Here is a 55907-nt window from a genome sequence, read left to right as displayed (position 1 = left end):
CAACCAAAAAGAACAACAATACCCCAAATATCATTTCGCCCAAAGCCACGTACCGATACGCCACCCGTTGTACCAGCATGCGGTCAAGCACATAGAAGATGAGTATCCCAAAGGTCAGGTTGGCACTGATGGCCGCCAGCATGGCCGAAGAATAACTTTCGGAGGAAACCCGAATCAAGGCGATGGTGGTAATCACGACCGCCAAGCCGGTCAATACAGTAAGCGGAGTGACGGGAAACACCAGCTTACGCAGGAATTTCCTTCGTTTGCTTGTCGGTTTGTTTGGATGATTCACAGCCGCGTCGTATTTGGTTTCTTTCAGTTCTTCATACGTGGCAGGCCGGGGACAGTTACCCTTGCTTTTTTACGAAAGTTCGTCCGGCGAGTCGTCTACTTCGTTGGTTGTGGTGTTTTCGGCCTCGGTTATGGCATCTACCCCTCTGGTTAACACATTTACCGCTCTGGCTATCACGTTTACCGCTTCGGTTACCACGTTTTCCTCTCTGGTAAGCTCATCTACCGCTCTGGTAGCCTCATTTACCGCTCTGGTAATGGCATTTACCTATAATTTTTGTTCTAAAGAGCCATTTTATGCAAAAAAAGTAGAAATGTGGGTTTTATCGATCGACAATTAACGTCTACAAGCCACTTTTCATGTTCTACAGACTAATTTTCGCACCCTACACGCCATATCATGTGGTCTGCTTATTTCTGGCTTGAACAAATCAGTAAAGATCTCCGGAAGGCTAAATGGATTCACAAAAAGAGACTTAACATCACTTCTTCTCTCCTGGTCGTTTCACGGGTTTCACCACAATTCCACGCCGGCAGTTGGGGCAAATGTAAATCTCGCAGCCGGTGCAGGCAAAGCAGTTTCCGCAGTCGCGCCGCAACGAGTCTTTTGGAAAAGAACCCCCGCAGTTTTCACAGGTCAATATCGTTGGCTGTTCAGCCACGCGAAAGCAATTTTTGCCGAATATAAAAGGCCAGTTTCATCAAAGCAAAAACCAGCACCAGGGTAAAAATGATGGAGGCACCGGAAGGAATATCAACATAAAACGAAAACAGCAATCCGGCAAACGAGCCAATAAAGGCGAACAAAACCGAAATCACCATCATCTTTTTAAAGTCTTTGGTAAACAGGTTGGCCGTGGCTTGCGGTAAGGTGAGCAGCGAAAGAATCAAGATGATGCCCACCACCCGGATGTTCAACACAATGGTGAGGGCAATGAGGCTAATCAGCAAATAATTAATCAGGTTGACCGGCAAGCCCGTTGTTTTGGCAAACTCCTCATCGAAGGCCACATACAGAATCAAGCGGTAAAACAAGGCAAAAAATAAGACCAAAACCAGCGAAAGGGCTCCCATCAGGTAAAGCTCGGTGGTTGAAACGGTCAGTACGCTTCCAAACAGGTAGCTCATTAAGTTGGGCGCGTAACCCGGGCTGAGGTAGATGAAAATAATGCCAATGGCCATGCCCAGCGACCACCAAATGGCGATGGACGAATCTTCGCGGACTTTCCCTTTCTGCGTAAAGAGCTGGATGCCCCAGCCCGACAAAATCGCAAAAATGGCGGCGCCCAGCAAGGGGCTCCAACCCAGGAAATAGCCAATACCGATGCCGCCAAACGAGGCGTGCGTAATACCGCCGCTGACAAACACAATGCGGCGCGAAACGATGTAAGTACCCACAATTCCGCAACTTACCGCGGCAAAAAATGATGCCCAAAAGGCATTCAAAAAAAAGTCGTAGGAGAACAAATCAATGACGGTGTTCATGGTGGTCGTGGTTTTCATGCATACCTAAAACCGTATGCGGAATGTGTCCGTGAGTGATGATTTGCAACGGACAATTATAGGAAGCCAGTTGTTCGGTGCTGATGACATTGCTCGGATGGTAATGCACTTGCCGGTTCACGCAGGCAATGGTTTTTACATAGTACGAAATGGTGCCCACATCGTGCGAAACCAGCAGGATCGCCATCCGCTTATTCAGCTCCTTGAGCTTCTCGTACAATTCGCTTTCAAACTGGTTATCGACAAAAGTATCGGGCTCGTCCAATATGAGCAGTTCGGGCTGGTTCATCAGCGAACGACACAGAAAAACGCGCTGCATCTGCCCACCGGAGAGCTCACCAATGGCTTTGTGCCTGATGCCTGTGATGCCCATTTCATCAATCAGCTGTTCGGCATAAAGCCGGTCGGCATGATCTTTTCTGAAAACATTCAGAAACTTACCTCCGGTTTTGCCCGACTGAACCACGTCGAGCACGGTGATGGGAAAGCGTTTATCCACCTGGTTGATCTGTGGCAGGTAACCCACTTTTTTCAGTGGAATATGAAACTTGATGGAGCCGGCATCTGGTTTGACCAAGCCCAGCAAGGCTTTAATCAGCGTGGTTTTACCACCGCCATTTGGCCCGATAATCCCTAAAAAGTCCAGCGGATGAATATCCAGGTTGGCCTGTTCCAGCACCCTTTGCTGGTCGTAGCTCACCGATAGATTTTTTATTTCAACCAACTTTTCGTTCATTTCGATCCTTCTACAATTTTATTGGCGATATCGCGTAAGCCTTCTATCCAGTTCTCAGCCAAAGGATCAATCTGAACCACTTCGCCTTCCAGTTCTTTGGCTAGCTGCTGTGCGTTCTCCTTGTCAAATTCCTTTTGAATAAGAACCACCCGGATTCCCATCTCGCGGGCATGCCGAACCAGTTCGCTCATGTACTTTGGCGAGGGCTCCTTGCCATCAACCTCCAGCGAAATCTGCTCCAAATCATAATCGCGGGCCAAGTAACTTAAGGCAGGATGAAAAATCAGAAATTCGCGGTTCTCCAGTCCTTCAAACAGGCTTAACAGCTCGTTATCCAGCAGTTCAATCTCAATGCGAAAGTCTTCGTAGTTTTGCTTGAAAAGATCCTCTTGATCCGGAAACAAGCTCACCAATGCCTGGTAAGTCAAGGTCACGATGTTCTGAACTTCGGCCGGCGACATCCAGATGTGCGGATCAACGCCGTGGGCATGTACATGATCGCCATGCTGAACGATTTCTTCGGCAATCCAGTCAGCTCGTTGCGAAGTATCAAACACCTTCAGATCGGGATTGGCTTGCACAATCTTCTCCGACCAGGCATCTTCAAAACCAATTTTACCAATACGCAGCCAAGCCAGCGAACCCGACAACTCCTTCATTTGCGAAGGCACCAGCGAATAGGTTTCCGGCCCGGCGCCCGGCGGCACCAGAACCTGCACCTGAAGTAAGTCGCCGGCAATTCTTTCCACAAAATACTTTTGAGGCAGGATGGTCACTGTAACAAAATTCTTTTCACTTTTTTCGGGAGAACTGCAGGCCATCCCAAAAAGCAGGGCCAATATCAACAGTCGTTTCATATGTTTCATGCTTGTTTTTTCAAAGATAGTTAAACTTAAGATCATGAACCGCTTTCATTTTATCCCGATCACTTTCCACTCAGAAAATCAGAAAGCTCAACATGCTCCTTTAAATGATTCACCGGATTTCAATCCAAAGGAAAAACAACCTAAAAACGTCCGGATTGTTGAGCGTACCTTTAAAAAAGATTTTATTTCAATGTTAGTTTCTTCACCTTGATTTGCTCTTTCTCCGGCACCGGATCATATCCGTGTGTTCCCCAGGGATGGCATTTTGAAATGCGCCGGGTAGCCAGCCAAAAACCCTTAAAAGGCCCGTGAATCTTGACCGCTTCGACAGCATACTGCGAACAGCTGGGTACATGGCGGCACGAAGCGGGTGTCAACGGCGAAATGGCATACTTGTAAAAATAAACCGGCAGCAACAACAACCAACCCAACATTTTCAATATCATTTTTGCCACACATTGCATCATTCAATCCCCTCCACTGGATGGCGCAAAATTAATGAAAATTACGGAGGATTGAGAATCAACAACAAAGTCTCGCCACTGACTCACCACAGCCAGAAACAACGGCAAGTTGCTTTTTTCTTTTTCAGACGAAAACCAAAACCTTTTGGCTGCGTTAATGGGATGAACAAAGCAACAGAACATGCCAAAAACAAAAGCGCAGTCTCCAAAAGAAGTTCAACTCTACGAAGAAACGATTCTTCAAAACGAAGAAATTTCGCCCGGAGTTTTTCTGCTGTCGTATAAGCGAGCGGATGATTTCATCCCGGGCCAGGTGGTCCGAATTGCCGTCGATCGGCTCCAACCGCCACGGATTTACAGCATTTGCAGCGGAAATCACGAAAAAGAGATTCGCGTACTTTTTAATATCAAGGAAGATGGTTATCTCACACCGAAGCTGGCAACCAGAATTCCGGGAGACAAACTGCTGGTATCGAAACCTTACGGCGGTTTTCTCGGAACTCCAAAGCCTGCCTGGTGGATTGCCACCGGAACAGGCATCGCCCCATTTTACAGCATGTTCCAATCGGGGCAGTTCGAAAACAAAAAGCTGATTCACGGTGCGCGCCATTTAAACCAGTTTTATTTTGAAAATGAATTGGACTGGGCGATGGGACGCAACTATGTTCGGTGTTGCTCGCAGGAACAATCCTGCGATGTTTTCCCTGGCCGGGTAACCGACTACCTAAACTCGGTAGATGACCTGCCAAAAGATCAGCTCTATTACCTCTGCGGAAAAGCGCTGATGGTGGTTGAAGTTCGTGATTTGCTGATTTCACGCAGCATTCCCTACGAAAATATTCTGGCAGAGATTTATTTTTAAGAAAACCTGGAAGACGACGGAAGACAACTGGATTCAACTCACCCCGATTGCCTTCAACTGTTTTCGCATCTGATTCTCTTTTATAACTTTGCAGAAAATTTACACGATGGTCAAAGAAGCACTTTTTGGAAAAACATTGAGCGAACTGCAGGAGTTGGTTGTGGAACTGGGCTTCCCAAAATTCACCGCCAAACAAATAGCCGACTGGCTGTATAAAAAAGAGGTGTCTTCGATTGAGGAAATGACCAACCTGTCAAAGAAAGCACGCGAAATACTCGCCGAAAAATACGTCTTCGGCCTGGTAAATTCAACCAAAGTGCAGGAAAGTGTGGACGGCACCAAAAAGTACCTGTTTCCAACCGGCAACGGCAAGTTTATTGAAACAGCCATGATTCCGGACAAAGACCGCAAAACCGTTTGTGTGTCATCGCAGGTCGGTTGTAAAATGGGCTGCCTGTTTTGCATGACCGGCAAGCAAGGCTTTCAGGGCCAACTCACCGCCGGCGAAATTGTGAACCAAATTCGCAATATTCCGGAGTGGGAGGAAGTGAGCAACATTGTGTACATGGGCATGGGCGAACCATTCGACAACTTGGACGAAGTGCTGAAAAGTACTGAAATCATGACTGCCGACTGGGGTTTTGCCATGAGCCCGCGCCGGATTACCGTGTCGTCAATCGGCATTGTGCCCGGACTGGTGCGTTTTTTAAACGAAAGCGAAGCCCACCTGGCCATCAGCATGCACACCCCCTTTCACGAGGAACGCCAAAAACTGATGCCCGTCGAAATCGCCTATCCGCTGGATGATGTGTTGGAGGAAATCCGCAACTGGGACTTTGGACGCCAGCGCCGGGTTTCGTTCGAATACATCGTGTTTCATGGATTGAATGATACGCCCGCACATGTAAAAGAAATGGCACGCCTGCTCGATGGCATCAAGTGCCGCATCAATTTAATCCGCTTTCACCCCATCCCCGACACGCCGCTGAAAGGAACCGACGAAGCAACTTTGGAGCAGTTCAAAGCTGGTTTGGAAGCCAAAGGCATCACCACCACCATTCGCGCCTCACGCGGGCAGGATATCTACGCCGCTTGCGGACTGTTATCGACCAAAGCTTTGGTGAAGGAATAAAACGCCTGGACAACCGAAACGAATTTGTGGATTTCAACGCAAGGTCTGGAACAAAAATTAGCATTGATTCTTGTTCAGAATGGGAAAGAAAAAATGATATCTTTGTTATTCTGACTAAACCAAAATTAACTTGAATTTCCTGACCGTGATGATTGAAACGAGAACAAGCCAGCAGACTCCACCCTTTCAGACGAACAACATCTTTCATTGTTTGATGACTTTTCCCGGAAATTAGTGCACCACAATTGCCAATCTCAAAATTGCGCGAATTATGAAGAAGGAAGACGATGTCCACTTGGAGAAGGAAAAGCCCAACGAATTATTCCAGAAACTGTTTGACTTTCACACAACTGTTCAACTCATGATTGATCCGTCAACGGGTCGAATTGTCGATGCCAACCGCGCAGCTACGGATTTCTACGGATGCCCAAAGGAACAGCTAACGCAGATGAACGCACAAGAACTGGCTCCTGGTTCTCCAGAAAAAAACAAGAACTGGATCGAACAGGCGTCAAAAAAAGAGCTGAAATACGTCGAACTACAACAGCAGTTGGTAAACAAGTCCATTCGCGATGTTGAAGTTTACATGAGCCCCCTTGAGTTGAATGGCAGCGAACTACTCCACGCCATTGTGCACGACATCAGCAATCGCAAGCAAGCTGAGAAAATCGTGGCTCTCAACGAAGCACGCTTGCGCCAGGCCGAAATGGCCTCTAAATCCGGAAACTGGGAATTGCATCTGGACTCGCAGGAAATTTTTGCTTCTGACGGAGCTCTGAGAATCTATGAAGTTCACCAAGACCACCTGGACTATTCATCTGTCAGGCAATTTCCTCTTCCGGAATATCGCGCCATGCTGGACCAGGCCATGAATAACCTGCTGAGGTACGGCAATAAATATGAGGTTGAATTTCGAATACAAGCTGCCGACAGTGGTAAAATCAAACATATTCATTCCATCGCGACATTCGACCCCGACAAACGGATCGTATTTGGAATCATACAGGACATCACCGAGCGGAAGCAAAATGAAGAAAGCCTGAAAAAAAGTGAAGAGAAATACCGCAATCTGATTGAAATGGCGCCCGATGCCTTTTTCCAGGGCGACGAAAAAGGCAACTTCATTACGGTGAACGACAAGGCTACAGAACTAACAGGCTACACGCGTGAAGAACTACTACAGATGAATATGGCAAACCTTTTTTTTAGTGAAAAACTCAGTCAAAAGCCACTCCGGTATGACCTGCTCAGATCGGGAGAAACCATTAAAAACGAGCGGGATATCAAGCGTAAGAACGGGGAAAAGATTCAGGTCGAAATGAATTCGAAGGCCATGCCCGACGGTACTTATCAAAGCTTTATCCGCGATATCAGCGAGCGAAAACAGGCCGAGCAAATTCTGTTGGAAAACGAAATCCGCCTGCGTCAGCTCAACGCCACTAAAGACAAATTTTTCTCCATCATTGCACACGATCTGAAAAGTCCGTTCAACAGCATCATCGGATTCACAAACTTGCTGGCCGAACAGATTGAAGAAAAAGACTATGAGGGAATTGACAAGTATGTCAATATCATCGAACATTCGGCTCAAAACGCCATGGATTTGCTATTAAACCTGCTCGAATGGTCGCGCACCCAATCCGGAAGAACGGAGTTCAACCCCGAATTTGTGGACAGCGTCGGTTTAATAAACGAAGCCGTTGACTTGCTAAATGATGCCGCACAACAAAAATCAATAAACATCATCAAGGAAATTCCACACGACGCACCAGTTTTTGCCGACCGGTATATGATTTCATCCGTGCTGCGCAACCTGATCTCCAATGCCATAAAATTTACACATCCGGGCGGCCAGATTCTGATCTCGGCACGCGAGGAAAACCAGGAGCTTCAAATTGCAGTCACCGACAATGGCGTAGGCATCAGCAATGAATCACAGAATAAGCTGTTTCGTATTGAAGAGAGCTACTCGACACTTGGAACGCTAAACGAAAAAGGCACGGGGCTGGGCCTGATTCTCTGCAAGGAATTTGTGGAAAAACACAAGGGGAAAATCCGGGTAGAAAGCGAAGAAGGGAAAGGAAGCCAATTCCTGTTTACCATCCCAGCTGGTGGAAACCACAAATTGTAACTGAAGTTGACTGGCAAAAAAAATAGAATTTTCAGACCAATATTATTCAATTGAAATCATTTTTTGTACTTTTGAACCAAAATAGTCGAACAGCAGCACCATGAGCGAAAAAATAAGAGATAGCATCATTGAAGTGGCCCGTGAAACCTTTGCCAGGTACGGGTTCCGAAAAACAACAATGGATGAAATTGCAATCGCAGCCCGCAAGGGAAAAAGTTCGCTGTACTACTATTTTGCAAGCAAGGAAGAAGTATTTCAGGCCGTTGTTGAACAGGAAGCGGGCATTTTATTCGCCAAAATTGAACATGCCGTAAAAGAACAAACCAATGCCCGTGAAAAATTAATTGCCTACGTTTTGGTTCGAATGAAAGGATTTCACGATTTCGTGAATTATTACGACGCCTTGAAAAATGATTTCCTGAGCAAGATTGAATTCATTGAAAAAATCCGAGAAAAACACGACCAAAAAGAACAAGCCTCCATTGCCCGAATCCTGGAAGAAGGCATTCAAAGCGGAGAATTCCGAAAGCTCAATATTGAGCTGACCGCCCGAACGGTTGTCATTGCACTCCGCGGGCTGGAAGAGCCGTATTTTCTTACTGGCGAGGACGTTGACCTGGAAAAACACCTTAAAGACCTGCTGCACATTTTATTTCATGGCATCGCAACCTAAAAAATTTTATCTGCTGTTCGACCATTTGACGTATTTCGTCGAATCAAATATCAATCAAAAACAGAGAACAATGAAACATGTAAAAAGAATCAGCTTGTTGTTGTTCATGATCATGACTTCAGGACAAGCATTTAGTCAACTGGAACTGGGCGGCCAACTGGGAATGGGCGCCTCAACCCAAGCCGATTTGGGGAACATTTGCAAAAACGACGAGGTTCGCTGCGGTGTGAACTTCGGGCTGCTGGCACGCTACCAAAAAAATGACTGGCTCGCGGTAAAATCAGGTTTGCTGTACACTCAAAAAGGTAGCCAACCAGATAGGCAAGACGAAACCTACCGCATGAACTACCTTCAACTTCCGGTGAAGGCCGAGTTTTCATCCGTGCTAAAGCAAGGAAATGCCTCGCGCATTTTTCTAGCTACAGGCCCTTATTTGGCTACCATACTCAAGGCCGAACTTGAAAAAGAGGGCCAAAGCGCCGATATAAAAAACGAAGTCAACGCAACCGATGTGGGCTGGGCGTTCGAACTGGGATTTCAACTCCCGGCAGCAGGGCAAAAAATGCTATTGAGCCTCAACTACGACATGGGAATTTCAGAAGTTTTTAAACAAACGAGCGACATCCAAAACAAGACGCTTTCCCTCAACCTTGCACTTTTTTTCTAAACAGCATCAACAAATCCCCCATGTCTCTGAAGGCAGCAATCGCACGGAAGCTTTTGCTGCCTTTTTTACAAAAAAGCATCAGTTCGCCAACATAAGCTCAGGAAAGATCTGCTGATTTTCAAGCGAAATTTCATACCTTGCAGATCGGAATTTTCAAGCTATGGAAAAACTGTACTGGACAAAAGGAGTCTTTAAAAACCAACTGCAAATTACCAGAAACAATGAGCAGATTGGGGAAATTGAATGGAAAAACATGTTTAGTTCAGATGCCTTGGCGACGCTTAAAGGACGCCGCTTTATCCTCAACCGTGACTTTTTCCTGTCACGCCTCGAAATATTTGACACCAACAACCAGGCCCCGTTGGCGTCGATCATGATCAATCTATTCAACCCAAAAAGCGATGTGGTCATTAATGGAAAGCGGTTTGAACTGGAAATTAAAAACTTCTGGCAGTCGCGCTGGGCGTGGAAATTCAACGGTCAGGAAATCGTTATTTTCCAAAGTTTCGAACTCCTTTCGAAGGATAAAGGCCAGATTGAAATCTATTCGGCAGACACCGAAGAGCTTGAAATTTTGATCCTGCTGGGCTTGTTTGTTCGCAACCAGCTCATCTTGTTCATGCTGCTACTTCTGGTAGTTATTTTTGCCATTTTGATTTAAAAATATTCCGCCCCGGTAACAACTAATCTATTTTGATAAAGTTGAGATAAAAAATTAACTTTGCCATTCGCAGAAAATAACTGTGAACAAGAGATTTTCAAGAATTCGGCAACTTCATAAGAGACTGACAAAATGAGCAAACACAAAATAAAAATTGGTATATCACATGGTGATATCAATGGAATTGGATACGAGGTAATTATGAAAACCCTGATGGATGCACGCATTCTGGAGATGTGCACACCCATCGTTTATGGTTCTCCCAAGGTGGCAGCCTACCACCGCAAAGCGCTCAACATAAACAACTTCAACTTCAACAATATCCAAAGTGCTGGCGAAGCAGATCCTCGACGGGCCAACATCATCAACTGTATTGACGATAATATCCGGGTGGAGTTGGGCAAATCGTCTGAGCTGGCCGGCGAAGCTTCGTACATGGCGCTGGAAAGATCAGTGAATGACCTGAAAGCCGGTGAAATTGACGCTTTAATCACCGCCCCAATCAATAAAGACAACATCCAGTCGGATAAATTTAATTTTCCGGGACACACCGAATTCCTGGCGCAACAGTTTGAAACAAACAACTATCTCATGCTGATGGTCAGCGAGTTGATGAAAATTGGCGTCGTAACCACACATGTTCCACTATCGAAAGTCCCCGAGCTCATTACCAAGGAAGCGATTTTAAACAAGCTTCGCATCATGGATCGTTCGCTCGAACAGGACTTCAGCGTCAAAAGCCCACGCATTGCCGTGCTTGGACTAAATCCGCATGCGGGCGACGGCGGGCTGTTGGGAACCGAAGAAAAAGACATCATCATACCAGCCATTGAACGGGCCAAAAAAGAAGGCATCCTGGCACTGGGGCCGTACCCCAGCGATGGCTTTTTTGGATCGGGCGACTATACCAAATTTGACGCCATTCTGGCCATGTATCACGACCAGGGATTGACGCCATTTAAGCTGGCTTCGTTCGACAAAGGAGTGAACTACACGGCTGGCCTGCCGTTTATCCGGACATCGCCGGCGCACGGTACAGCCTTCGACATTGCCGGCGAAGACAAGGCATCGCCCGACTCGTTCCGCGAAGCTTTGTACCTGGCCATCGACGTGCATAAAAGCCGGGAGATTTATCGCGAGATCAGTAAAAACCCATTGAAAAAATTTGAAATCAACCCCAATCAGGTTGATGAGACGATCGATTTTCAATCGTCGGATGAGCCTGAGATTTAACAAACAGCAGCATGTATGAATACATCCAGGGTAAACTAAGTGGACTAAGCCCGGCCAATGCAGTCATTGAAGCCGGATCAATCGGCTATTTCATCCATATTTCCCTCAACACTTATTCGCTCATTAACGGAAAAGAGCAAGCTCGATTGTTCTTACACCAGGTGGTTCGCGAAGATGCGCACCTGCTTTATGGCTTTGCCGAAGCCGCCGAGCGCGAACTGTTCCGATTGCTGATTTCCGTCAATGGCATTGGTTCAAACACAGCGCTGATGATGCTTTCATCGCTGACAGCCGAAGAAATCCGCAGGGCAATTCTCGAAGAAAATGTCAATCTGCTGAAAAGCATTAAGGGCATTGGTGCAAAAACCGCTCAACGTGTCATTATCGACCTGAAAGATAAGATCGGAAAGACCGCAGCCAGCGACCAAATTTTAAACTCTCCGGCAGACAATACTATCCGCGATGAAGCGTTATCAGCATTAGTAATGCTGGGATTTGCCAAAAAGAACATTGAGAAAGAACTGGACAAACTTCTGAAAGCTAATCCTGACCTAACGGTGGAAGAAACCATAAAGAAGGCTCTGAAAGGGCTTTAACGTTGAAACAGACTGGCATTGAAAAAGAGCGTGACAAATATCCTTGTAACAGTTGTTTTTCCGGGCATCTTATGCATGGGTTGGATTTTTGCACCTTTCCAAAATACCGCACAGCCCCAAACCAGTTTTACCAGCATCAACGACTCCATTGAAATTGATACCACTGGCGTTCTCCCTTATGCCTTCGAGGATGAAGCCAATTTTGAAAACACCAGCCCACAGGACAGCTCACAGCTTTTTTTGGGCCGCCCTTCCAACATTCAAACCGAAATTGAATACGACCCCGAAACCGGTCAATACATCATTTACGAGAAGATTGGAAACCTGAATTACCGGCTGCCCAAAACCATGTCGCTGCAAGAGTATGTCGACTACGACTTCAAAAACTCGATCCAAAATTACTGGCGTGTGCGGGGCAACCAGCTTGATCTGGAAAGTCAGGGGTCGGTCATTCCGCAGCTGACAGTCGGGGGAGAAGCCTTTAACCGGATTTTTGGAGGCAACACCATCGACATCCGCCCGCAAGGCTATGTCGAAGTCAGTTTTGGCTACCAAATGAACGCCACCGAAAACCCGGCCATTCCCGAACGGCTGCGCAAAACGCCCACCTTCGATTTCGATCAGAAAATCCAGATGAACGTCGTGGGCAACATCGGTGAAAAAATGAAGATGCGGGTCAACTACAACACCGAAGCCACCTTCGACTACGAAAACAAAATGAACATCGACTACACCGGCGATGAAGATGAAATTCTGAAGAAGATTGAAGCCGGAAATGTGTCCCTCCCACTCAACGGATCGTTGATAAGCGGGGGAACCAACTTGTTTGGGGTGAAAACCGAAATGCAGTTCGGGCGGTTAAACCTAACGACTGTCTTTTCGCAGAACAAAGGGGAAACCCAGGTGATTGAAACCGAAGGAGGCGCCCAAAAATCAACCTTCGAAATTGAAGCGCTGAATTACGATGCCAACCGCCACTTCTTTTTGGCGCAATATTTCCGCGACAATTACAACCAGGCCTTGGCCAACCTGCCCGTCATCCGGTCGGCCATCAACATCAACAAAATTGAAGTGTGGGTGACCAATAAGTCCAACAACACCGATGAATCGCGAAACATTTTGGCCTTCATGGACTTGGGCGAACATCAAGACAACATTTACAACCAGGTGCCTGCCTTTCAGGAAACCGCCACGCGGCCCTACCCCGAAAATATTTACCCGTTTAACGAAGCCAACGATTTATACCCCGAAATTACGACCAACTATAACGACATTCGCCAGGCCGAGCTGATCAATAAAACCATGCAAAGCCTCACGGTATACGAGTTTAAAGGAGGCCAGGACTTCGAAAAAGTGGAGCAGGCACGTAAACTCAGTCCTTCGGAATACACCGTGCATGAAACACTGGGCTACATCTCGCTCAACTCATCGCTAAACACCGACGAAGTGCTGATGGTCGCCTACAACTACACGGCCAACGGGCAAACTTTTCAGGTGGGTGAATTTTCGACCGACGGCATTGAAGCGCCACAAACGCTGGTGATGAAACTGCTGAAAGGTACCAACCTTTCGCCCCGCTTCCCAACTTGGGATTTGATGATGAAAAACATTTACAGCCTGAATGCCTATCAGCTTTCGAAAGAGAATTTCATTCTGGATGTGTTGTATCAAAACGACTCGGGAACCGACATCAATTATTTGCCGGAAACCAACCTGGAAGGCCACATTTTGTTGAATGTGCTGAACGTTGACAATCTCAATTCGCAGCTCGACCCGGGAAGCGACGGGGTGTTTGACTATATTGAAGGCGTGACGGTGCTGTCGTCCAGCGGACGGATTATCTTCCCAGTGCTAGAACCTTTTGGCAGCCATCTGGCCGACTCGATTTCGGACCCGGCGTTGGCCGAAAAATACGCCTACCAGTCGCTTTACGACTCCACAAAAACCTACGCCGAACAAGATACCAAACACAACAAATTCATTCTGAAGGGAAGTTACGAAGGCTCTTCCAGCTCGGAGATTTCGTTGGGAACGATGAACGTCGCCCAAGGGTCGGTGAAAGTAACAGCCGGGGGACGCGAACTTCAGGAGTACATCGACTACACCGTTGATTACACCCTGGGACGCGTGAAAATCATCAATGCCGGCTTACTCGAATCGGGCACGCCCATCCGTATCAGCACCGAAAGCGAAGACCTGTTCAGCGTGCAACGAAAAACGCTGATCGGAACCCATGCCAACTACGCTTTTTCCGACAATTTCAACCTGGGAGCAACGGTTTTGCACATGAACGAGCGCCCGCTGACCCAAAAGGTAACCTACGGAGAAGACCCGATCTCGAATACCATTTGGGGGCTGGATGCCAACTACACCACCGAATCCAACTTGCTGACCACGCTGGTTGACAAGTTGCCCTTCATCGAAACCAAGGAACGTTCCTCCATTTCGATGGAAGCGGAGTTTGCCCAATTGATTCCAGGTCACTCGAAGGTCATTGACAAGGAAGGAACGGTTTACATTGACGATTTTGAAGCCACCAAGACCTCCATCAACCTGAAGGCCCGGCAAGCCTGGGTGCTGGCCAGCACTCCGCAAAAGCAGGATCAATTTCCCGAAGGCAACCTGAATGACGACCTGGCCTATGGCTTCAATCGTGCCAAACTGGCCTGGTACATCATCGACCCGCTTTTCCTGCGAAACACCTCGCAAACCCCATCGCACATCCGGGGAGACCGCGCCCAGCAGAAAAACCATTTTGTGCGCGAGGTCTTTCAGAAAGAAATTTTTCCGGATAAGGAAACGGCCACCGGAACGCCAACCAACATTCCGGTGCTCGACCTGGCCTACTACCCCGAAGAAAAAGGCCCTTATAACTACGACACTTATCCTTCGCCCTATTCGGCAGGGATTGATGCCGACGGGAAGCTGAACAACCCCGAAACGCGCTGGGGTGGAATCATGCGTAAAATTGAGACCACCGACTTTGAAGCGGCCAACATTGAATACATTGAATTCTGGATGATGGATCCCTTCGTGTATGATAAGCAGAGCGGCGTTCCGGTTGAGGGCGGTGACCTGTATTTTAACCTCGGGGATGTGTCGGAAGACATTCTGAAAGACTCGAGAAAGGCTTTCGAAAACGGCCTGCCTGAATCGGAACAACTGATTGATGTGGATACGACCGTTTGGGGACGGGTTTCTACCAAACAATCCATCGTGGATGCCTTCGCCAATGACCCCGTGTCGCGCCAGTTTCAGGATGTGGGTTTTGACGGTTTAGGCGATGAAGATGAGCGGGAATTTCACCAAACTTACTTGCAAGCCCTGCAAAACATCCTCAACCAAACCGCGCTGACAGAAGCGTTGAACGACCCTTCGAGCGATAACTATCACTACTACCGCGGGTCGGACTATGACGCGGAACAAGCCAGCATCCTGACCCGCTACAAAAACTACAACGGCCCGGACGGTAATTCCCCCACCTCCGACATGTCGCCGGAATCGTACCCCACCACAGCATCCACGCTGCCCGATATTGAGGACATCAACAACGACAACACGCTGAACGAATACGAACGTTACTACCAATACCGCGTCAGCATTCGTCCCGAAGACATGGTGCTGGGACAGAACTTCATTACCGATGTGCGGGTGGGACAAAGCGAAGCGCCCGATGGCGGCGTGCAGGAGGTGAACTGGTACCAGTTTAAAGTGCCGGTAAGTGATTTCGAAAACAAGATTGATATTGAAGGCTTCCGTTCCATTCGTTTTATGCGGATGTTTCTGAAGGGCTTTAGCGACACCACCATCCTGCGTTTTGCAACCCTCGATTTGGTACGCTCCGACTGGAGAAAGTTTACCAACGAGATTGACGACGTGAATGTCCCGCCAAGCGCGGAAACAGCCTTCGAAATTTCGGCCGTCAACATTGAGGAGAACAGCCGGAAAGAGCCAGTGAACTATATTCTTCCGCCAGGAATTGACCGGGTGATTGACCCGGCAAACCCACAACTGCTTCAGCTTAACGAGCAGTCGCTGGTGCTGAAAGTCATCGACCTGCAACAGGAAGATGTCCGGGCAGCCTACAAAACGCTGGGCATGGATTTCAGGCGTTACCGGCGGCTGAAGCTGGAAATTCACGCTGAAGAAATTGACGGTTACCCGCTGAATAACGACGAACTGCATTTCTTTGTCAGGCTGGGAACCGACGAAAATAACTTCTACGAATATGAAGTTCCGCTGCAACTCACGGATCCGGGCTTTTACAACGGCGACATTGAAAGCCAGCGCTACCTGGTGTGGCCCGACGAAAACCGCATCAACATTCCGCTCGACCTGTTTACCGATGCCAAAATGGCCCGCAATGCGCTGATGCGCCAGGCCGGGGCAAGCATCAACATTACCGACATCTACGAAACGCCACACCAGGGATGGAACAACAACAAAAACATGGTGAAGGTGAAAGGAACGCCCAACCTGGCCGAGGTGGACATCGTATTGATGGGGGTTCGCCACAAACGAACCGGAAACTTCAACCCTGGTCCCAAATCGGTGGAAGTATGGGCCAACGAGCTTCGCCTGACCGACTTTGACGAAGATGGCGGCTGGGCTGCCAACGCCCGCGTTTCTGCCCGACTGGCCGACCTCGGCTCCGTGGTTGTGGCTGGCCGTACACGCTCATCGGGCTTCGGAAGCATCGACCAAACCATGAACGAACGAGCCATGGATGATCTGGTAGAATACGACATCTCCTCCAACTTCGAACTGGGCAAGTTCTTCCCCGAACGGGCCAAGGTACGGATTCCGCTGTATGTTGGCGTTTCAAAAAGCATCAGCAATCCCAAATACAATCCGCTGGACGCAGATATTGAAATGGACGATGCGCTGGACCAACTGGAAAGCCAGTCGGAGCGCGATTCGTTAAAGCACATTGCCCAAGACTATGTTAGCCGGAAAAGTATCAACCTGACCAATGTGAAGGTGGACCAGATGAACAAGTCGGGCAAACCCCGCTTGTACGACCCCACCAACTTCTCGGTAACCTATGCCTACAACGAACTGCGAAAGCGCAATGTGAACACGGAATACAGCCTGGAGAAAAACTACCGCGGCATGTTCAGCTACAACTACAACAACCGCCCGCAACTGGTGGAGCCGTTTAAAAAGTTTGGGTTCCTGAATGGTAAAGCCCTCCAGCTGATCAAGGATTTCAACTTCTACCCGATGCCCACGCAGCTGTCGTACCGAACCGATTTGTACCGGCACTACCGCGAAGTGCAGGCACGCAACCTGACCAACCCCAACATGATCATTCCACGTACCTTCGACAAGGAATTTCTTTGGAACAAATATTTCGACCTGAATTTTAACCTGACACGTTCGCTGAAGCTGGACTTCTCCACGCAGGGAACTTCGCGGATTGATGAGCCTGCAGGACGCATTAACCGGCGGGATGACGACTACGAACTCAAGCGCGACTCGATCATCACCAACCTGCTCAACCTGGGACGGCCGATTTTGTATCATCACACCTTCAATGCCTCGTATGTGGCCCCAATCAATAAAATTCCCATGCTGAACTGGCTGAGCGCTACCGGCCGTTACCAGGCTCAGTACGACTGGTACGCGGGACCAATAACCGACGAGTCGATCAAGCTGGGAAATACTGCCGAAAATGCGCGGGTGGCACAAATCAATGGACAGGCCAACATGCTAAACCTGTACAACAAAGTTCCTTTTCTGAAAGAAGTAAACCAGAAATTTGGGGCCAGTACCCGAACCGCGCGGAGCTCGCGGAGCCGCACGCAGGCCGCCACCCGTCCCACAGCACAGGAAAGTAGTGCCCGAACCAAGACGGTAACCTTCGATAGCCCGCCAACCAACTTAAAGGCAAACACCACCAAGTCCATTAACCACAAGCTAAGGACCGAACAGGTGAAAGTGAGTATTGTGAACCAGGCCGGCACTGCCGTTGAAGGTGAAGTGGTGGTGGTGAACGAAAACCGGGTGACGGTAACCGTTGCGGAGAATGTGCCCCAGGCACAAATTAAGATCACCGGCACACGCCAGGTGGGCGACGGCATCTTCCTAAAAATAGCGCAATACACCGCCCGCACCTTGATGAGCGTTAAAAACGTATCGGTGTCCTACTCGAGCTCCGACGGAACCATCATGCCGGGCTTCCTGCCCGAGCCGGCCCTGTTTGGATCGGGCTATTACCGACCCGATCAGGCTGTTTTTGGCGATATTGCCGGAAGCACCGCGCCGGGCTTTCCGTTTCTGTTTGGCTGGCAGGATGACAATTTTGCACGCAAAGCCATCAGCAAAGGCTGGTACACCAACGACACCACGCTCAACGCGGCTTACCGGATGAACCACAACGAAACTTTCAGCATCCGCGCCAATGTGGAGCCGATTCCGTTTCTGCGCATCGATTTGACCGCCAACCGCTCCTTCTCCGAAAACATGCAAGAGTACTACAACTGGAACCAGGAAACCGGACGATTTAATGCGGCCAACAGAACCCTGTCCGGCAACTTCACCATGTCCATCAACACCTGGAGCACGGCGTTCACCAAGATGGGCGAGGCCGAAATTCAGGAGTCAGCGGCTTTTCAAACCATGATGGACAACAGGCGAACGATTGCCTGGCGACTGGCAAACCAACGCGTGGCCAACCCCGCGGTGGGTTACAGCCCCGAGGCGCCGCACCAGCAAGCCGAAGGTTATCCGGCTGGTTACGGACCTACCTCACAACAAGTGCTGGTTTCGTCCTTTATTGCGGCTTACACCGGACAAGATCCCAACAAGGTTTCGCTCGAACCCTTCCCCTCCATCAAATACATGCGCCCCAACTGGCGAGTCACTTACGATGGGATCGTTTCAAAAATTGACCTGCTGAATAAGGTCATGAAAACGCTGAACCTGAACCATGCCTACCGTTCGAGCTACAACGTGGGTTCCTACATTACCAACCTGAGCTACAACGACCGGGAGTTTAACGATGGATTCAGCTATGTAATGAATGAGCTGAGCGGCAACTTCATCAGCCAGTACGACATCAACGCGGTAAGCATCAACGAGCAGTTCAGTCCACTCATCAACATGGATGTGACCTGGTTGAATGACATGACCACCCGCGCCGAAATCAGCCGCAGCCGCAACCTGACCCTAAACTTTGCCAACAACCAGCTCACCGAAGTGCTGACCAACGAGTACACCTTCGGGCTGGGCTACCGCTTTGAGCGGATGGATCTAATTGTGAAAACCAAACGTTCACAACAAGCGTACTCGAACGACCTGAACATTCGGGCCGACGTGTCGTTCCGCAAAAACAAAACACTGATTCGCAAGCTGGTGGAACAAACCGACCAGCTGACTGCCGGACAAAACGCCGTCACCATCAAAACCACCGCCGACTACATGCTCAGCGACCGGTTCCAACTGCGGGTTTATTTCGATAAGGTGATCAACAAACCCTTCACGTCACTGTCCTTCCCCACCTCAAACACCAACTTCGGACTCAGCTTCCGCTTTACGCTGGCACAGTAAGCTAGTCATTGGAAATAAACCCAACCACCTCCCTCCCGGTAAACCGGGAGTACTCCTTCCGTCAGAGGCCGGACAGGCTCTTGAAAAAGGAGGAAAAATGCTCAACTCCCGGGCTTTTAGAGTTATAGCTTGCAAGATGCCACCGGCCCAAATTCCCCTCCTTTTTTAGAGCTTGTCCCGAACTCCCTTCGGGAAGGGGTGGCCCCGAGTACTCGGGGACGGGGTGGTTTGTCCTTTCCAAGAGCTTGTCCCAAACTCGCTTCGGGAAGGAATACCCGAGCAACGCGAGGGGGAGGTGGTTAGTCCTTTCTATTAAACGAGGAGAACTTCGAAAAGCGACCACCCGCTTACTCTTGCTCCAAACCCACGGGAAACGCGCCCGGCTCCCTTCCCCGAACAGAAGCGAATTTTTAGTACTTTTGCCACCACAAAATCAAGAACCGAAATGGAAAGAAGAGATATTGAAATTATGGCGCCGGTGGGTTCCTGGGAATCCCTGACCGCGGCGATCCAAGGCGGAGCAGACTCGGTTTATTTTGGGGTGGAAAAGCTCAACATGCGTTCGCGCTCCTCCAACAACTTCACGCTCGACGACCTGAAAAAAATTGCTGAGACGGCCCAAAAGCATGGCCTGAAAACCTACCTGACGGTCAACATTATTGTGTTCGACAACGAGCTGGACAAGTTGCACGAGGTGATTGACGCGGCCAAGGCGGCAGGAATTACGGCCATTATTGCCAGCGACATTGCCGCCATTGCCTATGCCCGCAGCATTGGCGTAGAGGTGCATATTTCAACTCAGGTGAATATTACCAATATTGAAGCGGTGAAATTTTACGCCCAGTTTGCCGATGTGGTGGTGCTGGCCCGCGAGATGAACCTGGGACGCGTTGGGGAAATCAGCAAGCAAATCAAGGAGCAAAATATCACGGGTCCGGCCGGAAAACTCGTTCAGCTGGAAATGTTTGTGCATGGCGCTTTATGCATGGCTGTTTCGGGCAAGTGCTACCTCAGCCTGCACGAAATGAGTTCGTCGGCCAACCGCGGCAGCTGCATGCAAACCTGCCGCCGCGCCTACACCGTCACCGACAAGGAAACCGGCGCCGAGCTGGAGGTGGACAACGAGTACATCATGTCGCCCAAAGATTTAAAAACCATTCATTTTCTGAATAAAGTACTCGATGCCGGCGTTTCGGTTCTGAAGATTGAAGGACGGGCTCGTTCAGCTGAGTATGTGAAGACGGTGGTGGAATGTTACCGCGAGGCGGTGGATGCTTATTTTGACCAGTCGTTTACCGAAGAAAAAATCGCCGGATGGGACGAACGTCTGCAAACAGTTTTCAACCGTGGCTTTTGGGATGGCTACTACCTGGGACAGCGGCTTGGCGAGTGGAGCAGCAACTACGGCTCGGTGGCTACCAAACGGAAACTCTACCTGGGCAAGGGCATGAACTACTTTGCCAAACTGGGCGTGGCCGAATTCAAAATGGAAACCGGCAAGCTGGAAGTGGGCGACCACATTCTGATTACCGGTCCAACCACCGGCGTGGTAGAAGCGACCGTAGAAGAAATCCGCGTGGATTTGCAGCCGGTGGAAGCAACCAAACGCGGCGAACGCTTCTCCATCAAGCTGGATCAGACCATCCGCCGGTCTGATAAATTGTACAAAATTGTCGATGCCAGCGAGGTTCACCAGCGCAAATAAGCCGGATGCCAGCACGAAATTAAGAATGTATCGTTGATAAATCGTTCGAAATTCAAGGCCTAATTATATGGTAGCCGCTTGACTTTCTTCTACTTTTGATAAAAAATCAGATTTATGCGTAAGCTACTACTTCCAATCATCCTCGTTTTCATCGTGATTTTGGGGGCGGTCTATTTTTTTACCGCAGGACAATCGCGGACTTATGAAGAAAATTCCGCCTTTCAAGCCATCCCGGTTCGAACCCCGTTAATTGTCGAAGTTCCTGATTTTGGCGCTTTCCTAAAAAAAATTAACCCCGAAAACCAAATGGTGTCGGAACTGGAACAGTTTGTTCCGCTGCAGGCCTTTTTTACCGATGTTCAGGCCATCAAAAACCAGTTTGAAGCGACCAACGACTTGCGTAAAACGCTTTCAAACAAGTCGGTGTTGGTGGCCTTCAATGCCGAAGGAAAAAATAGTGTTGGCGCCCTGTTTGTCACCAACCTGAATGACCGGAAAGAGAAAACCATGTTGCTGGATTATTTCAACAGCCTGAACGAAGGGAAAAAAGGCGGCGTCAGCTCGCGCGAGTACGACAACGAACAAATTTACCACTTGAAAACCGCCAACGCCGACCTGCACTTTGCCTTTAAAGACGGAGCGTTTCTGCTTAGCCGGTATGCTTTGTTTGTAGAAGAAGCCATTCGGCAAATGACGGTTGAAAACCTGACGAATGATCAGCAGCTGCAAAGTTTGTACGCCACGGTTAGTTCCAGTTCCGATTTCAACCTGTACATCCAGCACGAGCGGTTTCCAGCTTTCCTGGCAGATTTGGCACCACGGGAATTCAGAAAACAGATCCAGCTTTTTGGAAGCTTTTCGGACTGGAGCGAGCTGGATGTCAACATGAAAGATACAGAACTCCTGCTCAACGGGTTTAGTTTTTCGAATGATGTCAGCAATTACCTGGCTGCTTTTCGCGGGCAAAAAGCCTTGCGCTCCAACATACCCAGCGTACTGTCGGCCAAAACCAGCCTGTTTGTCAACCTGGCCCTCGACAATTTGGATACTTTTTACCGCAACTACGAAGAATACCTGAAAAAGCAGGGCCTTTTTTACCCACGCGAAACACAGCTCAAAAAGCTGGAACGCTACAGCAAAGTGCCTTTTAGCAAGCTGTTTTCTGAAATTGCCAAAAATGAATTTGCCATCGCTTTTGGCACCGTCACGCAGAACGATCCAACAACCAATCGCTTCTTTATTGCTGAAGTGAAGGGGCAGTCGCTCGCACGCGAAAAACTGCTGCCGATGCTCGCCAACTATGCCAAAGCCAACAACACCAGTTTGCAACAAATGGAAAGCCAGTATCAAATTCAGAATGCCCGTTCGTTCTCCATCTATGAATTTCCGTTTTCGAACCTGCCGGAGCTGCTTTTTGGGCAGGTGTTTTCGGGGGTGCAGAGCAACTACTTGTGTTTCTTCGACAACTACCTGATTTTTGCCGACAACAGCACCGCCCTGAAAAATTACATCCACGATTTGGTGCTGTCCGAAACGCTGGAAAAGGACATTCAGTTTCAGAAATTCAGCGAACAACTATCGAGCCGGTCCACCTTTTCGTTCTACCTCAACGTTTCACGCGGATTCTATTTAAATCAGTATTACCTGAATGAAAAAGCGGCAAAAATGGTCACCGACCACGAACAATCGGTGCGTAAGTTTCAGGCGGTCAGCTGGCAGTTTTCCGAGAACTCAGGCCAATTTCTGAACAACCTGTACCTGAAATACGACCCGGTCATCAAAGAAGAACCGCAAACCGTGTGGCAAAGTAAGCTGGAATCAACGGTGGCCATCAAACCGCAGTTGGTTGTCAACCACAATGACCCGGCCAACAAGGAAGTCATCATTCAGGACAACAAACACCAGCTTTACCTGATTAACAAAGAAGGCGTAAGCTTGTGGAAAATTCAACTTCCGGGTAAAATTATGAGTGAAATTTACCAGGTTGACTATTTCAAAAACGGCAAGTTGCAATACTTGTTCAACACGCAAAATCAGTTGCACCTTGTTGACCGCGAAGGGAACAATGTGGCCCGCTATCCTATTAATTTCCGGTCGCCGGCCACCAACGGCGTGGCGGTTTTCGACTACGACAACAACCGCAACTATCGCTTTTTTATCGCCTGCGAAAACAAGCAGGTTTATGCCTACGATCGCGAAGGCAAGCTCGTGAGTGGCTGGAATTTCAAGGGAACCGACGGACTTGTGAATACGCCTGTGAAGCATTTCAGGGTGGCTGGCAAAGACTACCTGGTGTGTGCCGACCAATACAAAACCTACATTTTGGATCGCCGGGGCGACACCCGCGTAAAAACGAGCGGCAATTTTGAGCATTCGCAAAACGACCTTTATCTTGTTCAAGCCGGGCAGGCAGCCATCGCCACCACCGATATCAATGGACTCATTCATTTGCAATATTTCAATGGCCAGCAAGAAACGGTGCATGCGGGCAGCTTTGGTAAAAGCCATTTTTTTGGGGTCGAAGATCTGAACGGGGATGGCAAAACCGATTTTTTCATTGCTGATGGAAACAAACTTTTTGCTTTGACCGATAAAGGCAAAAAGATATTTACCCACGAGTTCAACCAACCCATCAGCAGTAAACCAAACAGCTACGTGTTTGCCAATAACGATCGGAAGATCGGTGTGGTTTGCCGCACCGAAAACCGGGTGTATCTGGTCAATTCAGATGGTTCGCTCTACGATGGCTTTCCGCTTCACGGAAATACGGATTTCACGATCGGCTATTTTAACCGCTCAAATCCGTACTTCAACCTCGTGGTTGGTAATGAAGACAATAGTTTTTACAACTATCAGGTGGAGTAGAAATTGGGAATTGGACAATTAGTCATTGGTCAACTGGTCATTGGCGGTCATTCCTCCTGAAGGTCATCTTGATGCTCGATTCTTGATGGTGGATTCTTGATGGTGGATATTTGGTATTTGGAACGTGGAATTTCTCCTGTTATTCCAGGCTTTCCAGAATTCCTTTCAGCAGGGCATTTAAATCAAACTCACCTTTCTTGGAATAGCCCGTTCGTACCACAATCAGCTCCCGTGATGGAATGATGCAAATAAACTGTCCATCGTGCCCTTTACACAAAAATAGATCTTCGGGCGCGTCCGGATATTCTCCCGATCGGTTGAGCCAAAACGAGGCGCCGTATCGTCCGTCGGAGCCATTTGCGATTTCAGTCGTATAATCCACCCAACCTTCAGGGAGGATCTGTTCGCCCAGCCAGTTCCCGCCATTCAGATACAGCAAGGCAAAGCGCGCATAATCGCGCATGGTGGCATACATGTACGAAGACCCAACGAAGGTTCCGGAAGCATCGACCTCAAAAACGGCACTGCTCATGCCAATCCGGTTAAACAGCGCTTGTCGTGGATAAGCATAATAGGCCTGATCATCGGGAAAAGTCTTACGGAGCTCGCGGCAAACCAGGTTGGTCGATCCTGACGAATACTTCCACACAGAATCTGCCGGGTGTTCATAGGCTTTTTGCTGGGTATATAGGCCCATGTCGCCCTCTTTATGAAGCATCACCGTGACATCAGAAAGGTTGCCGTAATTCTCGTTCCAGTCCAAGCCGCTGTTCATCTGCATCAGGTTATTGAGCGTAATGTTTTGCCGTTCATCCTGCTGCCATTCCGCGATTGCCAGTGGTTGATCAACATTCATTTTTCCATCTTTTACCCGCAAGCCTATCAAAGCATTGGTCACACTTTTAGCCATCGACCAACTTAAAAATTTCGTTTCTGCTGAGAAATCATCGCGGTACACCTCGGCTACCGGCTGCCCTTTGTACACAACCATCAAGGCAAAGGTGCCCTTGTGTGGAATGGTGTCGCTCATGGCTTGCGCCATTGTTTGGTTCAGTTTTTCACGGTCGATACCAGGAGCCACGGTGTCTTCAATCCAATTGCCCATGGGCCAGGCGATGGTGTCGGCTCCGGCGGGAAGCACGTCCACCTGACGGTATGGGCGGTTACGGATCTGTTCTTCAGCAAAATCCTTCACCAAGGTACAGCCAAAACCTTCGATATAGATGGCCTTGGATTTGCCCCACAAAAAGCGGCTTTCAACTTCCCGTTTTTCAAAATCAACGGTATTGTTGGTGAGGGCGATAAAGGAAAAATTGAGGTCTTCCTTTTCCATCGCTTCCTGGCTGCGACCAGCAACAAAGACCGCCGATGCGAGATTTTTTGCTGCATAACCCGTTATGACGGGCATCAACAAATGCAGGTAAACGCCGGCTGTTAAAACCAATGCAACGAATACGGCAAGGACAATTCTATTTCTTTTCATAAAAGACCGGTTGTACAATGAACATGAATAAACAGTTCTTCAATTTACGAAAATACGGTAGAAGTTAAAATCCAATCGCAAAAGCTATATGAAGAAAAAAGGCTATCAATAAAACTGACAGCCTTTTAGATATCTATATTTTTCTCTGCTTCTTACAAGATCAACATGGCATCGCCATACGTTCCAAAGCGATATCCTTCTTTGATGGCTTTTTGGTAAGCTTCCATCACAAAGTCGTATCCGCCGAAAGCAGCCACCATCATCAACAAGGTTGACATGGGCAGGTGAAAGTTCGTGATCATCCGGTTGGCTACGCTAAATTCGTATGGAGGAAAAATGAACTTGTTGGTCCAACCTTCAAATGGTTTCAGGTGTCCTTGTGTTGAAACCGAACTTTCGAGGGTTCGCATGACGGTGGTACCAACAGCGCAAATATTTTTCTTTTTCGTTTTGGCGTTGTTCACCAAGTCGCAAGCTTCATCGCGAATCCAGATTTGCTCCGAATCCATTTTATGCTTGGTCAAATCTTCCACATCCACGCTGCGGAAGTTGCCCAAACCCACGTGCAAAGTAACATAGCCAAAATCGACACCGATAATTTCGAGGCGTTTCAGCAGCTCGCGCGAGAAGTGCAAACCTGCCGTTGGGGCAGCCACGGCTCCTTCGTGCTTGGCAAAAATTGTTTGATACCGATCTTTATCTTCGGGTTGAACCGCCCGCTGAATAAACTTCGGAAGCGGTGTTTCGCCCAGGCTGTAAAGGGTTTTCTTGAATTCATCATATGGCCCGTCGAACAAGAAACGCAGGGTGCGTCCGCGCGAAGTGGTGTTGTCAATCACCTCGGCTACGAGCATATCATCCTCGCCAAAGTAGAGTTTGTTGCCAATCCGGATTTTCCGGGCCGGATCAACCAGCACATCCCACAAGCGCTGCTCGCGATTCAACTCGCGAAGCAAGAAGACTTCAATTTCGGCACCTGTTTTTTCTTTGTTCCCATATAAACGGGCCGGAAAAACCTTGGTATCATTAAACACCATGACATCCTGATCGTCAAAATACTCCGTGATGTCTTTGAATAACTTGTGTTCAATTTTCCGGCTATCACGGTGTAAAACCATCAGTTTCGACTCATCCCGGTTTTTAGAGGGATGCAGAGCAATCAGTTCCTCTGGCAGTTTATATTTGAACTTGGATAACTTCATAAATGAATAATTTTCGATAAGACAGAACCCCGTTTTACGGGGCAATATTCAGTTTGTTACAAATTTGTCAATATTATTTAAAAAGTCAGTGACCGAAAGTGCATCTTCTACTTTGAACTGACCAATTCGGGTGCGTCTGAGTCCGGTTAGGTAAGCGCCACTGTTCAACGCTTGTCCAAGGTCGCGTGCCAAAGCCCTGATGTAGGTTCCTTTGCTGCAAACCACGCGAATCTCGATTTGCTCAGGCGAAAAATCAAGCAATTCCAACTCACGGACCCGAATCAACCGCGATCTCATTTTCACCTCTTCTCCTTTACGGGCATGGGTGTAAGCACGTTTCCCGTCAATTTTTACCGCGCTGAAAACCGGCGGCACCTGTTCGATATCGCCAATAAACTGTTGTAAAACCGATTCAACCAACTGCTGTGTTATATGAGCCGTTTCGAACTGCTCATCTTCCGGTGTTTCCAAATCAAACGACGGCGTGGTGGCTCCCAGCTTGATGGTAGCCAGGTATTCTTTTTCCCCAGCCTGGTGCATTTCAATTTGCTTGGTTGCCTTCCCGGTGCAAAGAATCATCAAGCCCGTAGCTTTCGGATCCAAGGTGCCGGCGTGCCCCACTTTCAGCTTTTTAATCTTCATGGCGCGACAAAGATTATTGCGTACCTTTTGTACCAAATCGAAGGAAGTCCAGTCCAAGGCTTTGTCAAAAAGCAGCACTTCTCCTTTGATGAAGTCAAAATTTTTGGGTTCTTCCCCCATGGAAAACTTTTTTTAATTAATGTACGGTATGAACCAGGAAGTCAGTTTTTCAGCCGGCAAAGATAGCAATTAAGCCGATAACGAAACAATAGGCTGCAAAATAAATCAGCTTGCCTTGCTTCACCACTCTGATCATCCACTTGCAAGCCAAAAGTCCGGAAACAAAGGCAGCAACAAAGCCAACAGCCAGCGGCAAAATGCCGAGCGGTTCCCCCGGATTCGCCTCATGGGCGAACAAATCGATACAATTGGCCCCGAGAATAGGAATTAGCACCATCAGGAAAGAGAAGCGGGCCATATCTTCTTTTTTCTTGCCAAGCAAAAGCCCCACAGCTATGGTTGACCCGGCACGCGAGATGCCCGGCAACACAGCCAAGGCCTGTGCCACGCCAATAATTAATGAATCGAGCCAGCCGATTTTTTTGTCTTTGGATTTAGCAAAATAAGAAAAAGCCAACAGGGAAGCGGTAAAAATCAGCATGATGCCAACAAATACCAAGTTGCCGGTAAACAGGCTTTCAACTTCTTCGCGAAAGAAAAGCCCTAATGCGGCAATGGGCACAGCCGATAAAAACAAAAGGGAAATGTACTTGGTTTCGTCGTTCCATTGAAAGGCAAACAAGCCTTTGCAAAGCGACAAGATATCTTCGCGAAACACAACCAAGGTACTTAGAACGGTTGCGCCATGCACGACAATGGCAAACACCAGATTATTATGTCCTTTTATCCCCAATAGATGATGGCCTATCTCCAAATGGCCACTGGAACTTACGGGTAAAAATTCGGTCAATCCCTGAATAATTCCCAGCAAAAAGGCCTGAAAAACACTCATAAGCTAGTTTTCTTCTTTGGGGCGTTTCATGATCGCGTAAATCTCGAACAAAAACCCAAACAACACGATGATTGGTGCCAGGGTAATTCGTCTGAAACTAAAAATTTCCGGATTGAAAACCGAGGGATCTTCACTTTTTCCACCGACCATGAGAATGAATCCAAGAACGATGATGCCGAATCCAATCAGTAGTAATTTATAATTTTCTTTGCCTAAGGCGAAAGTTTGTTTCTTCAATTCTTCAGTACTTTTTGCCATGTTTCGATAATTTGGTGATACGAAAGTAGAAAATCTATCTCTATTTAATCGTCCGATCCGAATAAATTATTGTTCAGAAAAAGTGATATAACAATTAATTTTCATTCCCATAACCTTTGTCAGGTGTAAAAAAGCTCATCATATCTGATTCTAAGATACTTATTCACTGAAAAGTAGGTGGACAACCAGGAAATCAGGATTCCAAAAACCAGGACAATGCCGAAGACCAGCCCGATGGTTCCCACCTGCTGCGGATCCAGAACGCCCTCGAAATCCTGTCGGTACGAATAGATTAGGCCCAAAATGCTCAGATTGGCCAGCAGGGCCCCGAGAATTCCGTAGCCAATATTTTTTACAATGAAAGGCCGCCGGATGAACGATCGCGTAGCTCCGACCAACTTCATGGTGTGAATGATAAAACGCTGCGAGTAAATGGCTATTCGAATGGTGTTGTTGATCAGTGTTGAAAAAATAAACAGGAGCAAAACCGAGAAGACCATCAAAAACAAGCTGATCCGTTTTACATTTTCATTGATAATACGAACCAGGTCGCGCTGGTAATAAACTTCGTTGACCTGCGGATAAGCCAGAAAGTTATTTTCGAGAATAGCCAGACTGTCTTGTTGCATATATTCCGCATGCAGTTTGATGTCGAGCGAAGAAAACAGCGGATTAAAGCCCAGGAAACCAACAAAATCTTCGCCCAATTCTTTCGTCAATTGTTCCGCTGCTTCTTCCTTATTCACGTATTTGCTATCCTTTACGTAGTCGGTGGCGCTTAGTATTTTCTGAAGGCGCAGGATTTCGACTTCACGCACGTCGTCATTCAATACCAGGGTAAAGCCCACGTGTTCGCGGACATAATCCGACAGGCGGCCGGCATTCAAAATCAGTAAAGACATCATTCCGACCAAAAACAAAACCAAAGTGATGCTGATGGTTGATGTCAGGTACGACTTGATTAAACGACGTTTAAGCCTCGCCGGACGTTTCTTCCTCTTCATTTCTTACCTTCTTTTTAATTTCGAAAAAAACCACGGCAATTACTGCCAAAATGAGTACGAGTGAACTGGCCAGGGAAACCCGGTTTCCCAAAACATAGGACTGGGGCTCGAAGCGGAATTCGATTTCATGAGTGCCCTGCGGCACCGGCATGGCTCTCAAAACATAGTTTGCGCGTACGTGTTCCACCAGCTGTCCATCCAGGTAGGCATTCCATCCCTTGGGGTAGTATATCTCTGAAAAGACCGCCAAGGGGGTGCCGCTGCCGACCCTGGCTTGGTACTTCAAATAGTTGGGCCGGTATTCCTTCAGCTCAATCACCGGTTGGTCGCCCGAATCGAAACTGACTTTGGTGAGCGCATCCGAAAACTGCGCGTCAACAATGGCCTCAGTTGCAGGATTAAAACCATCCAAGGCGACAATTTCCTCATCGGCATTTTCAACAAACGACAGGTCTTTTACAAACCAGGCATTGCCCAAGGCCTGACTGTTATACAATGGCGCGGCGTTGGGATTATAAATCACATACCGGGTATTCAGCATGTTCAGCACATTCAGCCCGGTGAAAACGGCATCCACATCGGCCTGCGATTCTGCATTTTGCAAACGCGAGCCCAGCTGCTGCATTTCAGGAGAAATATGAAATTCGATCATCTCCTGATAGCGCTGCATTTTAGCGCCATGATAACCACCTATGGATTTGTGGAAATACGAAGTTGAAGCGTCGGCAAATGGATTGACCGCCATATTGAGCACCCGGTAATTCGGGTCCGTATCTTTTAAAATTTCCTGGTCAGCCTTGCTCGGACTAAAGGGAACTTCCACCTTTCGGGCAGGGGCAAAATCATCATCGTTCAGGTAGCGCTTGTTCACCGGCCACAAATCCACAAAAATCAGTAAAGCCCAAATTACAAGTGCATAGCTGGCTTTCAGTTTTTGTTTCACATACAACCAAATGACTCCGGCTGCAATGGTGACAAACAAAAAGGTCTTAAAAGCATCCGTTCGCAAAACCATTCTGCGGTCGGCACGCAAGGCTTCCATGAGCTGATCGGGCCAGCCAGCCTGCACCAGGCGGGCATCGGAGGCTGTTCTAAAATCGCCGGCCAAACCGGGAAGCAGCGCAAAAACCAAGGCCAATCCGCCAACAATAAACCAAGTATATTTTAACTTCTGAAGTAATTCCGCTTTGTTATCCCGGTTGAGGTACAACTCGCGAATGGCCAAAACGCCCATCAAGGCCATGGCAAACTGCTGAATGACAATAATGTTTTTCACATCGCGAAATTTGTTGTATCCTGGGAAATAGTCAATCATAAAGTGGCTCAAAAACCCGAGATTTTTGCCCAGCGACAAAAGAAACGAAACCACCACCACAGCAAGGAGCCACCATTTGTCTTTGCCCTTCAACACAAATAAGCCAAACACAAACAAAAAGCAAAGTACCGCACCATAATAAAAAGGCGCGGAGGAAATGGGCTGCGTCCCCCAGTACAAAGGCAGGTTTTGGCTGATTTGCCGTGCTTGCGCTTTCCCTTGATTCCGCTCAAAAAACTGGTAAACGTTCGATTCTTCGCCCAGCGATTCGGCCATGCCGCCACCTTTAAACCGCGGAATAAAAGCGGTCATCGCTTCACCCAGATCATAGCTGTAATCCAGAATATAGCTTTTATCGAGTCCCGACGTTTGATCATCATCCTGCGGCGTTAGGTCCGACTCGCCCCGCATCGAATATTTTCCGTATTCGTAAACCGTGTACAAATTTCCGAAGTTGGTGCCAACAGCAAGTACGGCGGCCAACACCAGCAATACCGACGTTTTGGTAAAAGCGGGCAAGGTCTTCTCCCTAAAAGCATAAATCAGGTAAGTGATGCCGATAATCAAGACCATAATGCCGGCATAATACGTCATTTGCGGATGACTGGCCGTTAACATCCACGAAAGCGAAAGCGCTGTGAGAAGGCTACCCACCAGTGGATTCCGTTTGTAAGCCAGCAACACGCCGCCCACCACCAAAGCCATGTATGTGAGGGTGTGGGCTTTGGTCACGTGCCCCGCATCAATAATGACGAATAAAAAGGAGAACATGCCGTAGGCCAGTGCGCCAACGGCACTCACCCAAATGTTGACCCGAAGAATGAGCAAGAGCGCAAAAAACAAGCTGAACATCAGGATCAGGTAGCGGGCAGGACGCGGGATGACATTCACCAGGGCTTGTGCTTTCGAAATCAAATTTCCTTCGTAGCGGGTCGACAACAAATAGCCTGGCATTCCGCCAAACATGCTGTTGGTCCAAATGGCTTCCTCTCCGGTTTCGGCCCTGAAATCGAGCAGCTCTTTGGCTCCGCCACGATAGGTACTCAGGTCATGCGCATCCAGCTGTTTGCCTTCCAGCTGTGGCGAGAAATAAACAAAGGCGATTAAAATAAAGACGAGGATAATTCCAAAACCAACGAATATATTGCGATTGCCTTTTATCTTTGCCATAATCATTTGAGAGTTATCAATTTTCAAATTGAAACAAAAGTAAGGAAATAATTTTCTCAATCCGACATTCATGGGAATCATCATCAAACAATCCATCAAGGGAAGTATTTGGTCGTACGTAGGTGTGATCATTGGTTTTGTCACCACCACTTATTTGTACACCGAATACCTGACCACCGAGCTCGTTGGACTGTTTGGATTGCTGGCTGCCTATGCCGCATTAACCGGGCAGCTTTTTTTGCTGGGCTTTCAAGGGGTCACCTCGCGCCTGTTTCCTTATTTCAGAGATACTCAAAATAAACACAACGGATTTTTGTTTGTCGCGGCGCTGGTTTTTATCGTCGGCTTTGCCGTGTTTCTGGCAGCCTACTATTGGTTGAAACCGCTGCTGGTTGAAAGCAACCTGGAAAAATCGGCCTTGTTTGCCCAATACGTGCATCTGCTCGTTCCGCTGACCTTCTTTTCCATGGCTTTCATTTTTCTGGACACTTACAACCGGCTACTTTATGATGCCGTTACGGGCACCTTCTTCCAGGAGTTTTTGCAACGGCTGCTGTTGTTTGTCCTTGTAATTTTGTTTGCCATCCAGCTTATCAACCTCCATCAATTAATTCTGGCTTTCACGCTGGTGCTTTGTTTAAAAGGCTTGTTTTTGTTTTTCTTTTTGTTGAAAAGAAAAGAGATCAGCTTTCGACCCCAGTTGAATTTTATTGACCAAAAACTAAAAAAGGAAATCTGGAGCGTGGCGCTGTACAGTGTTCTTGCAAGTTTAGGCTCCATCTTTGTTTTTAATATTGATAAGATCTTCATTAACCAGCTCCTGGATTTATCCAATACGGGCGTTTACACCATCGCTTTTTATTTTGGTACGCTGGTCGTAATTCCGTCGCGTCCGCTGCTGAAAATAGCTGGCACCTTGGTGGCCGACGCCTGGAAAAAAAATGACCTGTCACAAATCAAATCAATCTATTACAAAAGTTGTATCAATCAGTTTATTATTGGCGGCTTCCTGTTTTTGGGCATTTGGGCCAACATCGATAACATCCTCATCATTCTGGGAGAAGATTACCTGCAATCGAAATGGGTGATCTTTTTTGTTGGGCTGGGCTATTTGTTTGATATGGCGACGGGAGCAAACGGACTGATCATCAGCTATTCAAAATATTACAAAGTGGCCTTGTATTTTATTGTCAGCTTAATCCTGATGTCCGTTTTTCTGCTGTACATTCTGATTCCAATCTGGGGCATTACCGGGGCGGCCATTGCCATTGCTTCGGCCTTGCTGCTCAACAACCTGATGCGGTTTGTATTTTTATTCTGGAAGTACAAACTTCAGCCGTTCAACTATAAGTTTGTGGTGGTGGCTGTGTTTTTTACCGGATTGTATTTCCTGTTAGCCACTATTCCTCGACAAGAGCTTATATTTGATATTGTTATCCGGGGAGTTATAATTGTCTTTACATCAGTATTATTTTTCATTTTTCTCCCAATATCTGAAGAGGTTCAGAAATTAATCAAGAAAGGCCTTCAGCTTTTCAACCACTAAATACCAGCTATATTAATTCCGAAATCACTTCTAGATTCATCGCAGTAACCTCAAATAACTTTTCCTGCTCGGTAATTATTCTATCATGGATTTGGTCGCTTTCTGAAACTGTGTACTCAAATTTTTCCAAAATCTCAGCACAAAGATCCTCTGATGAATTCACATCGATATACACATCAAGCATATTGATATCCTCGAGAAACCATTTCATTTTATCATGTGTGCCTAAGGTTATGATCTTCGTATTGATCCCAAAAGGAATCATTTGAGCATGACCACGCATACCCATGACCACCTCCATATTGTTATAGAAATTATAGATGTCGTTGGGAAGCATATGATGAAGCCGAACGGTTTTATAGTTCAATCCGACCCGATCAAAAACAATTTCAGCTTTTTCATCAATCGCTAAATGGCAAACATTGTAAATGTTGTACGATCGTTCCTCGAGTCGTTTCAACGCTTTGGTTATTTGATAAAGTATCTGATAAATTTTATCGCCAAACCGTTTTTCATACCGGTCAAAGGCAATATTGACAGCTACATTCCGTGATGTTGTTTTGGGGCCAAGACCTTTGACAAGCTTTCGAATGAGCGTTGTAGGACACGGTTGAAAATGAATTTTATTCACATCGATATCACTGGACAATAATCCTTTTACCGATTCGATACTACCTGTGTTTCGAATGCCTACAAAGTCTGATTTGCCAATTATATGGTTTAAGTTTTCTACAAAAAGATTATTTGGCGTTTGTCCGGGGAAATAATTGTAACCGATAGCATAGAGAACAACCGGCACGTGAATCTCATCCAGTTGCTGTTTACTGACTGCCCATTGCCATCCCGAAACGGAGTTTTGATTGGTATCGGGGAGGAAAAGTCCACCTCCTCCGATGAGCAAGAATTTTGAGCGGTTGATTTCATTGATCAGTTGCTGGTTGACCTTCTCACCAAGGCTATGGATATTAAACCCTAAATCGTTTGTTTGTTTATCATTTGAAATTGCTGACCGGACACAACTGGAAAGTACAATATCTCCGGCATTATTACCCCACCCTTTATAATTGGTGATGTGCACAATCCGATCTTTCCCGTTTCCCCGTTCATTTTTTAAATAATTGTATTCTTTGATTTTATAGTGTCCTAATCTAATTCCCTTACTCAGACGCTCTTTTACCGCTCCCTTCTCCAGAATGGATTGAATTGCCAGATCCCTTAACTTTCTCAAATGGTTATTCCATTTCAGCCTGGGAAACCCTTCAACCATGCCTGAAACAAAACGTGCCTGCCTTTTATACCGCTCAAGTACCTTCCCATCGAAACCAGCTACTTCAGCATTCTTTGCAATGACTGTGAGCCCTTCTTCATAATAGCCAATTTCTATATCTGAGAAATAGGCCGACAATAAAAAGTACATGGAAGCAGCATTGAAATAATGGATATGAGGCTCCCAAATTGTTTGCTGAATATTGCCAAAACTTTTGATTTCCATTGAAGGGCATTGGAGTACCAATGTTCCTTCATTTTTCAAAATCGATTTAATCCTGGCAACAAACGAATGAGGGTCTTCAACATGCTCTATAACGTGAAAGGAGAACACAATATCATAAGGCTCAGACGGAACAAAATCCTCCATCAATAAGTTGTACTGCTCAAATCCATATTGTTGCTCAGAAAACCGGCAATAGTCAGGATCTGGCTCCAGACCATCGGCGTAGCAACCATATAATCTAAGGAGATGGACAAATGAACCAATTGAACTGCCTACATCAATCCCACGTGAATTCTTATTAATGATCGACTTATAATACCGAAACCTTTTAAAAGCTCTTCGATCAAGCTCTTCAATTTTATTTTTAGATGGAAATCTATCAGATTCAGCTCTGGCTATCTTTGTGAATGTCCCATCTGAATAAATATCAGAATAGTCTTCAATGGCTTGGGCACAATGCCCACAATTAGAACAGCAAAATAATTGTAAATTTTTATTATTCCTCGAAGTAAAGGATTGTTCAACTACTGCCTCATCACAAATAATGCATTTTTTCATAGACTTTGATTGATGAGTTCATAAAGTTCTCGGATTGCTCCCTCTCCGCCGCTGCTTTTTAACTGAACGATTCCCGGCACACCAAGCACTTCCGGACGCGCGTTTGCCGGGCAGGCTGCTATGCCAACGTTTTCAAGCACTTCAATATCGTTAATATCATCTCCGATGTAAGTTACCTCGGAGAGGGAAAGGCCTAATTCATTGATGAGCTTTTGGACAACAGCCAGCTTATCTCGTACGCCATGAAATTGATAATCCAGTTTGAGTTTATCGGCTCTTCTTCGATTTAACTGGCAGTCTTCGGAAGTAATGATCCCAACTTTGATGCCCTTCTCTTTGAACAGCTTAAAGGCCATGCCATCGTAAGTATTAAACTTTTTTAGCTCGTCGCCCATTTCAGAATAATACATTCCTGCGTCAGTCAGCACCCCGTCAACATCTGATAAAACAAGTTTAATATCTGAAACATCAGAATTACGACGAATCTTGTGATATTTTCTCATCAGTACTTCGGCCAGATCCCAATCCACTTCTTCGTCCAACTCCAAACCAGTATATTCGGGCATTTCATAGGTGGCGATCGTTCCACTCAAACGGTTTTCTGATGCCAGAATTTTGCCGACCGCTGAAATATAGAAAGCGCCATTTTCCATAAACATGCCATCAAAATCCTGTCTCCGTGGGCGACATTTAAAATCATAATTCAAAGGCTTACCTTCCAGATTCCAGTAAAACCTTTTCTGCTTGACTACCGATAATAAACTGTCAACGCCGGACTCACGATACTGAGCGATCGCTTCACCAAAATGTTCTGACTTAGTAAATGGAGAAGTTGCCTGGGCCAAAATAAAAATGTCATCACAGTTAAGTTTTTCGTTTTCAATAAATTCCAGCATGACTGATTCGGTGGAAGCTGTGTCTGATGCATTTTGAGGTTCCCGCCTGTATATCTGAACCTTTTCAAAGCCAAAGTCGTTGACCACCTCGGCAATTTCATCTCCGTCGGTTGCCAAAATAACCTGATCAATCCCAACACATTCGTCCAAGGCTTTCAAAACCCAATAAACCAATGGTTTTCCATGTAGCGACTTTATGTTTTTACCTTTAATCGATTTACTTCCTTTACGCACCGGAACAAAAGCAATCACACTCATGACTTTTTATATTTTAGTTTTTGCCGCTGAACTTTTTCGATATCCAATATATCTTCATGCTTGTGAGTCAAAGATTTTCTGACCGCTTCCAGATCACGAACCAACTTCCGCACGCCCTGTGGCTCAAGAGATGCGGCATGATCAGTCCCTTTCCAAGTCCGATCAAGTGTATAATGCCTTTCAATATAGCTTGCCCCCAACACATAAGCAGCCATATCCACGGCAATTCCAAGATGGTGACCGGAGAATCCAATCTCTTTCACGCGATGCCCATATTTTTCTTTCATACTGGTTATATCCAGCAAACAAATATCTTCAAAGGGAACTGGATAACCGGAGGTGCAGCTATAAAGCACAACATCCTGATTTCTGCCCTTTTTTTCAAACAACCGCACGATTTCTTCAACCTCCGGCTTTGTTGTCATTCCGGTTGAAACATGTATTTCACCGGAGAAATGGTCACATAACCATTCCAACATCTCAAAATGATTGTTGCATGCTGAAGGAATCTTAATCATTCGAGGCTTAATTGAGTTTATCTCTTTGGCCGAAGTCAAGTCCCAAACTGAAGTCGAGTATTCAATTCCCATTTCTTCACAATAAGCTTTTAGCTCAGCATGCTGCTGAAAGGAGAATTCCAGAAACTCGCGATGTTCTCCGTAAGTCTGACCATATGCATTTGCCGGGTTTGGGTGCGGTGCATTGTATTGTTCTTCCGTCAGCAGCTCTTTATTATTTCGCTTCTGAAATTTTACAATATGGGCATTGCAAAATATCTTAGCCATCCGAATCATTTCCTTGGCGATTTCCATATCACCCTTGTGATTGCACCCAATTTCAGCGATCACCCTTGCCGGTTTATAAACTTCTTTATCCATTTCTAATTCTCCCTTTCAAAAGCATCGATAAATGATCCTTTTGTCTTGTTAATGATACGTACGTTTCTGCTTTTAGCGTATTCATCGATTACAAAATAGCTCGCAAAAGCTGTCATAAATTTATACAAAATTTCGTGCAGCTTACGAGCGCCAACACCCTTCCAGTCCAAAGGACGCGCGACCGAGGTATGCTCGTCGTAAAAATGCTTTTGATTGATCAATGCGTTATTTTGCTCATCAACCGATATGTCTTTTAACCAGGAATGGTCGGCTCCCCAAAGATAGATTTTTCGATAACCACTGTTAATCAACAAAAAAATAGATGGGATTAAAACATTATGTGGCCTGGGCATTCCTAGGTTATGCCTAAAACACCAGTGTCTAAAAGGTTTCCATCCTTCTATCGGAGTTGTGTTGTAATAAACAATTTTAATTAATGAGTTTTTTTCCAAAAATGACTGCCATCTCTTATACTTTCGAGCTTCAAATGGGAAGTAAAATATCAGGTCCCATGTCGTTTTTCGGGAAAGCGTTTCAAACAAGTTGTCACTCTGTCTCATGTAAAATGGTTCAATGTCGTCTCTCCATAGATCAGGTGCTGATGAAATCAAATACCGTGGTTTTAATCGCTCAAAATATTCAGTCGATGGGAAATGATTGACACAAACGAGATCTTTGTCGTTTAAGAAATCAATACTTTCCTCAATCATTGTATCTAATGAAGGACCGTTAGCTAAAATAACAGCTTCATCGTTCGATCGTTTCACCATCGTTTTCGGTTTCTTGCTCAAAACCAAAATCTTCACCACCGAAGACAATGACTTCGATAAATTCTGAGCAAATCGTTGAACCCACAAAAGAAAATCAAGCATCATGTTTTACACTTTATTTAATAATCCCCTGGTAACCCAGAGCCTGAATTGAACTAGCATCATTGCCTTTCTGCGCTGAAATCTTACGAGATAGCCCATCGCAATCAGACCCGTTGCTCCCCACTTTAAAAGCTCCAAAAACAAGCGGTTTGAATAAGCCAATCCCCTATAATTTGTCCTGGTTCGTTCGCTTACTCCAATACCTATGGCCTGAGCCTTTATAAACTCTGTTGTTGTACGTTCAGCCGGAATTATATGATGTACGCTAATCGAAGGAAAATAACAGATCTCCTCACCAGCTTTCCGAATGCGGTTGAAGAGTTCCTTCTCTTCTCCTCCCATCAAATTCCTTCCCATCCTCCCAAGCTCTGTATTGAATTCCCCAAAGCGGTCGAAAACTATCCGTTTAAAAAACATGTTTGCCCCGATTGGATACTTCGCCCCGCGAAATATTCTTTGCTGATCACCGAGATCAATTACTGACACCAATGGTAGAAGAAAACGCCCCATCCAGGCAGGTCTCTCGTCTTCCCAATAGGGGATAATTTTACCTCCACCAGCCAAGCAAGGGGAATTTAAAAAATCATCAATCAAATACCTTACATAATCTTTGCCTGCAATAGCATCATCATCCAAAAAAGCAATTACCTCCCCTTTCGACTCTTTGATTCCCCGATTTCTAGCATATGATAGTCCTTGGCTTTCTTCCAAAACATAACGACAATGAATCCGGGGATTTGTCCTTTTAAATTCTGAAAATATTGCCGCAGTTTGGTCGGTAGAATTATTATCAACAAAAACCAGTTCAAACTCATTCGAATGAGCTGTCTGCGCTGCTATAGATCTCAAACAATGACCAATGAACTTTTCCCGATTGTATGTACACACAATTATGCTGACCATTCCAATAAATTAACTTTGTAAAGGTAGCAAATCGCTTTAAACCCGGAATTCAACGCATCCAATAATTTTGTTGCCAATAAATATGCAAGTTGCCCTTTTCCTGTTATTTTTAGGCAACCTTAATGCTGAAAATGAAATTTAACGACCTTAACAAGCAATACCAAGCCTACCGCCCCGAAATTGATGCAGCCATCCAGTCGGTGATCGAATCGGCTTCGTTTATTCATGGCAAAGAGATTGAACTTTTAGAGGAAGAACTGGCTGCTTTCGCGGGCGTAAAACATGCGCTGGCGTGCAGCTCCGGAACCGATGCCCTTTTACTCTCGCTCATGACGCTTGACTTGCAGCCAGGCGATGAGGTGATTTGCCCGGCATTTAGCTTTATCGCTTCGGCATCAATGGTCAGTTTTTGCAAAGCGCGCCCGGTTTTTGTGGATGTTTCGCCGATCGATTTCAACATCGACATCACGAAAATTGAGGCCAAAATAACGCCGCGCACCAAGGGTATTATTGCCGTTTCGCTTTTCGGGCAATGTGCCGATTTTGAAGCCATCAACCAGATTGCCAAAAGTCATGGGCTTTGGGTCATTGAAGATGGCGCACAATCGTTTGGCGCCACGTATCACGGGCAGCGCTCCTGCTCGATGACTGATATAGCCACCACCAGCTTTTTTCCAGCCAAACCGCTGGGCTGCTACGGCGATGGTGGTGCTATTTTTGCCAACAACGACGAGTGGGCTGCCAAGCTAAAAATGCTTCGCTCGCATGGACAGGAGCAACGATACCAACACAAGCTCATCGGCATTAACGGGCGGATGGACACGCTGCAAGCCGCAATTTTACGGGTGAAGCTGAAATACTTTGAAAAGGAAATCAAAAACCGGCAACAAGCGGCAACGCTTTATTCAAACCTGCTGAAGGGACAGGTGCTTTTACCCGAGGTGGCTGATGGCCGCGAAAGCTCCTGGGCACAATTCACCGTCATGATTGAAAACCGTGATCTGGTTCGCGAAAAGTTGGCCGAAAAGGGAATTCCAACGACCGTGCACTATCCCATAATTCTGCCAAAGCAAGAGGCATTTCGCGATGATGTTTTAAGCGACGAACGGTTTGAAGTGGCCGAATTGCTTTCCGAAACCGTGCTTTCGCTGCCCATTCACGGGTTTATTACCGAAGAAGAAATTAAACTCGTATGCCATGAACTCATTGAATTGCTGGAAGATCAACCGCAGAGGCGCGAAGACGCAGAGAAAGTATTAAACTTAGCGCCCTTGCGACTCCGCGGTGAAAATAGAAAGTGAAAATGAAATTAACCGCAAAGACACAGAGACGCAGAGAAAAATTGAACTTTGCGCCTTCGCGACTCTGCGGTAAAATATAAACTGAAAATAATATCAACCGCAAAGACACAGAGACGCAGAGAATTATTAAACTTAGCGCCCTTGCGACTCCGCGGTAAAAATTAGAAACCGCAAAGACGCAGAGACGCAGAGAATAATTATTCTTTGCACCGTCGCGACTCCGCGGTGAAAAAAAAAAAAAAGAATGACAAACACTGAGCTAAATAATTTTTCGAAGCTAATCCTTGATGCCGCGATCACAGTCCATCGTGAAATGGGCCCGGGTTTGCTGGAGTCTGTTTATGAACTTTGCCTCTTGAAAGAGCTGCAAATCAGAGGCATTAAAGCAAGCAATCAGGTGCCAGTTCCGTTATTTTATAAAAGCGAAAACCTGAACAAAGATTTCAGAATCGATCTATTGGTGGAAAATGAAATCATTATTGAACTGAAGGCCGTTGATTACATTTTGCCTGTCCACGAGGCACAAATTATTTCTTACTTAAAACTGACCGGCAAGAAACTAGGTTTGTTAATTAACTTTAATGTTCCGTTACTTAAAGATGGATTTAAGCGATATGTCAATAATTTTTAAATGAAACAACCGCAGAGACGCAGAGAAAGTATTAATCTTTGCGCCTTTGCGACTCCGCGGTGAAAAAAAACGATAAAAATGGACAAATCCTACTTTGCACATGAAACAGCCATCATTGACGCGGGTGCCAACATTGGCTCCGGCACCAAAATATGGCATTTCAGTCACCTGATGTCCGGAGCTCAAATCGGGCAAGACTGCGTTTTAGGACAAAACGTTTTTGTGGGGGGAAAGGCCCGCATTGGCAATCGTGTGAAAATTCAAAACAACGTCAGTGTTTACGATTCGGTGATTCTGGAAGACGATGTATTTTGTGGACCAAGCTGCGTATTTACCAATGTGGTCAATCCGCGTGCATTTATTGAACGAAAAACCCAATTTCAGGAAACCCGCGTTGAACGTGGCGTTTCGATTGGTGCCAACGCAACCATCGTATGTGGTGTAAAGATTGGTCAGTATGCCCTAATCGGTGCGGGAGCGGTCGTCACCAAAAATGTAATGCCTTTTGCTCTGATGGTTGGCGTTCCGGCCATTCAAACCGGCTGGGTGAGCCGTGTGGGAGCAACATTGGATGAAACGCTGACTTGCCCCGAAACCGGTGAAAAATACGAGATAAAAGACGGACGATTGATCCAATCCTTCTAAAAAACATCAAAATGAACGCAAACCAAACCGGAAAAACATTTGGACTGATTGGAGTAGCCGGCTACATTGCTCCCCGCCACATCCATGCGATTAAAGAAACAGGCGGAAATCTATGTGCCGCCCTGGATAAGTTCGACAGCGTGGGTATTCTGGACCGGTATTTCCCCGAGGCCAGCTTTTTTCTGGAGCCCGAACGCTTCGACCGCTACCTGTACAAACGGCAGCGCCAAGGCAATCCGCTGGATTTCATTTCCATTTGCTCGCCCAACTACCTGCACGACGCCCACATCCGGATGGCACTGCGGAACGGCTCCGACGCCATTTGCGAAAAACCGCTGGTGCTGAATCCCTGGAATGTCGATGCTCTGGAGCAGCTGGAACAAGATACCGGTCAACAGATCTACAACATCCTTCAATTAAGATTGCATCCGGCCATTGTTGCCCTGAAAGAAAAGATTGAGAAGGAATCGGGGAAAATGTACGAGGTTGATTTAACTTACGTGACTTCGCGCGGAAAATGGTACCAGGAGAGCTGGAAAGGCGATATCGCAAAATCGGGCGGAATCGCCACCAACATCGGCATTCACTTTTTCGATATGCTGCAATGGATTTTTGGTGGCGCTCAGCAAAGCACGGTTCACCTTCACCAAGCAGACCGGGCAGCAGGTTTTTTACAACTGAAAAAGGCCCGCGTGCGTTGGTTTTTAAGCCTCAACTTTGACGACATTCCGCAGCCAGCCAGAGGAAACGGGTTCCAAACCTATCGTTCGGTTACCGTTGATGGAGAAGAAATAGAGTTCAGCAACGGATTTACCGACCTGCACACGCAAAGCTACCAGCACATTTTAAGCGGACACGGCTTTGGCCTTGATGATGCCCGCCCCTCGATTTCCATGGTCCACGAAATCCGAAACAGCCAGCCACAGGGCCTCACCGGCGACTCTCATCCACTTTTGAAGCAATAGAAAAGCCGCTTCTGGGGGGAAGCGGCTATTTGGTGTTTGCTGTTTTATTATTAAAACATGGGGTTAATTGAGAATATTCTTGTATTGACTGTTGACTAATTCAGGAAGAAATCCGGCAATTAAATCCAGGGCTTTCTGACGGTCAACTTTCGATAAGCTGATCACTTCCTGCCTGCCAAGCTCTTGTGCATTAACCACCTGTGCATTCAGATTTTCGGGTACGATCATATCGGTTACTTTCATTGCCCGTGCTCCAAAGCCCTTCTCAGAGTTCACATACTTCACTTCAAAATAATTGGTGCGGATGATATATTCTTCCCCTTTTTTGGTTTCTTTCAGCAAAACCTGAACAGGACGTTTTGATTCGCCATAGGTGATTTCCCAACTTTGCTGATAAGCTTTTGAAGGTTCAAAATTTTCTTTAGAGGAAATTTTATAATCATCAACAAAAGTCGTTTCTCCGCCAGCAAATACGCTTAAAGAGCTTACAAACAAAGCAACAAATAAAAAGCTGATCATTCTGTTATTCCTTTTCATGACAAATTGTTTTAAAGATTTATTGTTGTTTTCAACACTGGCAAAAATAGCTTGGTAAAAATCCTTAAAACCTGACAAAACGCATGGTTTATTTTTGTTAAAAAGAATCAACTTTCAATTTGAAAGTAAAAAATCAATTATTAATCACAAAAAATAACTTTGAGTGAAATTAAAGGCCATGAAATCAAAAAAAGAAGCCAAACATCTTATGGTTTTTAAAAAACATGCTCTACAGCATATATCCTTTTTTTAGGGAGCATACAGGAATATATAAATAGAATAATACCCAAGTGATGCTTGTCGATGACAAAATATAAGACAAGCGAAATAGCCACTTTTAAATTGAAAGCAAAATAGCATATTTTAAAAAATGAACTCCGATATAAAAGCAAAAGGTCAACGATTATGATATTTTAGGCATTGAAATGAAGCGCCACGAACACGCTCCTCTTCTCCCCTGCTAGCAAGCGTGGATTGCTTGCTAAAATGCGCGGATCGATTACAAAATTGTGCGGATTGCTTGCTAAAATACGCGGATTGCTTACTAAAATACGCGGATAGCTTACTAAGCTACGCGGATAGCCTGCTAAAATACGCAGATAGCTTACTAAATTGCGCGGATTGCTTGCTAAAATGCGCGGATAGCTTGCTAAAATACGCGAATAGCTTACTAAAATGCGCGGATTGCTTGCTGAAATGTGCGGACCGATTGCTAAAATACGCGGATTGCTTACTAAAACACGGGAATCACTTGCTAAACGACAGTAATAGCTTACTAAATGATGGGAATAGCCTGCTATACAGCGGAAACTGCTTGCTATAACATGGGAAAAAGCTGCTAAACGACGGGGAAAGCTTACCATGCTACGGCCCAAATAAGAAAGAGGCTATCCTCAAAGGACAGCCTCTTTCATGCAAGCCATATAGCCAGCGACTACTTTTTCTTCTTTTTCGTCACAAAATAAATACCTGCTCCAACCACGATCACAGCAACAACAATCAATACGGTGGTGGTTGAAGAGCTTCCCTGGTCTTCTTCGGCTTCGTAAAATACCGGATCCATGTCATCAATCGACAGCGTATCCTCCATTTCAAACAGGTCTTCTTCTGGCTCCTGTGCAGCCACAGGGCTCCATGCTCCTACGGTAAGCATACCGAAAAGCGCTAAAATCAATAGTACTTGTTTCATCTTATTCCTCCTTAGTTATTATTATCTAATTAAATGTATTCAGATATTCCCAGTACTTATCCACAATTTCGGGATGAGTTTCCTGGTATGTTTCGGCCAACGCACGGATTGCGGGCTTATATTTCGGATAAATCCGCAAGCAAGTTTTGAGCAGCTCCCGGGCTCGTTCCGGCTGGGTTTGCTCATAAATGCCAGCCAGCTCAACATAGGCACTGAAAAATTTGGGGTTCACCTCCAGCAGGTGTTCAAAATAGTACTTGGCCACCACCATATCGTTTTCCTGGGAGGCAAGCTGCCCCATCAGTTTCAGAGCCGGCTCATAATTCGGATTTACTGCCAAGGCTGCCTCAAGCGCTTCTTTGGCCTCCTTCTTTTTACCTTGCAAACTTAGGGTTTTTCCCAATCGATAATAAATATGCTCGTCTTTTTTGTAATGAATCAATGCTTTCTTAAAGTTATCTTCAGCTAAGGCATAGTTCTCATTATTATACGCTTCAAGGGCAAGGTAGGAAGCTTTTGTCCTTCGCTTGACCACCGCACACACCGGCACATCGTCCACTTCAACCACGTGGATCGTTCCTTCGGGTGGGAAATTTCCGTTGGTCAACTGGCCCGGCTGAATGTAGCTGTTGCCAACAATCGCATAATCCCAATTTCTATCATTTCGAAACTGGTACTGAAACTGTTCGAACCGAAGATTGGGATGATCGCGCAAATACCATTTTACGGGAAAATTACTGCCGACCACCACGCGACCTTTCAAGTTATTTTCATCCAGATAGCCGCTCAGCCACTCCGCGCCACTTCGCATGGAGTGATAGTAATAGTCGGTTTCGTACTTCCCGTAAGCTCCTTTCAGTCCGCCAACCAACTGATTGTAGTACAAATAATAATACGGATGAGATTGGGCCATAAACCTAACCGGATGCATGAGCAAGGCGGCAAAAACAACGACAAGGGCAATCTTCATCCATTTCAACTTCGCCTGAAGCAAAAACTCATGGATGCCGATAGCGGCCAAAATTACCAAGCCCGGGTACACAAACTGAAAATGGCGCCACGCCCCGTAAAGATTGGCTTTCAGCAAAATAACATACAACACGGGAAAAACGGTAGTGAAAATCAGGAAGCCGTAAGTTAACCGGTGCTTTTCGCGAATGAGCGATTTCGAATAAAAAAGAAATAAGGCCAGGCCAGCAAAAACTACCAGCGGAATGGTAATCAGCATATACTTGGGCAAGTAATACCAAGGCTTCAGGTCGGACCAAACAAACTGGCCATCAAAAATCTGGCGAATGGTTGTCGGGAAATCGGTCATCACCTGGTACGATCTCCACGGGTTGACAAGTGGATTTTGAAGGGCGTACGGCCACAGCAAAAGGCCTAGCAAATACCCTGCAGCCGAAAACACCAGCAGCTTAACAAACGTGCGCTGCACATCGGCCCATTTTATTTCTCTTCGGTCGAAGTACACAACCACATAGAAGAGTACTCCGGCGAAGAGCAAATAAAAGGCTAATAAGATTCCTCCTGCCCTGATACTGACGGAAAAAGCAATACTCGCAATTAAAAGTGAAATCGAAATTGTTGAGCTTGACTTAAATCTGGCATAGGTTAATTTCAGTGTATAAAACACACCGGCAATATAGGCCAGGGCAAAAGGAATGTCTTTTAAATTATTTTGTAGGTGCCCGAGAAAACGGGGCGAAATGGCAAACAGAACAAGGGTGATGATTCCCGCACGGTAACCCTTTAGCCAAACAGCAAACCAGGCGGCTACAAAAATACACAGCCAACCAATAAAACTGCTAAACAAATGACGAAAGCTATACACATCTTCAATGCCAAACCAATGAATCAGAATGGTGGCCAGGTTGTCGGGGGTTTGCCCGTAATATTGAAGATGGGTTTTGGGAGTATTCAAGGCATCGCGGTCCTTGCCAAAAGTGGCGAAGTACTCGAAAACTTCCTCCGAATGTAAATAATGAACCTCCTCGTCACCCGAAATTCCGGCATCGCGGCTAATGAACAGCAAGCTCACCAGCAATAAAAATGCAGAAGCAAAAAATAATATTTTCAGGTGACTTTCACGCATTATTTTTCTTCTTCGAATTGATAAATCTTTTTGATAAAATACAAAGGGCGCTTTTGCGACTCTTTATAAATCCGGTAAACATACTCGCCCACAACGCCAAGGAAAATCAACTGGATTGATCCCAGGAAATAGATGCTCAAAACGGTTGACGACCACCCCGGCAAAGCAAAGCCCGCGAACTTAGCGGCCAGCACGTAAATGCCTGCCAGCATAAAAACAACGGTTCCAATCATTCCCAGTATAAGGCAAAGCCGGATCGGAAACTTCGAAAATGAAAAAATCGCGTCAGCGGCCAGTACAAAGAGTTTTCCCATGGTCATTTTAGGCTCTCCCTGCAAGCGGTCTTCGCGCACATAAGCAACCGAACCTTGTTTAAACCCAACAAAACTGCGCAATCCGGGCAAATAGCGCACCCGTTCTTCCATCGACAGAAGCGCCGTCAATGCTTTTCTGTTCATCATCGAAAAGTTGCCGGCATTTTCCAGGTCATCAATATTGGCCACAGTTTTAAACAGGTAGTGAAAAACCCCTGTCAACCAGTTTTTGGCTTTGTTTCCTTTGCGGGCCGACCGCGTGCCATTGACAATGTCGTAATCTTCTTTGGTCAGCTTTTGATGCATCTGCAGCAACAGCTCAGGCGGATCCTGCAAATCGCCGTCCATCATGGCCACATAATCCCCCGAGGCGTTTTCCAGACCCGCGGTAAACGCTGCCTGGTGGCCAAAGTTTTTGGAAAGTTCGATGACTTTTATCCGCTGGTCGCGCTGTTGGTATTTTATCAACTTATGCAAACTGGTGTCTATGCTTCCGTCATCAACCAAAATCAATTCAAAATCAGGCGCAATCTGCTCCAGCGCCTTGATTGTGCGGGGAACCAATTCGTCAATCAGTTCTTCTTCGTTGAATATGGGAACCACCAGTGAGATCATAATCTATTTCCTTTTAGGTTTACTATTTCTCTGTGCTGCCTGTTTTTTGAAAGGGAAAGCCCGAAGGCTTCCCCAATCCTGGTCTATCAAGGTTTAGGTGGCTTGATTGTCAACATCAAGCTTTATGCGGAGTTCCCGGCACAGGTACCGGAAATTCCATTTCTACGGGGCCGAACTTAATTTCTTTCGGTCCTAAATCCATATCTGATTTAAAAATTTCGTCCCAGGTCACTTTTTGCCCGGTATAAGCTGCCGTACGCCCCATGATGGCTGTCAGGGTTGAATTGGCCGTCTGCTCAGCTTCATTCACATACTCCCCCGTCCGAATGGCATGTACCAAGTGCATGTGTTCCTGCACGTAGGGTGGAATCTTCACTTTGTTCATCGGCTGTCCATCGTCGCCAAGCGGATATTCGAATTTCCATTTCACCGATCCATCCAGGTTCCAGATGGTATTCTGACAGTTGGTGTAACCTTCCGTTCCCACCACCATTTCACCCGTTCCGTTGGCGCAATTGTCAATCTGACGGCTCATGCTGTGTGAGCTGACCCCATTTCCATAGTCAAAATCAATGCTGAAAAAGTCATATTGATCACCGGTCAGACGTCGTGCGCGACCACCATAACCGATAGCACTCTCAGGTGTTCGACCAACAAACCAGTTCACCACATCAATGTTGTGCACATGCGTATCCAGAATGTGGTCGCCACACAACCAGCAGAAGTTATTCCAATTCCGAACCATGTAGGTCATGTCGTCCCAACCCTCTTCGCGTGTGCGAAACCAAACATGATTCTGATTCCAATAGGCTTTGGCAGATGTAATTTTTCCGATCGCACCATTGGCTACTTGCTTGTAGGTTTCGATGTAATCTTCCTGATGGCGGCGCTGGGTGCCGGTAACCACATTCAGCCCAATGGCCTGTGCTTTTTTTGCGGTGGCAATCACCGAACGGATTCCAACCGGATCAACAGCCATGGGTTTTTCCAGAAAGGCATGTTTCTGCTGCTTCACGGCCTCTTTGAAATGCTCGGGGCGAAACTGGGGAGGCGTAGCCAACAGAACAACGTCGACCTCTTCAAGAGCCATGAGTTTTTTATAGGCATCAAACCCAACAAAACAGTTTTCCTCCGGAATTGGCCGTTTGTAATCGGCAAACCTTTTCCGGCAAGCATCAATCTTATCCTGAAAAACGTCGGCTAAAGCCACAATCTCCAAATCGGGACCAGCACTGATAAAGTTGATAGCCGCTCCGGTTCCGCGATTTCCGGCACCAACCAAGCCGGCACGAAGCTTTTTCCCGGCAGGTGCAGCCTTTAAGATGGGTGGCAAGCCCAAAGCATCAGCTCCTTTTGAGTTTTTGCAAGATGAAAGAAACGCTCCTGCTCCAATTGCGCCAATTCCTGCCAATGCAGTTGTTGCTTCCAAAAACCGGCGCCGGTTAATATTTTTCGATTGTTTTGTCATTGCTCAGTCCTTATTTTGTTACTCAATTGTCTCATCTACTTCACAAACTACGCGGAAACCAACTTCCACGACATCAGAATACCACCAAATTGATTTTGGCATCTGCGGATCAGTCATCAGCCAGGCTTTGGTTTTGGTGAAATCACGCGCTGCCGAACGCACATCTTTGGCATCGCTACTGAAAGAGCCACCCCGAATCACATGCTCACGCCCTTTGGCTGGCCCCCTTGGATTCACGACGAGCTGCTGTTCGGAGTATGTCTGATAAATATTGGAATCGTAATAATCCAGGCAAAATTCAGCCACATTGCCCGGCAGGTTTTTCAAACCAAAAGCGTTGGCTTGCACTTCATCCGGATATTTTGTCATTCCACGACTGTTCTGTTCATAAGCCACGTACGAATTAATCGTGGTCGTATCCGGTGAAAACACTTTTCGAAGAATCCCCTTCGATGAATAGTCTTTGGGACTTCCTTCAAACGGATAGGGCGTTTGAGTTCCGGCCCGGCAGGCGTACTCCCACTCGGCTTCCGTAGGCAAGCGGTATTTCTTTCCGGTTTTTTGACTCAGCCAGCGGCAATACGTATTGGCAGCATGCCAGCTCATGGTAATGGCCGGGCGCGCTCCACGTCCCCAGCCTTGGTCGGGCGCACCCCAAGGCGGCGTTGGTCCCGTGATACCATCCACTTCTTCGTCAACCGCTACCTCTTCCTTACGCCCCTGCGACGAAGTAGCATTGAAAAATGCCAGATATTCTTCCCAACTCACTTCAACTTTTCCCATCCAGAAATTCGAAACCTGGGCTTGAAAAACAGGCCCTTCATCTTCGTCACGCAGCGGTTCATCCTTCGGACTTCCCATTTGAAAAGTCCCGCCGGGAACGGCAACCATCTCAAACGAAACGCTGGTACCGGGAATTTTTTCCGTAAAATTTTCAAATGACTCCACGCTGGCAGGTTCTTCGTAAATCTGAACGTCTTCCTTTGCTAACTGCCCAAAGCTTAAGTTATGCTCGTGTTTCGCATTCGGATCGTGATGCCCAACATGCAAGTGGCAATTGATGCAACGCAGTTCTTCTTTACTTGTCAGATAATACAAATGGGCATCATCTCCTTCGGGAGAAAGCGTTGTTGGAAACAGATTCTGGTGGCACTTCAGGCAAGCGTCCTTGTAAACAAATTTTTTGGCATTTTCCAGCTTTCGCTTTTCTTCCCAATTATAATCGGCACTGTCCTTAAACAACATACCATACACATCTTTGAAACCATGCTTGGCTTTTGCAGCCAAATGTCCATGCCCTTTGGGAGGAAGGTGACACTCGACACAATGCACGATCACTCCGGATTTGTTATTATAATGAGTTGAAAGCCTCCAACTCTGTTCTGCATGCGGATGCACGTGGCACGACATACAGTAGTCATCGGTTGAAGTGTACTCCATCGCTTTATTTCCCAAGCTGATTACCACTACGCAAGCTATTGCTCCTAGTAAAATAAAACCAGCGTACAGGCGTTTTCCAGTCAACTTTTTTCTCAACTTCAATTTCATCCGGGGTCCGATTATAGTTTTAGTTTTCAATAAGACCCAAATCTAACTGAAGGCAATTACCAGCCCGTTAACCCCTGCTTATATGCCGATTATTAGAGGGTTAATTGGTGGGTTAATTTTGTGTTCTATAGCATTTATACAGATTCACAAAGTGCTGATAAAGAAAGACAACAAAGATTAATTAAAAAAATTAACCCTTTTAAAATCGATGTTAGGACTTGAGTAAATCTTCAAAGGTTAGTGCCAGCTTTTCACCGTACGATTCTTCGTACAGAACGGCATATTTCTCGTAGGTGTACTTGGCAGTATTCATATTATTCTGCAACACCAAGGCACGAAGCTTATAAGATAAGGCCTGGTCATTGACCGGGTCGGTCAGGAGAATCCGATCTGCCAGTTTCAGTATTAATTCATGGTCGTTGTCAGGTTCGAGCAAAAGGATAAACTTTAGCAAATTGTCGACGATACTATTGCCAACATGCCCTTTATAATCATCAAGCCAATCGAGAGATTCATCTTTGAACACTTCGCCCGAACGAATTATTCGATAAAAATCAGGATAAAACGCGGGATCTTTTTCCTTGCTTTCATTCAAGAGGTTCAGGCACTCTACATAGTCGCAATAAACCGTATTACCAAACCGGATCGTCCAGCAATCAACATTAAAAACAACTTCCACCTCATCCAGCCTTTCCAGAATAATCCGCAACTTACGAATGGTCACTCCGCGACTGTTTTTCGCGTTCTGATAGCTCAGATCCGGCCACAAAATACGCGACAGTTCTTTGGTTGATATGCCCTTTCGGTGATGCTGCGAATAAACCAGAATGAGCAGAAACAACTGCTTGATCTTCGGTGTGAATTGTCCGGTAATATCCACTTCGTCTTTATCAACCACCCGAAAATCGCCAAAAAGCTGGATGAAGTTTTTACCGGGATAGTCACTTTGTCTGTCGTCCAGCTCTTTTAGCTTTTCAACCGGCATCAGTCGCCTGCGTCCTAAACGTGCTGGCAGCTTCAAATAGATCAGCAGCAAAAAGAGCAAGGACAGCACGATCACACCCATTTTGGACAACAAAGGATAGCGCAAAAACAAGTTGCGACTTTGCGCCAAATCCATTAAATCCCTGCTCAAACTCCAGATTTCTTCTTCTCCCAATGTGCGCGACCAAATGACCAGATCATCAATTTCGCCATTCATGTGGGTACTCGAATTGTACCCCGCCATGCCTATATAAATGCTCTCGCGCCCTTTGTAGGACGGGTGTCCCAGCGAACGGCTATCGAGTTTACCATCAACAAAAATCGCCTGTTCGCCTGTCAATTTATTGTATCGCCATACCAAGTGATACCACTTCCCGGGCTCAATGGTCGTCTTGCCCTCCAAGTCGTTGGCATAAAAACCAAAATAGGGTTTACGGTTGCGCAAAACCAGGTGAATGGACTGCTGGTAAGAACTTCCTTTGGTTCCGATAATACTAATATCCCGATCTTCCACATTGTAATCGCGGATTTTCACCCAGGCCGAAACCGTAAAATCATGATCACGCAACTTCAAATCCTCAGCTTTGGGAAGCACAATATGACTCTCCTTTCCAAAAACGGCTACCATGTTCCGATCCGGATCATTCTGATAATGAACGCCCAAATCCTTTCCATTGAATCCGTTGTTGCTGTAATCCATGGAGCCGTTTTCGAAGGAGTAATAAGCCTCCAGGTCTTCTGTAATATCGAGGGGAACAGCGACAAAATGCTGCAATTTACTTTGCTCTGGCTCTTCAAAAACAACTGTTTCCGGCTTAAATTGATAGCCTGGGCTTCGGGGTGTCAACACCAGGGTTTCGCCCGGCCCCACCGGAAAGGAATACTTTCCACTCGTTAAGCTGTTGGTTCCTTCCCAACTCACATAGCTAAGCCTTTGTGCGTTAAATGTCACTGTTCCTTTTACCGTTTGAAAACTCCGCAACTGATACAGCACCTGAATAATCCACGATTGGTAACGGTCGAGCATGATGAAATTGGGGGTTTTACCGGTACTTTTCCACACATTTTTCACGTGTTCGATCAGATAAGGATTCTGGGTTGTGTTGAAAAAAGATTCCTCAGGCAACCCGGCTCTCCTCGGAAGATTATAATCGTTATAAATCAGCAAACTATTCTTCGGGTCACCTTTCAGGTATTCACCAATAAAATCAGGCGCCTCCAAAATTGAGAAATAGGGTTCAACAGCATAATCCCACACGTAATGCAGCCACTCCGGGCTATTGCGATGTTCCTGCATTTTGAAAATAACCACCCGCTTTCCGGTTTCAACCATATCGCGCAAAGTAGGCCATTCATCTTCGCTTTCATTAATATAGAGGTAGGGCCGGATACCTGATTGATCAACAACATCAGTCAGTTCATTCACATTGACGTTAAAGTCCAAAAACAAAGTCAGGATCTTGTCCGGATTGTTCTCCAGGTGTTCACGAATAGTAATTAGTTGATCCAGAAATGGAGTTGAATGTCCGTAAGCGTTGAGCAACATCAGCTGATTCTGTTGCCGCTCCCATTCCAGGTAGAAGCGAAAACCACCGATATTGGCATCAAGCAACTGCTGAACCGATTGGTTTTCCTTGAGGGTGGCATCCGTTCCGGAGTAGTTGGAAATGACAAAAATGCTTTCGTCATAATGTCTAAAGACCACATCCTCAGCTGCCCGACCAGTGCCAGCTGCGAACCAAAAAGCAAAAAAAAGGAAAATATATTTTATCTGTTTCTGATTTTTCATAAAAAATGAAAACAAAAGCCATTCAATTTTTTGGTCAAACAAAGATATAAAAAGGCTTGAATCATGGCGATAGCTTTTAAGCCGGATTGAAATCCCAACATAAATCAGACCGTTTTCTTCAGAATTTGAAAATCGAACTATTTTTTTTCTATTTTTGTGGCTCAGAAGGGCTGTTAGCTCAGTTGGTTTAGTCCGCCAGCTGGCGGATGACAGGGTGGCGTCACTGGTTCGAATCCAGTACAGATGGTTGTAAATTGAAAGTTTTTAGTTCACTGAAATACAAACGAATTTAGAAGGGCTGTTAGCTCAGTTGGTTTAGAGCATTACCTTGACAGGGTAGGGGTCACTGGTTCGAATCCAGTACAGCCCACTTCGGACAGACTACAAATCGAATCAAAATCCAGTAAATGAGTCATTTATTGGATTTTTTATTTTTTTCTCAAGCCAAAATAATCCAATCAAATTCAATGTTCTGGTGAGTGATCCGGTGAGTGATTTTTTTATGTTATCTTTACTCACCAGCACCGCTGTAATAATCTGAATTACTGAACAATGCTTTCTTGAAACTCATGATCTGATCCATCCAAAACACCACATTTTGGATCATTCTTCAGGAAGTTTCAGTGAGCAAACAATCAGGATGTGATATTGCACTTGAAATCAAGCCAAATTTAATGGACATGGAATCGACACAATCATTTGGAGTACAGTTTGTAACACGATCGAACGATGGCAAATCCAATCTGACTATTTACGCCCGAATTACGGTCAATGGTTCGAGGTCAGAAATTTCACTGAAGCAAAGAGTCGAACCTAACGACTGGAACGCTAGCGCCGAAAAAGGCAGAGGAAGGAGCCAAAGAGTTAAAGAACTAAACGATTTTCTGGAGAAAGTTCGAACAAAACTTAATAATATCTATCGAGAGCTAATGGTGGAAGGTGATCTACCCACGGCTATCATGATCAAAAACCACTTTCTGGGCATCCAAGAGGCCGGGAATACAATCCTGGATGCTTTCACCTATCATAGACAGGTGTGCCATCGATCCATATCTCCCAATACGTTTGCCCATTATAACACCACAGAAAAATACATCAAAGAATTTCTGATGACCAAATACAGTACGAAAGACCTCACTCTCAGAAAAATAAACTACAAATTTATCACTGATTTTGAATATTTCCTGCGAAACAGGCAACCGATTGATCACCAAAAGCCAATGCAAAACAATGGGGTAATGAAGCATATTCAGCGGCTTCGGAAAGTGGTACGATTAGCTCAGAAGCTGGACTGGCTCAAAAACGACCCTTTCAGTCATTACGAAATCAAATTCAAAAAAACGGACAGAGGCCATCTTGAAGCAGATGAACTTCAACGAATTGAGAAACTTAAGTCCAATCTTCAACGCCTGGTATTGGCCAAAGATTTATTCATTTTCAGCTGCTACACGGGTCTGTCCTATATTGATGCAATCAGATTGAAACCAGACGACATCCACCTTGGGACAGATGGAAACCACTGGGTTATTTCGACCAGACAAAAAACCGGCACTCCAATAAGGATTCCGATACTTCCCAAGGCGTGGGAAATCATCCAAAACTACAGCAACAATCCGCGGTCGAGATTCAGTGGAACCATTTTCCCTGTGATCTCAAATCAGAAACTCAACAGTTATCTAAAGGAAGTCGCTGATCTTTGTGGTATCAACAAGAACTTGACCTTTCATCTAGCGAGGCATACTTTTGCTACCACCGTGACCCTGAGTAACGGTGTCCCAATAGAATCGGTCTCAAAAATGCTCGGGCATACATCAATAAAAACAACACAAATTTATGCGCGAATCGTGGATTCGAAGTTGTCTGATGACATGGAGACACTGAAATCAAAACTTAAAACAAAAAGGCCTTTCCAACGACTTTGAACTACCAGGATCAATCTCTTTGTCCAACTTTCCATCGCGCTTATAACGAAGATACCCTCCCGGGTTCCCCAGCCCTCATGATGCGGTGTTTTTAACGGCATGGCTTGCTATTTTCTATCTGATTCAAGTTTTCAAAAAAGAGGGGATGTCTCCTTTTCAGTGCGAAAAGCCCTGCCGGGAGGCACAAGCGTTTTTGTGGAACAAAAACACATCTTGCTACCCCCTCTTTGATCTGAGTTTTGGCAAGACCTCTGATGGTGTGGCAACAAATAATTTCGCACACTGGATGACCAACAAAACGGTGTTGGCGATTCAACTCCTAAAAACATCTGGATCAGCACTCAAAAACCTCACAAGCATCGGGTTTCCGAAAAATCAAAACAAGCTATACGTTCGTCCATTCATGTTGTACCGTTTAAAATCCTCTAAATAGTTAATCCTTATGAACTAATATTTACTGGAGATAATTGTTTTTGTCTAATGATTATAGATCGGAAGAGCACACGTCTGATTTTTTTTTTCGTGGTTTTTTTTTT

At 46.1% G+C, this 55907-nt stretch carries 43 protein-coding genes and 1 tRNA gene; 18 read left to right on the top strand and 26 right to left on the bottom strand.

Annotation, left to right across the window (positions count from 1 at the left end):
- From NC99_RS14790 to yidD, 6 genes are all read right to left on the bottom strand, one after another.
- A partial coding sequence (locus NC99_RS14790) for a hypothetical protein (RefSeq protein ID WP_157624945.1) occupies positions 1-295 on the bottom strand: 295 nt, incomplete at its 3' end.
- Positions 296-364: 69 nt separating this feature from the next.
- Positions 365-493, bottom strand: coding sequence for a hypothetical protein (locus NC99_RS22580; protein WP_262509314.1), 129 nt, complete (start codon positions 491-493; stop codon positions 365-367).
- 455 nt (positions 494-948) lie between these two features.
- Positions 949-1779 (bottom strand): metal ABC transporter permease, encoded by an 831-nt coding sequence (locus NC99_RS14785; RefSeq protein ID WP_157624943.1) that lies wholly within the window; start codon positions 1777-1779, stop codon positions 949-951.
- Positions 1763-2533: a metal ABC transporter ATP-binding protein gene (locus NC99_RS14780; RefSeq protein ID WP_053185207.1), complete on the bottom strand. Its 771-nt coding sequence runs from the start codon at positions 2531-2533 to the stop codon at positions 1763-1765. Before NC99_RS14780 ends, NC99_RS14785 begins: the two co-directional genes overlap by 17 nt.
- Positions 2530-3390, bottom strand: coding sequence for a metal ABC transporter solute-binding protein, Zn/Mn family (locus NC99_RS14775; protein WP_162231232.1), 861 nt, complete (start codon positions 3388-3390; stop codon positions 2530-2532). The genes NC99_RS14780 and NC99_RS14775 overlap by 4 nt, the downstream gene beginning before the upstream one ends.
- A gap of 191 nt (positions 3391-3581) precedes the next feature.
- Entirely contained in the window at positions 3582-3845 is a 264-nt protein-coding gene (gene yidD, locus NC99_RS14770; RefSeq protein ID WP_239684461.1) for a membrane protein insertion efficiency factor YidD, read from the bottom strand.
- A gap of 199 nt (positions 3846-4044) precedes the next feature.
- Between yidD and NC99_RS14760 the strand changes: the two genes are divergently transcribed.
- The 11 genes from NC99_RS14760 (at position 4045) to NC99_RS14710 (ending at position 23939) form a co-directional block, all read left to right on the top strand.
- Entirely contained in the window at positions 4045-4725 is a 681-nt protein-coding gene (locus NC99_RS14760; protein ID WP_053185198.1) for a ferredoxin--NADP reductase, read from the top strand.
- A gap of 106 nt (positions 4726-4831) precedes the next feature.
- Entirely contained in the window at positions 4832-5857 is a 1026-nt protein-coding gene (gene rlmN / locus NC99_RS14755) for a 23S rRNA (adenine(2503)-C(2))-methyltransferase RlmN (protein WP_053185195.1), read from the top strand.
- 271 nt (positions 5858-6128) lie between these two features.
- Positions 6129-7988 (top strand): PAS domain-containing protein, encoded by a 1860-nt coding sequence (locus tag NC99_RS14750; RefSeq protein WP_053185193.1) that lies wholly within the window; start codon positions 6129-6131, stop codon positions 7986-7988.
- A 100-nt stretch (positions 7989-8088) separates the two neighbouring features.
- Positions 8089-8661 carry a TetR/AcrR family transcriptional regulator gene (locus tag NC99_RS14745; protein ID WP_053185188.1) on the top strand — a complete coding sequence of 191 codons (573 nt, stop codon included), beginning with the start codon at positions 8089-8091 and terminating at the stop codon, positions 8659-8661.
- A gap of 70 nt (positions 8662-8731) precedes the next feature.
- A complete protein-coding gene (locus tag NC99_RS14740) occupies positions 8732-9328 on the top strand; it encodes a porin family protein (protein ID WP_162231231.1) in 597 nt (198 codons plus the stop codon).
- A 160-nt stretch (positions 9329-9488) separates the two neighbouring features.
- Positions 9489-9989, top strand: a complete 501-nt coding sequence (locus tag NC99_RS14735) for a hypothetical protein (protein WP_053185182.1) — start codon at positions 9489-9491, stop codon at positions 9987-9989.
- 132 nt (positions 9990-10121) lie between these two features.
- Positions 10122-11222: a 4-hydroxythreonine-4-phosphate dehydrogenase PdxA gene (pdxA, locus tag NC99_RS14730; RefSeq protein ID WP_053185179.1), complete on the top strand. Its 1101-nt coding sequence runs from the start codon at positions 10122-10124 to the stop codon at positions 11220-11222.
- 11 nt (positions 11223-11233) lie between these two features.
- The gene (gene ruvA / locus NC99_RS14725; protein WP_053185174.1) at positions 11234-11818 is read left to right on the top strand and encodes a Holliday junction branch migration protein RuvA; all 585 of its coding nucleotides are present in this window, start codon (positions 11234-11236) and stop codon (positions 11816-11818) included.
- A 30-nt stretch (positions 11819-11848) separates the two neighbouring features.
- Positions 11849-19369: a T9SS outer membrane translocon Sov/SprA gene (sov, locus tag NC99_RS14720; protein WP_157624941.1), complete on the top strand. Its 7521-nt coding sequence runs from the start codon at positions 11849-11851 to the stop codon at positions 19367-19369.
- A 445-nt stretch (positions 19370-19814) separates the two neighbouring features.
- Positions 19815-21074 carry a peptidase U32 family protein gene (locus tag NC99_RS14715; RefSeq protein WP_053185168.1) on the top strand — a complete coding sequence of 420 codons (1260 nt, stop codon included), beginning with the start codon at positions 19815-19817 and terminating at the stop codon, positions 21072-21074.
- 114 nt (positions 21075-21188) lie between these two features.
- A complete protein-coding gene (locus NC99_RS14710) occupies positions 21189-23939 on the top strand; it encodes a VCBS repeat-containing protein (protein ID WP_053185165.1) in 2751 nt (916 codons plus the stop codon).
- A 139-nt stretch (positions 23940-24078) separates the two neighbouring features.
- On the opposite strand, the gene NC99_RS14705 is transcribed toward NC99_RS14710, so the two are convergent.
- The 7 genes from NC99_RS14705 to NC99_RS14675 all read right to left on the bottom strand — a co-directional run bounded on the left by NC99_RS14705 (position 24079) and on the right by NC99_RS14675 (position 31965).
- A complete protein-coding gene (locus tag NC99_RS14705; protein ID WP_053185162.1) occupies positions 24079-25422 on the bottom strand; it encodes a serine hydrolase domain-containing protein in 1344 nt (447 codons plus the stop codon).
- A 152-nt stretch (positions 25423-25574) separates the two neighbouring features.
- Positions 25575-26624 (bottom strand): tRNA preQ1(34) S-adenosylmethionine ribosyltransferase-isomerase QueA, encoded by a 1050-nt coding sequence (queA, locus tag NC99_RS14700; RefSeq protein WP_053185159.1) that lies wholly within the window; start codon positions 26622-26624, stop codon positions 25575-25577.
- A gap of 48 nt (positions 26625-26672) precedes the next feature.
- The gene (gene truB, locus NC99_RS14695; protein WP_053185155.1) at positions 26673-27386 is read right to left on the bottom strand and encodes a tRNA pseudouridine(55) synthase TruB; all 714 of its coding nucleotides are present in this window, start codon (positions 27384-27386) and stop codon (positions 26673-26675) included.
- 49 nt (positions 27387-27435) lie between these two features.
- Positions 27436-28218 carry an undecaprenyl-diphosphate phosphatase gene (locus NC99_RS14690; RefSeq protein ID WP_053185152.1) on the bottom strand — a complete coding sequence of 261 codons (783 nt, stop codon included), beginning with the start codon at positions 28216-28218 and terminating at the stop codon, positions 27436-27438.
- Positions 28219-28221: 3 nt separating this feature from the next.
- Positions 28222-28476, bottom strand: a complete 255-nt coding sequence (locus tag NC99_RS14685; protein ID WP_053185149.1) for a DUF3098 domain-containing protein — start codon at positions 28474-28476, stop codon at positions 28222-28224.
- A 119-nt stretch (positions 28477-28595) separates the two neighbouring features.
- Positions 28596-29480, bottom strand: coding sequence for a cell division protein FtsX (locus NC99_RS14680; RefSeq protein ID WP_053185146.1), 885 nt, complete (start codon positions 29478-29480; stop codon positions 28596-28598).
- Complete coding sequence (locus tag NC99_RS14675) at positions 29449-31965, bottom strand: YfhO family protein (RefSeq protein WP_162231230.1); 2517 nt, start codon at positions 31963-31965, stop codon at positions 29449-29451. The genes NC99_RS14680 and NC99_RS14675 overlap by 32 nt, the downstream gene beginning before the upstream one ends.
- 70 nt (positions 31966-32035) lie before the next feature.
- Between NC99_RS14675 and NC99_RS14670 the strand changes: the two genes are divergently transcribed.
- Positions 32036-33511: a lipopolysaccharide biosynthesis protein gene (locus tag NC99_RS14670; RefSeq protein WP_053185140.1), complete on the top strand. Its 1476-nt coding sequence runs from the start codon at positions 32036-32038 to the stop codon at positions 33509-33511.
- Positions 33512-33518: 7 nt separating this feature from the next.
- On the opposite strand, the gene NC99_RS14665 is transcribed toward NC99_RS14670, so the two are convergent.
- Genes NC99_RS14665 through NC99_RS14645 form a run of 5 tightly spaced genes read right to left on the bottom strand, consistent with a single transcriptional unit; the run spans position 33519 to position 39368 of the window.
- Positions 33519-35561, bottom strand: coding sequence for a class I SAM-dependent methyltransferase (locus tag NC99_RS14665; RefSeq protein WP_053185137.1), 2043 nt, complete (start codon positions 35559-35561; stop codon positions 33519-33521).
- A complete protein-coding gene (locus NC99_RS14660; RefSeq protein ID WP_053185134.1) occupies positions 35558-36715 on the bottom strand; it encodes an N-acylneuraminate cytidylyltransferase in 1158 nt (385 codons plus the stop codon). The genes NC99_RS14665 and NC99_RS14660 overlap by 4 nt, the downstream gene beginning before the upstream one ends.
- Entirely contained in the window at positions 36712-37593 is an 882-nt protein-coding gene (locus NC99_RS14655) for an N-acetylneuraminate synthase family protein (RefSeq protein WP_053185131.1), read from the bottom strand. Before NC99_RS14655 ends, NC99_RS14660 begins: the two co-directional genes overlap by 4 nt.
- Positions 37594-37595: 2 nt before the next feature.
- Positions 37596-38468, bottom strand: a complete 873-nt coding sequence (locus NC99_RS14650; protein ID WP_157624937.1) for a hypothetical protein — start codon at positions 38466-38468, stop codon at positions 37596-37598.
- A 3-nt stretch (positions 38469-38471) separates the two neighbouring features.
- Positions 38472-39368 carry a glycosyltransferase gene (locus tag NC99_RS14645; protein ID WP_053185125.1) on the bottom strand — a complete coding sequence of 299 codons (897 nt, stop codon included), beginning with the start codon at positions 39366-39368 and terminating at the stop codon, positions 38472-38474.
- Between the two features lie 131 nt (positions 39369-39499).
- On the opposite strand from NC99_RS14645, the gene NC99_RS14640 reads away from it, so the two are divergent.
- From NC99_RS14640 to NC99_RS14625, 4 genes are all read left to right on the top strand, one after another.
- On the top strand, positions 39500-40669 hold the full coding sequence (locus NC99_RS14640) for a DegT/DnrJ/EryC1/StrS family aminotransferase (RefSeq protein ID WP_082326502.1): 1170 nt from the start codon (positions 39500-39502) through the stop codon (positions 40667-40669).
- A gap of 244 nt (positions 40670-40913) precedes the next feature.
- Positions 40914-41300: a GxxExxY protein gene (locus NC99_RS14635; protein WP_053185122.1), complete on the top strand. Its 387-nt coding sequence runs from the start codon at positions 40914-40916 to the stop codon at positions 41298-41300.
- A 78-nt stretch (positions 41301-41378) separates the two neighbouring features.
- A complete protein-coding gene (locus NC99_RS14630) occupies positions 41379-41945 on the top strand; it encodes an acyltransferase (protein WP_053185119.1) in 567 nt (188 codons plus the stop codon).
- An 11-nt stretch (positions 41946-41956) separates the two neighbouring features.
- Entirely contained in the window at positions 41957-42910 is a 954-nt protein-coding gene (locus NC99_RS14625) for a Gfo/Idh/MocA family protein (RefSeq protein ID WP_053185116.1), read from the top strand.
- 63 nt (positions 42911-42973) lie between these two features.
- Here the strand turns inward: NC99_RS14625 and NC99_RS14620 are convergent, their stop codons facing one another.
- The 8 genes from NC99_RS14620 to NC99_RS14590 all read right to left on the bottom strand — a co-directional run bounded on the left by NC99_RS14620 (position 42974) and on the right by NC99_RS14590 (position 53449).
- A complete protein-coding gene (locus NC99_RS14620; protein WP_157624935.1) occupies positions 42974-43447 on the bottom strand; it encodes a hypothetical protein in 474 nt (157 codons plus the stop codon).
- 413 nt (positions 43448-43860) lie between these two features.
- Positions 43861-44310, bottom strand: coding sequence for a hypothetical protein (locus NC99_RS21940; RefSeq protein ID WP_157624933.1), 450 nt, complete (start codon positions 44308-44310; stop codon positions 43861-43863).
- A 71-nt stretch (positions 44311-44381) separates the two neighbouring features.
- A complete protein-coding gene (locus NC99_RS14615; protein ID WP_157624931.1) occupies positions 44382-44636 on the bottom strand; it encodes an LPXTG cell wall anchor domain-containing protein in 255 nt (84 codons plus the stop codon).
- Positions 44637-44661: 25 nt separating this feature from the next.
- Positions 44662-46731 carry a tetratricopeptide repeat protein gene (locus NC99_RS14610; protein WP_053185106.1) on the bottom strand — a complete coding sequence of 690 codons (2070 nt, stop codon included), beginning with the start codon at positions 46729-46731 and terminating at the stop codon, positions 44662-44664.
- Positions 46731-47660 (bottom strand): glycosyltransferase family 2 protein, encoded by a 930-nt coding sequence (locus NC99_RS14605; protein WP_053185103.1) that lies wholly within the window; start codon positions 47658-47660, stop codon positions 46731-46733. The genes NC99_RS14610 and NC99_RS14605 overlap by 1 nt, the downstream gene beginning before the upstream one ends.
- A 115-nt stretch (positions 47661-47775) precedes the next feature.
- A complete protein-coding gene (locus tag NC99_RS14600; RefSeq protein ID WP_082326501.1) occupies positions 47776-49128 on the bottom strand; it encodes a Gfo/Idh/MocA family protein in 1353 nt (450 codons plus the stop codon).
- A gap of 18 nt (positions 49129-49146) precedes the next feature.
- On the bottom strand, positions 49147-50676 hold the full coding sequence (locus tag NC99_RS14595; protein WP_053185100.1) for an SUMF1/EgtB/PvdO family nonheme iron enzyme: 1530 nt from the start codon (positions 50674-50676) through the stop codon (positions 49147-49149).
- Between the two features lie 211 nt (positions 50677-50887).
- Complete coding sequence (locus tag NC99_RS14590) at positions 50888-53449, bottom strand: LamG-like jellyroll fold domain-containing protein (RefSeq protein ID WP_053185097.1); 2562 nt, start codon at positions 53447-53449, stop codon at positions 50888-50890.
- Between the two features lie 295 nt (positions 53450-53744).
- Between NC99_RS14590 and NC99_RS14585 the strand changes: the two genes are divergently transcribed.
- Both NC99_RS14585 and NC99_RS14580 read left to right on the top strand, forming a co-directional pair.
- Positions 53745-53819, top strand: a tRNA-Val gene (locus tag NC99_RS14585).
- A 310-nt stretch (positions 53820-54129) separates the two neighbouring features.
- Entirely contained in the window at positions 54130-55371 is a 1242-nt protein-coding gene (locus NC99_RS14580) for a site-specific integrase (RefSeq protein ID WP_204375020.1), read from the top strand.
- Positions 55372-55907: the final 536 nt, after the last annotated feature.

This window comes from Sunxiuqinia dokdonensis, assembly GCF_001270965.1.
In the GTDB taxonomy this organism is placed as follows: Bacteria; Bacteroidota; Bacteroidia; order Bacteroidales; family Prolixibacteraceae; genus Sunxiuqinia; species Sunxiuqinia dokdonensis.
Note: the sequence above shows the minus strand (reverse complement) of the source record. Positions and strands in the feature narration are given on the sequence as shown.

Excerpts from the sequence above, each read along its gene's own strand:
- NC99_RS14625 (WP_053185116.1), top strand. The coding sequence starts at position 41,957 with ATGAACGCAAACCAAACCGGAAAAACATTTGGACTGATTGGAGTAGCC.
- queA (WP_053185159.1), bottom strand. The coding sequence starts at position 26,624 with ATGAAGTTATCCAAGTTCAAATATAAACTGCCAGAGGAACTGATTGCT.
- NC99_RS21940 (WP_157624933.1), bottom strand. The coding sequence starts at position 44,310 with ATGGTAAGCTTTCCCCGTCGTTTAGCAGCTTTTTCCCATGTTATAGCA.
- NC99_RS14665 (WP_053185137.1), bottom strand. The coding sequence starts at position 35,561 with ATGAAAAAATGCATTATTTGTGATGAGGCAGTAGTTGAACAATCCTTT.
- NC99_RS14760 (WP_053185198.1), top strand. The coding sequence starts at position 4,045 with ATGCCAAAAACAAAAGCGCAGTCTCCAAAAGAAGTTCAACTCTACGAA.
- pdxA (WP_053185179.1), top strand. The coding sequence starts at position 10,122 with ATGAGCAAACACAAAATAAAAATTGGTATATCACATGGTGATATCAAT.
- NC99_RS14605 (WP_053185103.1), bottom strand. The coding sequence starts at position 47,660 with ATGATCTCACTGGTGGTTCCCATATTCAACGAAGAAGAACTGATTGAC.
- NC99_RS14655 (WP_053185131.1), bottom strand. The coding sequence starts at position 37,593 with ATGGATAAAGAAGTTTATAAACCGGCAAGGGTGATCGCTGAAATTGGG.
- NC99_RS14580 (WP_204375020.1), top strand. The coding sequence starts at position 54,130 with ATGGAATCGACACAATCATTTGGAGTACAGTTTGTAACACGATCGAAC.
- NC99_RS14710 (WP_053185165.1), top strand. The coding sequence starts at position 21,189 with ATGCGTAAGCTACTACTTCCAATCATCCTCGTTTTCATCGTGATTTTG.
- yidD (WP_239684461.1), bottom strand. The coding sequence starts at position 3,845 with ATGATATTGAAAATGTTGGGTTGGTTGTTGTTGCTGCCGGTTTATTTT.
- NC99_RS14640 (WP_082326502.1), top strand. The coding sequence starts at position 39,500 with ATGAAATTTAACGACCTTAACAAGCAATACCAAGCCTACCGCCCCGAA.
- NC99_RS14735 (WP_053185182.1), top strand. The coding sequence starts at position 9,489 with ATGGAAAAACTGTACTGGACAAAAGGAGTCTTTAAAAACCAACTGCAA.
- NC99_RS14645 (WP_053185125.1), bottom strand. The coding sequence starts at position 39,368 with ATGGTCAGCATAATTGTGTGTACATACAATCGGGAAAAGTTCATTGGT.
- NC99_RS14600 (WP_082326501.1), bottom strand. The coding sequence starts at position 49,128 with ATGACAAAACAATCGAAAAATATTAACCGGCGCCGGTTTTTGGAAGCA.
- NC99_RS14745 (WP_053185188.1), top strand. The coding sequence starts at position 8,089 with ATGAGCGAAAAAATAAGAGATAGCATCATTGAAGTGGCCCGTGAAACC.
- NC99_RS14650 (WP_157624937.1), bottom strand. The coding sequence starts at position 38,468 with ATGATGCTTGATTTTCTTTTGTGGGTTCAACGATTTGCTCAGAATTTA.
- NC99_RS14630 (WP_053185119.1), top strand. The coding sequence starts at position 41,379 with ATGGACAAATCCTACTTTGCACATGAAACAGCCATCATTGACGCGGGT.
- NC99_RS14610 (WP_053185106.1), bottom strand. The coding sequence starts at position 46,731 with ATGCGTGAAAGTCACCTGAAAATATTATTTTTTGCTTCTGCATTTTTA.
- ruvA (WP_053185174.1), top strand. The coding sequence starts at position 11,234 with ATGTATGAATACATCCAGGGTAAACTAAGTGGACTAAGCCCGGCCAAT.
- NC99_RS14685 (WP_053185149.1), bottom strand. The coding sequence starts at position 28,476 with ATGGCAAAAAGTACTGAAGAATTGAAGAAACAAACTTTCGCCTTAGGC.
- NC99_RS14680 (WP_053185146.1), bottom strand. The coding sequence starts at position 29,480 with ATGAAGAGGAAGAAACGTCCGGCGAGGCTTAAACGTCGTTTAATCAAG.
- NC99_RS14595 (WP_053185100.1), bottom strand. The coding sequence starts at position 50,676 with ATGAAATTGAAGTTGAGAAAAAAGTTGACTGGAAAACGCCTGTACGCT.
- NC99_RS14780 (WP_053185207.1), bottom strand. The coding sequence starts at position 2,533 with ATGAACGAAAAGTTGGTTGAAATAAAAAATCTATCGGTGAGCTACGAC.
- NC99_RS14785 (WP_157624943.1), bottom strand. The coding sequence starts at position 1,779 with ATGAACACCGTCATTGATTTGTTCTCCTACGACTTTTTTTTGAATGCC.
- NC99_RS14775 (WP_162231232.1), bottom strand. The coding sequence starts at position 3,390 with ATGAAACGACTGTTGATATTGGCCCTGCTTTTTGGGATGGCCTGCAGT.
- NC99_RS14660 (WP_053185134.1), bottom strand. The coding sequence starts at position 36,715 with ATGAGTGTGATTGCTTTTGTTCCGGTGCGTAAAGGAAGTAAATCGATT.
- NC99_RS14670 (WP_053185140.1), top strand. The coding sequence starts at position 32,036 with ATGGGAATCATCATCAAACAATCCATCAAGGGAAGTATTTGGTCGTAC.
- rlmN (WP_053185195.1), top strand. The coding sequence starts at position 4,832 with ATGGTCAAAGAAGCACTTTTTGGAAAAACATTGAGCGAACTGCAGGAG.
- NC99_RS14620 (WP_157624935.1), bottom strand. The coding sequence starts at position 43,447 with ATGAAAAGGAATAACAGAATGATCAGCTTTTTATTTGTTGCTTTGTTT.
- NC99_RS14590 (WP_053185097.1), bottom strand. The coding sequence starts at position 53,449 with ATGAAAAATCAGAAACAGATAAAATATATTTTCCTTTTTTTTGCTTTT.
- NC99_RS14615 (WP_157624931.1), bottom strand. The coding sequence starts at position 44,636 with ATGAAACAAGTACTATTGATTTTAGCGCTTTTCGGTATGCTTACCGTA.
- NC99_RS14635 (WP_053185122.1), top strand. The coding sequence starts at position 40,914 with ATGACAAACACTGAGCTAAATAATTTTTCGAAGCTAATCCTTGATGCC.
- NC99_RS14740 (WP_162231231.1), top strand. The coding sequence starts at position 8,732 with ATGAAACATGTAAAAAGAATCAGCTTGTTGTTGTTCATGATCATGACT.
- truB (WP_053185155.1), bottom strand. The coding sequence starts at position 27,386 with ATGGGGGAAGAACCCAAAAATTTTGACTTCATCAAAGGAGAAGTGCTG.
- NC99_RS14705 (WP_053185162.1), bottom strand. The coding sequence starts at position 25,422 with ATGAAAAGAAATAGAATTGTCCTTGCCGTATTCGTTGCATTGGTTTTA.
- NC99_RS14750 (WP_053185193.1), top strand. The coding sequence starts at position 6,129 with ATGAAGAAGGAAGACGATGTCCACTTGGAGAAGGAAAAGCCCAACGAA.
- NC99_RS14715 (WP_053185168.1), top strand. The coding sequence starts at position 19,815 with ATGGAAAGAAGAGATATTGAAATTATGGCGCCGGTGGGTTCCTGGGAA.
- NC99_RS14675 (WP_162231230.1), bottom strand. The coding sequence starts at position 31,965 with ATGGCAAAGATAAAAGGCAATCGCAATATATTCGTTGGTTTTGGAATT.
- NC99_RS14690 (WP_053185152.1), bottom strand. The coding sequence starts at position 28,218 with ATGAGTGTTTTTCAGGCCTTTTTGCTGGGAATTATTCAGGGATTGACC.